We start from the raw sequence: 57,671 nt of genomic DNA on the forward strand, positions 1-57,671 counted from the left end.
GTGACCTCCTGATCACCCACCCGAACCCCACGCAGCTCGCCAGGATCAACCTGACACTGAACACCGGGTACATCATCAATGATGGGCTCAAAGTAGCGCACCTGAGCAATCGACACCTCTTGGCGCAACTGCTGGATATAGCGTCGTAAGCTACGATCCGACGCTGGAATGGAACCATACTTGGTGCGCAGTTTACGGGCCACTTTAACCGCACTGAGTTCAGGAAACTCGCCCAACAGATACACCAGATAGCTGCGGTACTCATCCAGCTTTTTAGTACGGCAAGGATCAGACTGCTGCGCCTGAATAACCTCTTCGGATAAGCGCAGGTATTTACGTACGGTATTGCGAGAGATCGATAGCTGTTTGCTGATGGCTCGGACCGAAAGTCCCTGGCCGCTATCGTGCAGTGCTTTGATTTTATGAATCACAACCCACTCCTTCAAAACCCTTCCCCTTGTTCGTCATCATGAGGGGAAAGTACTGGTTTTGGTGGCCAAAGCCACCCTGAGGGTGGGTCAAAATTAATGGCCAGAGGTGGGTCAGTTTAGTTGGCCATTAACAGCCACCTCACGATCACGCGGCGACCGTTGAGAATGAATCCAACGTCGTCCCACCAAGAGAGCGGTTTTACTTCGGCCTCTGGATACTCATGAGGAATGAACAAGCCGCCATCGAGTCTCCATGGGTGGTGCCGGTGGTATTCACGCATCTTGCGGCGCAAACGTTCAAGGCGCGAGTTCTTCATTAGTAGCTCGCCTCTTTCAGGTGTCGGAAGGTCAGAACATACACCACATCGTCGGCCAGCTCGTGGCGGCACAGGGCCACATAACCGGAGTCCCAGAAGGCAATCACCAACTCGCGCAGCTCGGGCATTTCAGGAAACTGCCGGACAATGTTGGGGGATGTTCCCAGCAGCAAGAATTGCCGCTCGATGGCCTGACTGCTTCCGGGGCCTTGACGGCCAGGAACCGCCGGCACTGTTTCAATCCCTCCGCTGCGCCTTCGGTGACAATTACTTATGGCGCGCAGGCACCGCCCTTTCGTCATCGGTGCCCCAAGTGTTCAAGCACGTGCGCACTTCCTGGCCGTTCAGGAGGCCAAGACTTACTCGCGCTCGACGTGTACTGCTGGATGGCTTCGAGCATGATCCAGTACGACGAGCGGCCGCGCTGGCTGCCGAGGTGCTGGACGCGATTTTTCAGCGTGTCATCGATCTTGAGAGATGTTGCCATAGTGGGCTTCTCATCACATGGTAATACCTAGTGATAAGTTAGCCCCTTCTTACTGATCTGGCAACAGCCACTGATTCAGCGCTTCAAGAATTGCAAACGCTGCTGGCTTGGCTCTACCCACTGGGTTTTGTTTGCCATGAGTTTGGCAACAAGATGCGCATTGCCGGCTGAAAAGTCGTCCAAGAGTGCTGCAATCAGCTGCTGCATCAGTCGACCCAAAGCAAAACAGGCATCTCGGCGATGGAATTGAAGCGCCAATTGGGTGTGAACTATGGCACCGCTTGGATGGTGAAACACAAGCCTCTCCAGGCGATGAAGGAAGCGGATGACCAGCTACTGCTGACAAGGTGTAATGTCCAGACGGTTACGTTTAGCACGTAAACGCTGGCTAATTGAGCATGAAAAAATGCAGTGTCGAGCGCTTCTCATAACCACGAAATGAAACCATCGAGCTTTAAGAAAGATCAGGTCCTACAGATTAATGGGTGAGCCGTTCAATCATCACTTTCGTCTGCACTAACGTTCTGAAGCCGCCCCTTCTCCTCAAGTACATAATCAGAAAGCACCCTTCTGATGAGAGGCTGAGACCCTTTCAAACCATGCAGAACAGCGAGATCCTCCAAGTCGGCAATCAGGTCCTGACTCATCCGCAGCGTAATGGGCTGTAACCCCAGCGCTGCATCCAGCTCGGATGTATCAATATCCGCAACTTGAGCATATTGCTCATCTTGACCCAACCGGCCGGTCTCCCACGCCTCTGTTGTTCCCATAATTCGATCAATCATCATCTACACCTTGCAATCTGTGGCCTGAGCAAACAGTCAGGTCAATACATTGAAGCACCAAGGTGCATCAGGTCGACTCTTTGATGGCAGCATTTACCTCACTATATAGAAAGTAGCAGCTGCCATTGATTGTACGGGGGGTTGGCAATACCACATTCCCGATCTTCTGAGTGGTTTGCAGTGCATACAACACTTGACCCTCACGAACCTTCAACAAAAGTGCCACCTCTTTTGCACTCAGGTAAACATCGCCTTTCTGAGTAAAACGGCCCAAAATGCCTCCACAATAGATACTCGAACAGCGTTCTTTTATTACTGTCCGTGTACATTCAAAAGCAATGAGGCTTTTTTCCAGTGTTACTCTCGGTCTATGCTGACGGTCAGCGGACTAGATAAACCATCAACTCTTGATGACCGTCATCAGTACTATCCTAGCTCTCTCCTGACAAAAAGCCAGCTCTCCACTTACGGCTTTCTATTAAGCCGCAGGTAGTTGGTTTGAATCTGCTTCTTCAGGGCTTGATACCATGCACCAAGGTACTCGTCCTCTTCTCGCACCACATTGCCTAGACCTCTTTTTTTCGTTCTCGTCGGGTGCTTACAATAAATTGCAAAGCTGCTTAATCCCTTGATTTCCTCTCTGCTCCACCTTACACCATGGTCTGAACATGACTGCAAAATCCTACGGACTCCCAATTTACTGTCCTCTTCAAAACCTACCATCAGTGTCGATAGGGCCTTAGGCTTTTCCATGCGTTCAGTATCAATTTCAATAAAAATAAAGGGCAGCTCCTTGTAGTAAACAATTGCAACAAAGCAAAGTACTCGATGGGATGTGGTGGTTCTATACGCAGCCTGGCTACCACTTCTTGGAGAGGGTAACTCATAACAGTGAGTGTGCTCGCACTGGAAATTTGATTCCTGGCCCAGCCGCTCGACTACTCGTTTAAAGGTGTTGAATTTATCGGTGGGTGCCACCTCACGTAGCTCTGTTGGTACCTCATCCTCCCCATCATCAACTCTCACTCCAAGATCTAACTCCAGCCCCATGCCATCCTGCTGAGCATGGCCGACTGAAGTCTCCTCCTTCTTTACAGGTTGATCATGATCTACTCTCGCAGAGGTCTGAGGGACACTTTTTCCGTCAACAAGCTCTGTATTCACTACACGGCCAAAGGTAAATGTACCCCCCTCATTCTCAATTCGATTCAAGCGCTTGCCGAGTTTTGGAACTCCATGCAAGTTCAGCTCAGGATCAGGATCTGAGGGTGGGATAACAGCACTCTTACCGTTACCAGAACCGACTGGCTTACGAATACTATATCGAGGGTGAAATATCATCACTTGTTCAGGCGGCACAAAGCGGGGATTGTGGATACTGGTAATCTCATCCGCATACAGAACATTTCTGCCATGCTCATCTTTTAACTGACCGGCTCCACTTACCTTCCAACCAATCAAGTTGGGTGGGATAAAATTGAAGAGCCAGTAGTCTTCGCGGCTTTCTTGCCAGAGTGAATAAATTGAGCTGAAACTTTTTCGAGCATCATCATCTAGCAGTAACCATGCTATATGAGCCCGGCTACTGCGAGTACGCAGATTTGAAGGAGGGTAATCTGCCAATAGATGAAAACGTATTTGGCTCAAACCATTTTCTTTCGTTACCGTAGCCAACCCTGCCAGTCCATCAGGTCGGAACGCTGTCCGGGTAATGTGACTATCACGTAGAAACAGGACTCTCGCCAGCTCCAGATGTCGGACCTTGACCAAAGTGCCATCCTCGCCCTGCAAGCAGATCCAATGAGCACCCGATTGCTGATCCTGATAGAAGGTAGGGGGGGTAGAAATTACGACTGTACGCTCACATGAATGGCGTGGCGGTATCAGCTTTGCGCTCTCATACTGCCCTCCCACAACAAGAGATGGTATCAGCGCCACAGGCACTGCACTTACTGGTTGCCCATCAAAATGTACACTGATCAGTATCTTATTTCCAAAAATGGACTTTTTTTGAGTGAGCCCATCAACTTCTCTGAGGGAGACTCCTGCAGGAAATTTTTTCAGAGTGCTGCCAATGTTTGACTTCATCTCGGAGAATTTTTCTAGCAGCTGCTCGGCATGTTTCATTGCGGATGCCAGCCATGCGCTCGATTTCATATGTTGGAACCCACTGTCTTCCTTCTTCAATCAACTTGATCATAGTATGTGCCAAGCGCCTTGCTTGATACTCTTCAACGGTTTCTGAATAGCGGATCAAGAATGTAGCGCACAAAGGTAACAAGGCCAATTTTTTATCAAACAAGCTGGAGCAATTCAGTTGATTGCCATACCAGGACTTTGATCGCCTTGGCCCAGCACAATCAGATTGATATGATCGTTCAAGCTTGATCATCTCGCGAACCAAAGACCGATCACGCCTTGCCCAGTCCACCCTCATCCCTCTTGAAACTTTCAGTCTGGGTGGAAGGTTTTCCTTCAGCCAACTGCGATCATGTTTATACAACCAGATATATACCCTAGCGCCCTCCCGCTGAGCCCTGATGCTTTTTAATGAAGAACACTGACTCACTAGCTCACGCCATCCTCGACGATACTCACTGCATTTTGAGCCATCCTTATGTGGAACATCTGCCAGGGTAAAACGTGATACATTGCCCCGTTTCGAAGCTCGCCTGATAATAGCCTCAGTACTTTCATGATCAGGCGCTAAAGCACACCAGCACACAAGGTGTTCAAGGTAGCTATATGGGCGCCTATGTTTTCGGAATATTCCTTTCAACCAATGCTCATCTTTATTCAGGCCCAACCCGTACTTTTCTAACCAATCAGTTCCCCAATAGCTGAGAATCACTTCTGTGATATCTGCGTGCCTTACCGAGTTACCTTGTGTGAATCCCTTCTCTGCCGCCTGCCGATGGTAAAAGTGTGTCCAGTTATCATGCAAAGAGAAGTCAGGAGAAAGACATATCGAGGTAAGCAACTCCTGACATCGTTTGGCTAATACCAACTGTTTACTACTAGCGCTCCTGACCACCAACGGCCTTGGTTGCAAAAGCAACTGAGCACCAACAAATCGGTGCTGATGTATAGAGTGTAATGATAAATCTGTCTCCAACAACAGGCATTGATGCTTTGGACAGCACTCTATACCGGCACATTGAAAGAGACGTTGCCAATAACTATACCCATGCTCACGATGCTGCTCTTGCCAACAGATAGGACAAATTTTGTAGAGATCAGGCCATTTTACTCTTGATGCATTCACACCAGACCTGAGCAGGATGCAATTAGCAGCCCTGCCTACCAGGTTACCCACAAGCTGCTCGTACCTACGACGACCAACGAACGGCCTGAAAAGGGGCAGAAGTGTATGCTTCTCAACTACACTACGTGGGCTGACATTCCATAAGTGCCCAACACGACCCAATAGCTGGTTAATGTGCCCCTGGAACAGGGCTGAAGAGGTAATTAGTCGTGAGCCAAACAGTTGCTGAATGGCAACCTTATCGTCTTTGATACCTTGTCGATAGATGAACCGGGCAATAACACTGCCAAGCAGCTCGTCCTCATGGGCTATTGGGAATTGTTGAATCATCACCACATCCTGCTTTGATAGTACTATCATAGGACATAGCTCACGATTGTCCGCTGAAACCCAGCGAGTTAGAGCAATCGATTCCTCAATTTTTACATATTAGTCCCATTTAAATAGAGAGAATTCAGTCTTCTAATATTGCTGCCAGGCGAGCCAGAACTTCATCAATAATTTCCTCTGGCACTCGCTCAACCTTCTTTGCGCCCCGCCCATGAAGATCAAGAGATCTGACTGCGTTAACAAGAACAACGCCCTGTGTTTCGGTTCTGGCTCCAGTCAGGGACACCGCGAAACCTTGAAACCGAGCAAAATTCCCGCCCTGAGTTATAGGAGCAACAAGAGCTGTTCCGAGCTTGTTGAACTCGACCGGCGAGATCACCAGACAGGGACGAAAATCGAGTTGCTGTTCGCGCCCTACGGTTGGATCTAAGCTGACGCGAACAATATCGCCACGCTGGAATACAGGACGCTTCACAGAGCCTCCTGACCAACTGCTGGAGCTTCATCCCATTCACGCAACTTATCAGGGTAGGGTGCATTTTCGTCGCACTGCGCTACCAGTTCGCTGAGCTTGTACTTGGGTTTAACCTTGCAGGGTTTGATAACGATTTGACCACCCTGAACATCAATCTCGACACTATCACCTTCGTTCAAGTGCAGCTTTTCGCGAATTGCGGCTGGCAGGATTACTCCCGCGCTGTTGCCGATTTTTCGAATCGTGGTTCTCATTTTAACCTCGAATGTTATAACGCTGTATGAACATAGTATCGCTGATGGGCAGTGTTGCAACCCTGTTATAACATTTGTTTGACGGGCTTGACGCCGGGCCATATTGAATGACTGCTCACCGCCCTGGCGGGCGACGCTTCCAACATCACGAGCAGTAACCGGCAAGTAGCCAGATTTACACCGCCTCAACTGTCAGGAACCGATAGGTTTCCTTTCGTCAGAAGGTTCTAACTTCGTTGAGCAGATCGGGGTGACGATCCAGCAGATTGACCAGAGCCAGCGGCGGCTTTGTCTTGCCGTTCTCGTAGCGCGGTAGTTTTCAAGATCGTAAGCCCTATCGTCGGTCGTTTGACCCTTCATTCAAAAGTAGTTTGCCTGCCCTGGATAGTTCAACTGCCCTGAAAATGGTACTGGCAGAGGAGTACTTGCTTGGCCTGCTGTCACAGGTACGGGTAGCAATAGATCAGTTAAGCAACGAGTTTGTCGCTACACGCAAATACCCGGCTCAGCAGGGGCAGGGGAATCCCATCCAAAGCATTCCTAGTCTTTCCCCACAGTGGAATGACCTGACTCATAAACTAATAGAGATACATGTAGTGGTTATGCTCTTCGATGGAAAAAGCACATGCAGAACTAAATAGTCGGTACGCTTGGGGGCGTTGACCAAATACGAATTTAGGGTTATTCGATCATTGAATGAGAGCACCCCATTGGTCTTTCATCATCAGAAACAATAGTGTTAAACGATATTTACCGATAAGGCCTGCTCTAGCATGGCATCAAGGGTTACCTGTGAGTTGTATTGATACTGGTTTCGTCACCGTCCATCAAAATAGATAACCCTCCTTCTTTCAGCTAGTTATGCTAGATGTGCTGTGAGCAGAACCGTTTGATAGCATTTTGACAAAAAAATCATCATTTGCTACTTCATCAGGATTCTCGTCTATAGAATTTTGAATAATTTCAAAACCTCCGTTCGCAAATCGTTCAATAGTCATCCGAATTTTTTTCACCTCTTGAGTAACCATCGATTCATCAAAATTCTCGACGCCAACCATATCGAAGTCAGACTCCGCTAAAGCACAAGATATTAGCTGATTAATAAGGGGTCGAGGTTTCCAGTTTTCAATTTCCCAAAAATCTACTAACTTATCATCGGGTGATAAATCTAAAGGGCTGTTTGCATAAAGCCCTATAAAAAAAGCAAAAGTATAAAACTGGTATGCACTTGAGAATCCATGTCCTTCAATGTATTTGTTTTCTTCGGCACCACCTCCAAACTGAGCGAACCTTTTGACAAGACTGTCAAATTTAGAGAGATAACCAGGACGCATCTTATAGATTTTACTCTCTACTATATTCATACAAAAACCTCGTTAATTCTTACTGATAGATCACTTCGATCCTCACGATTTCCACCTGGGTATTGTGGATCGAGTCTATAAATTTTACCGAGCTTAACACCTTCCAACTTTTTTATATCACTGTCATTGAGAAAGTCGTATGTCATAACAATTGACTGTGTGAAATTATTACTCAAAGCATCATAGAAGCCTTGTGAATACTCAGAAGCCATTTTCGAAGTGGGTGCATCAGTCACCATAGAGTAATTCTTACTCCAAAGCACTTTAGATTTGAGTATTGCCATCATCAAAGAGAGCTTTACTAGAATGATATTCGAATCGTTTGAGCCGGATAGTGCAAACCCCTCACCATCAACAATCTCAGCTCGCACCATCTCGTCAGACACAATATTCAAGCATAGCCTACCGGTTATAGAACGATTACGTGCCGTCATTTCTGTAAATATCTTGTTTGCAGAGTTCTCAAGTTCAGCAACAAGCTCTGAAAAAACGAACTCTTTTGTTGAGCAGGTAAGACGTTGTAAAGCACCCCAAACTTCAGCTGCTAGTTCAACAGAAGCATCGACCTTTCCTTTAGATAGTTTTGCTTGCTCATTAAGGGCATCTACGAGGCCCATATTTACATCTCGAAGCTTAGCCTCAGCAACTTTGAGTAAGTTTTCATACCTAGTACGATTCGCTTCATGCTGTCTGAATTCAGCAACAATATTATCAGAGCTATCATCTTTCAAAAGCTCTTCGAACTCTTGGTCAATCGACTTCACGGTCTCACTAGCTGATTTAACGCTAGAACGTAGAGAATATATATTTTTGAATTCTTCAGGGATATTCTCTTTCAGTTTTTTAACTGAATGCCGGAGTTCTAATGTATTTTCATACAGAGTTTCAAAGAGTTTACTACAATCGTTTATGAAAGCATCCTTAACGTTCGGTTTTTCTCGGTTTAAAAGTGACTTTATACGCTCGAAGGCTTCAGAACCATCAGCCGCTTCGCGCCCACACACGAAACACTCATGAGCATCTAGCATATCTTGTACATGAACAGGGCGTGGCATATCAACAGGCAGCCTGTGTTTAGTTAGCTTAAGAGCTGTCAACGTTTCTCCATGTTGGTTATGGTATTCTTTGTATTTACTAATGAATTTTTCAGTGAAAGGCTCTACATTTCTCAATAGCCAAAGATCACTGAATAACTTTCCATTTAAGGCTTTTACACGTTGATCAAGAATAGCCTCAGCTTTTTTACGCTCTGATTCTGCCGCATCCCTTTTTTGTTTGAGCTGAATTTTTCTTTCTGCATCAGAGAGCTGACCAACTAATCGCTCAACACCCTCTTTAGCACTTTGAACTGCTAATTTGTAGTCTGCAATGTCGCGCTCTAGTCCTAGTATTTCAGTGCGATGAACAGATTCTTGTCGCGCCAGTCGTTCGGACTCCGCTTGATTATTGCTTGTATCTTTCCGCGCTTTACTAAGATCTTTATTAGCTTTCAATGCCCCGGATTTTGCTATTTCGATAAGCTTATCATAGTCGCTAATATCGGAAAGTAAATTGATCGTTTGCATCAAGGCAGACTTGTTAGACAAATTCATCAAACTATCAACTTGCTCACCCTGAAACCACATGTAAGGTTTTAAGTGGCCTGGAATTACTCTTGAGAGAATATTTTCGTGATTATGAGACCGTACAATTTGAGGAGTACTATTCTTTATCTCTTCAATTAAAAGCTCTGAATCTCTATTTCCTAACCACTCTCGCTCAGAGATTTTTTTAGCCTTGTATATTCGTGTAATTCTAAATTCGCGTTCCTGACTATCGATTACATGTAAGGTGACTTCAGCTCTAGCTGTACTGTCATCTTGTGTCAAAGACTTAGCTTTGTCTGAAATTATTTTTTCCTTATATTGTGATGTAGGAATAAATACTCTCGTATCAGATTGAAAAATCTGGTTGTATATCACCCAGTAAAATGCATCAAATAACTTTGATTTTCCTCCACCATTATTGCCTATAATTAAGTTAACGCCGCTAGAAAAATCCATTTTGTTATCGTGGTGCTCACCATAATAACACTGGAAATTTTTTAAACTTATTCCGTTTATAATCAATGTCTTGCTCCTCAACTATAACTTTTCAAAACTGTGTTTACTGCCTTTATGGTTGAAGTTGGGGACTGCTCTTCGACTGAGCTTATAATCATACGCTTTAATGCATCAATTACCGGGTCATTTGTTTTTGTCGAAAAAGATACATTACTTAACTCTTCAGCAGTAAGATTGCATATTTCAAGCGTAAGTGGATTTGTAAGAAACTTGTTGAGCATATCGTCTCTCTTAGTCATGTTACTGCTCCGCTAACTCTTTTTGAAGTGCATAAATGTTTAGATTGTATCGCTCAGCAACTTGTGTGAGCGAATTCATTACATCGTAGTAGTTTTTTGATAATGATGCAAAATAAACGACCCGCAAAAGCTCATCACTTATTAACTTATTCTCTAGCGCCTGATCTATATTGCTCATTCCATTTGTATCTGGTGTTACGATTAGATCGTGAATGACAGCGTGGACTTTATCAGGATGTTGTCGCAATACACGTCCACGCCTTTGGATAAACTGCCGAGGATTTCCTGTACTTGAGCAAAAAACTGCAGTCTCAGCGCGAGGTATATCAACTCCCTCATCTAAACATTTCATAGAAAATAAAGTGTCTATATTTTCGTTCTCAAATTGGCTCATTACTTCATCGCGATTTTCGGTTTCAGATGTGTAATGATGTGCTTTTCTATTAGGAGCCTTCTCTTTAAATGCTTTCATGTATAACATCAAAAGATTAACCCCATCTGCATTCTCTCCCTCAGGTGCATAAACGAAACAATAAGAAAGCTTATTTTTTTTCTCAAGGTTTTCAATAATTTCGCTGAATGCATTCAGTTTGTTAACTGCTTTATGAATGACCCTTCTACGCTCTAGCAAAAGTATTTTTGCAAACTCAGGGTTGAAGAATGTACCTTCATTGTGATTGAATAGCCTTGACAGCTTTGCAGATATCTCTGCATATAGCGCCATCTCTTCTGGAGTTAATTCGACAATGTGAGGAAAGTAACTATAGCGACACAAGACTCCTTCGTCTATTGCGCGCTCCATGGAAAAAGAATAAACGTATGGCTCTGAGTCGCGAAAGTACTCCTCAATCAATTTATTCCCTTCTTCGTCGAACCTCCTTTTAGGGGTAGCAGATAGTGCTAGTCTTTTTTCGAAAGGAAATATTTCCAAATTCTTTTTGATGCTATCCCGTCCGAAGTTGTGAGCTTCATCAGCAATAAGCAGCGTTGTATTAGGGAACTTAGCTACTTGCTTTAACAGCTTTTCAGATGTAAAAGTATCGTATGTAGATATCAGAACAAAAGAAGTCGTTGAATCAAAAGAAAGGCTTGTATTCAGCAGGCCTATCTCATCTGGCCAGTTTGAATTTCCTGAGTACGCAGAGAAAACGTTGGTAAAGTTAAAAGCCGCAACTTCTGACTGCCATTGAACGATCAGCGCTTTTGTTGGAACTAGGATGACAGCTTGATAAAAACCATATTCTTGATAGTTTCTTAAAAGGCAATTAAGAGATGTGATAGTTTTCCCTGTACCAGTAGCCATCGCAAAGATACCACAGGAACCGTTTTTCAACCAAGCTTGATAAGCCTCGGATTGATATCCCCGTGGGCCTTGTGTATATGGAAATCTTGGACTGGTACGATACACAGTGATCGCTTCTTCGAGTCTCTTTTCATGCTTTCGCAAGATAGGATTGAGCAGCAAATGATCCGACTGTATTAAGCTACGCTCTTGCTCAAGTAACTCTTCAACCGTCCGCTCCTTTCCTAAGCTCAACGCTGCATCAAGAACTTGCTCAGGTGACAGATAAGTATAAGCATCATTTTCCTTGTTAGTTATGGAAGCAATATTCTTTAGCCTCTTATTGCATCTGTCCTCATCTGACTGACTGAGCCATGATCTCGCAATGGAAAGGGACTCGCCATTTTCGGTCAACCCATTTCCTGTGAAGTTACAGCTACCCGTAAAAGTTATCGTGTTTTCGAATTTATCTATAAATACCCCTTCTTTGTAGTGCACCATCCTTGCAGGCTTAAGCATTACCGGCACTATAGTTAGCCGCCCGGCCTTTGCTAAAGACTTTAGGCAATCGAGAAAGTGCCGACCAGGATCTGTTAGCTGCTCATAAATCCATTCTGGATCATGAAGCTGCTTACCACTCGGTAGCTCGGAAGTATCATTACTTCTATCCTGTAGCAAACCCAAATCTCTTTCATAGAGAAAGTGATTAGTCGCAATTGACATAGAACCGCCATTAGCTACGAATTGTGCGAATCCGTAAGCCAACACCTGAATTGCCGAGGAGCTAAAGTATCCAAGTTTCAGGTAGACTTCACGCGAGTAAGGTAGCACACTTAGGAAGAAGTCAATAGGGATTGGTCCATCGTCTGAACTATACTCCCCATCGAGCGGCAATTGTAAGTCCGTAAAATCGTCCATCTAGCAGCAAACTCCCTTATCTGTATTAGTCTAGATCTCGATCTGACAGCGGGTGGTGTAGGATGACTACTGTCATGTCTGATTCAGCTTACGAATGTTCCCTTCGAGACCTGTTGCCCACCATGATAGGTTTCACTTGGCATTCTGCCATAGCACTTTTGTCTCTGATGGGTACGTTCATTATCATAGAGCTCAAAAGTGTGAGTTTAGATCCTGCTTTAATTAATGAGATATTGTCAAATTTGGTACTCATCTGCTTGGTCAGTAGGCGCTCTTGTAGGCGCTCTTCTAGACGTATGTTGGCGCCTCTTCCCGATTACACGCAACAATGCAAAAGTCTCTAAATCATCAGCATAGGCTTTTCTCTTGCCCCCCAGAGTCTTTCCTTCAAGGTTACTAAAGCTCAAAGGAGAGATGGCATGCTAAGCCCTAAGTAACGCCACATGATAAAACAACTTAGCCAGAATGGGTAAATATTGTGGATATTACCTACTCTATCGGTTGTTCAGGAGTCACTGTCCGGACATTACCCTTTGTCAGCATTAGTTGATTGCCAGTTATAGGGTAGCAGCTCAGCGATGTCTGTGTTTCTCTGTGTCGGTAGCCGGCTCAATACATCTTTCAGATATGCAGAAGGTGACTAGATTAATATCATCACAGCTTCTACAGCCGGCCACTGTGTAATGAGCCTGTTAGAACATCCTGGTGCCCAAGGCCGGTTAGAGCTTGCTACCAGATACTGTTGATAGATATAGCGCCATCACCCAGTAGCAGGTCAGAGCCTCCTAGCATTTCAGACTGTGTAACCCAGCACTTTCGCAGAGACGCTGCCACTAGGTACTTTCCCGCTCCGTTGTGTGACCTGGGAACAGTGTCCCGGTCACAGCTTCAAGTAAGGTCACCTACCTGCAAATGATGTGACATGAGTCAGAAGAAAAGCAATTCCTATACAGCTGGCTTCAAAGAGTCAGCTAGAGCGTATTGCAAAGGCTGACATGCATTGCTGTTGCCTAGGAGTACTGAGCTAGAATGTTCATGAAAAAGTGGTGCAGATTCGCTTAAGGAAAGAGTATTGGTTTAGCGGGGCTTTCAGTTTTCAGTTGATCACTGTAATTACACTCCTAAATAGTAAGTATTCGCAGCTGAAAGCATTTGCGGCGATCTGGCGTTACTTCCAACATTCTAGGTTCGAAAAATGAGCTGGCCTCACTTTCACTAGTGAATAAAAATACAGTACACTTCAATTCTGGAGGATGTCTCCAGGATTGAAGTGGAACAATGTATGAAACCAAGATTTACCGGGCATGATACCTTTCCGTTGCGTCACGGATGGTTGTTCAAAGCTATAGATATCATTAAAAACAATGAATTACTCTCTGTATCTGATAGTGATCAGGCTTCTCGCACGATAGAAATATTGGGTGTGGGCAAGAATATGGTGAATGCTATCAGATACTGGGCAGAAGTCTCTAAGGTTGTTGAAACTCGTCTGGTTAATCGTTCATCAGTACAAGCGGTAACGTCACTCGGTAACTATATCTTCGATCCACAGACTGGCTTAGACCCCTATCTTGAGGACGTAGGTACATTGTGGCTGCTTCATTTTCTACTCTGCTTTGATGATGAACAGCTAACGGCATACAGGTATTTTTTCAACTACTCGAATAGTATTTACTTCGATAAGAATAAATTTATCAATGATTTATTGGATGATCTTGTCCGCTTGACTGGCTCGGCATCTGTCAACAAAGCTACAGTCAAGAAGGATGTGGACTGTTTTTTGGCTACCTACGCTGAGAAGCATCGTACTGCCTCAAAGAATAAAACTGTCGACGAGGATCATTTCGCCTCGCCACTTACTGAGTTAGGACTCGTAAAAGATTTAGGTAGGGGGTTTTACCAGTGCGACCTCGACGATAGGCCATCCCTGCCACTCAGTATCTTTACATTTGCGCTAGTTGAGTACTTCAAATTTGCTAATGCAGAGTCACAATCTCGACAGGTTAGTTTTGAGGATGTACTTACTAAGCCGTTGTCTCCTGGAAGAATTTTCAAGCTCTCTGAATCTGAGTTGGGACGATTGATAGACGAAGCTGTATCTGAGTCAAACGGCAGCATTGTTTGGGTGGACTCTCTTGGTCTGAAACAAGTCGCTATCGATGCGACCCTCCTAGAGAATCCAAAAGACTTATTAGATGACTACTACAGGGGATACAAGCGATGAAGCAACCTGTACAGATCAGCAATCAATTCAAATCGTCAGCTCGTGTTACGGAAACGAATTTTGAGCCAAATGAATTCCTTAAGAGTTTTGTTGCTCACGGCACGGTTCTTCAGACAATTGATAACCTGGGGGCAGAGATCGCGGGCTCACGGCAGCGAACATTTACAGTTACCGGACCCTACGGCTCTGGAAAGTCAACGCTTGCCTTATATCTAAGTTGTTTGTTATCGGAAGCTGACGCCATTCGGATGAGTGCGCTTAACGCAATGGGTGCTGGCAGTAGTTCACTTGCACAGTTCAAGTCTAATTTCGCTTATAAAAAAGGTTGGTTGGTTGTAAAGCACCTCTGTGCACTCACATCTCCAGTTCACGCAATCACTAGCTCGATACTGAAGGCTACGGGCCAAGAAGTAGAGTCCGTTGAGGCACTTTCCGAGGATGAGTGCTTAGTTCAGATTGAAGAGGCTTTATCAGCGTCTATTAGGCGTCATGATGGCGTATTAATTATTGTTGATGAACTAGGCAAGGCCTTAGACTATCTCTCAAACGCTGGTAAGGATCTACACTTTTTCCAGTCTTTTGCTGACCTAGTCCAAGAATATGAAAACGTTGTAGTGCTTGGATTTTTGCACCAGTCTTTTGCGGCTTATGCAAAGGGACGCGATACACGCACACAAAATGAGTGGGGCAAAGTTCAAGGCCGCTACAAGGACTTTGGATTCAATCCTAGTATTGAGGAATCTCTTTACCTAGTCTCCAAATCGTTTGTAGTAGACTCCTCACTTCATAGAGCTCTAGTAGAGCATGCAACTGATACACTTGAGGTAGTAAAGCAGCATTTCCCTATTGGTAATTCATCTATTTTAGAGGGTGTCTTACCCTTAGATCCCGTAGTTGGGCTTTTGCTCGGGCCAATTTCTAAGCGCAGCTTCTCTCAGAACGAACGAAGCCTATTCAGCTTTATCGCGACACATGAGAGATATGGCTTTAGGGACTACCTCAGTCAGCAAACCCTTTCTGATTATAAGTTCGATACGCTATATCGTATTGATAGTCTTTGGGATTATTTGTACCACAACCTGGGACATGTCATCTCAGCTTCCGGAGACAGTAAAACCTGGCTAGAAGCATGTGACGCTGTTGAGCGTGCCAGCACAATTGGCGAGAGTGTCCATAGCTTCATCACTAAGCTTGTTTCTTTGCTATCGATGGTGGGGCGTAGTAGTAAGCTTTTTGCATCCCGACAGTTCATAGTTGACTATATTGTTTCGCTACCCGAGTACGATTTTAGCGAGGCAGATGTAATTGATGCACTAGCCTTGTTGGAATCTAAATCAATAGTTATCTATCGGCATAATCTAAATAGCTATCAAATCTTCAGAGCTAGTGATTTAGATATTAACCGTTTGATACTTGATTGGGTCGAGCGTGTGAAGGATGGCTTTGACTGGGTTGCCTACTGCAACTGCGATAAGTTAATTCTTGCAAATGCTCACTACCATCGAAAAGGGGTTATGCGTTGGGTGGAAACGCAGGTCGTGAGTGGAGTCGGACAAGTTCAGATACCTAACGGTTTAGCCGGTACGTCTTTTGCTAACTTTGTGCTTCCAACAACTAATGAGCTGTATACCGAGCTTTGTATGCAGTTCGATAACTCACGTCATGTGGTTATCGCTAAGCCTGAACGCATTGAGGAACTTGAGCAATCTACTGTTGAGCTTATTGCACTTGAGAAGATCGCCAAGGAAGAGTCAGATAAACTGAGTCGAGATCCAATTGCCAGGACAGAGATTGAGAGCCGGGAGAAGCTTGCAAGACTCCGGATTACTAAACTTTTAGACCAAATTTTTCAGGCAGCACAATGGCGCTATATGGGCTCACCACTTGATGGCGTATCGCTTACTGCGAAGGTAAGCCGGGTTGCAGATGAGATCTACTCAAAGTGCCCCGCTGTCCACAATGAGCTAGTTAACCGAATGAAACTGTCAGGGACAGCAAATTCAGCGCTGAACAAGTTAATGTTAGCAATGCTGTTTGATGATGGAGAGGAACAGCTTGGTTTGCCGGCAGATACCTTCCCGCCTGAAAAAGGTATTTATTTAAGCTGCTTGAAGGCGAAGGGGTGGCATACACCAGGTCGTAATCCTTGTTTCGCCAGTGGTTGGTTAGAGTGTGAGAGCCCTGAAAGTTTGCCCGCTAGAGAGCGCGACGTATTCGAGCTATGGCGCGCTGGATGCGACTTCATTAAAGTGCGTGGTGATCTAGTAGTTATCAAAGAACTATACGAACATTGGATGGCTCCTCCTTTTGGCTTGCCGCTAGGTCTTTGTAAGCTATATGCGATGGCATTACTTAAGTCTTTGGAGGCTAATCTGGCGTTCTATGACTTTGACTCTACCAAGGATTGGATCTATATCCCTGAACTAGATGAAGAGCTTGTAACAAAGTTTATTCGCTACCCTGCGGAAGCAGGTGTGCGTTTCTACGAACTAGCAGAAACGGATATGTTGTTGGTGCATCAGATTGCGCAAGCGTCCGAGTCTGTGGATCAAGAATCGATTCTTGCAACCGCGCGCTCGCTAGTAAGACAGGTGCATGCACTTCCATCATGGGTTAAGCGCACTTCCGGTAAGAACCTATTCCAGGTTGGTGGTGAAGAGCATCTAGACGGTCTAACTAAGCGGTTTCGTGACAAAGTGCTCTCGGCAAAAGACCCGTTTAAATTGGTTCTGGAAGACATACCTTCTATCTTCAGTGATTCGAAAGATCTCACAAAAGGTCTTCGGCAGACGCTGAAGGGGTTGCTAGAGATAGATGCCGTCCTTTCAAATCAGTTTAAGGTGACGGTTTCGCAGCTTCTTGATGATGAGCCTGGTGAGAATTTGAGTGCTCGTTGTGATGCTGTTGCTCGCACAGCAAGCCGTCCTGAGATCGAAAATTTCGCAAAACGTGTCAAACAATGGAGTATTAGTCCAACACAAGCGGCACTTGATGAGCTCATCTCTTTAGTTGTGGGTGTGCGTAAGGAAAGCTGGACAGATGAACGCATTAGCGCAGGGTATGATAAAGTCCGCGAGCTTTGTATCCAGTTCAAACGATACGAGACATTCACACGAGCATCCAAAAAAGGTGGCTCAAGTACACGACCAGTGTCACTTATCTTCGAGAATACTGAAGGTCTTGCGGTCGAACTAGAACAGTTTATTTCTGAAGGTAAATCGGAAGGGTCTCATCTTGCTGAGGTAAGATCTGTAATAGAGTCTCAGCTACAAAGTTTTTCAGATGCTGAGCGAATTCGTGTGCTAGTCGAACTGCTAGCTAAAGAGATGAAGCCAGTTGGTTGCGAGGCCTAGTGATGGAAAAAATAAAACACGTTTTGGGGCTGTCTGGTGGCAAAGACAGTAGTGCGTTAGCGTTATATGTGAAAGAGACTCGGCCTGACCTCAACGTGGAGTACTTCTTCACAGATACGGGATATGAGCTTCCTGAAACTAACGATTTTATTGATCGGCTTGAAGCTAAGCTTGGTCATATTCACAGATTAAATGCTAAATCGCTAAACGGAATTGAGGGACGTGGAGAGCTAGAATTTAATTCTCTACTAAAGAAAAATGGCAACTACCTCCCATCTCAGCGTGATCGCTGGTGTACCGTAGAGCTGAAGCTCAAGCCTTTTGAAAAGTGGGTTGACGGTTTTATAGCAGATGGCTACAAAATCATGAACTACGTGGGGATTCGTGCTGATGAACCCCATCGTTCAGGATTTATGGCCATAGAAAAGCCCATTGAGACTGTAATGCCGTTTCGGGAAGACGGTATTGTTAAGTCAGACATTGTCAATATATTGCGTCGTAATGGGTTGGATCTGCCCGAATATTATAAATGGCGCTCTCGCTCGGGCTGTACATTTTGTTTTTACCAGCAGAAAATTGAATGGCTTAAGCTAATGGAGAATCATCCTGATCTTTTCGAGGAGGCTAAGCGCTTCGAGAAAGGAGATGATGAGAATTCAACAGTCGGTGAGCGCTTCTACTGGATGGGGCAAGGTGAGCCGCTGGAAACATTGGAAGATCCGATTCGTCAAGCCATAATTCGCGAAAATCATGAGAAAAAAATAGCCCGATTCAATAAAAAGAAGCGTCGAAATGCTCTTCTTGAGGATGAAAATATCATCGCCTGTACTCTTACTGATCTCGATGAGGCATATGATCTTGTTGAGGGAGGAGGAGCTTGTATCACTTGCTATAAATAGTTACCGTCTCGTAAAAAAAGCCATGCTCTCTGCTAGTCGGTCCACATTGTCGGGTACGAGAGTATGGTGAAAGCTAATTCGCAATGTTCGTTCTGCCATATTACGCTGCATACCTATAGCTATTAGCACGTGAGAAGCCTGGATCTCTTTCGATGAACAAGCAGAGCCTGTTGCTAGTATGAACTGCCGTCCTGTTTCACGTAACAGTCTTGATACGTCGGTATTAGGTAGTGTAATAGAGAATAGAGAATCAATAGACTCTCCATTTATTTGGAAAGGAACACCTAAACTTTCAAGTCTATTTAGCAAGTGGCTTTTCAGCTGAAGTGCTTGAAGCTTCCGGTAGGCAGCGGGAAAGTGTTTAACTGCTGCTCCAAAACTTGTAATTAGCGGGGTGGCTAACGTTCCACCGCGTAACCCCTCTTCTTGTCCAGCTCCATGAATGACTGGCTCAATATCCCTAGCTCTGCGGTCACGAATGTAGACTGCTCCAATGCCTTTAGGCCCTCCAATCTTATGCGCAGATAACGACAGGTAGTCTAAATTCATGTCATCAACGTCGATTGGTAGCTTGAGAAAACTCTGCGCGGCATCCGTATGCAGTTTTATACCTCGCTCAAAGCATAGCGCACCGATCTCTTCAATCGGATTTGCTGTGCCAAGCTCGTTATTGAGATGCATGACCGACACTAGACTGGTGTCATTTTCTAATACCCTTTCTAAAGCTTCAGGTGTGACAATGCCTTTGGTGTTTGGATGTATTAGAGATACGTTAACGTTTGCGGTTCTTTGGAGATAGTCTGCGACTGCATGGACGCACTTGTGTTCAATACTGGAGATTACAAGGTGTCGTTTATCTTTACTTGCTGGCTCATAGAAATGACTTTTTAAGGCTAGATTATTTGATTCTGTAGCACCACTAGTGAATACGATCTCGCTGGGTAAAGCGCCAATAGCATCCGCAATGAGCTCTCGGGCATCCTCTATTTTTTTGGCAGCAGCTTCTCCAGCTAGATGTGCGGAGGATGGGTTAGCTGGATGCTCTTTGAAGCATCGCTGTAGCTCATCTAACGCCTCAGGTAGTAGTGGATAAGAAGCTGCTGAGTCGAAGTAAATCATATTATCTGTTATTAAACCTTATAGAGGCGGTATCCGCGGATCTCTAGTCCTAGCTCGCGTAGCTGCCAGTCGAGTTCAGAACGCATCGGACCAAACTCTTTATCAGGCTTCATTATACCTGTCGCTGCGAGCTTTTTATCAAAACTTAACTGTTTTTTATGATCCTCAAAGCTCTCATCGATGTAGCGACTTTTCCAATACAGAAGCGGAGGTTTGTAGGGTTCTACGTAGTCGAAAAAATCGACATCTTGGTCGCGCATTCGTACTTTTATGCGTTCAACTAGCTTTGGTAGGGGGGAGCTATCAAACTCTTCATACACCATAAAGCTAACTTTGCCTGAGGTGATGTGAATCTTGACTAGGTCAATGCCTTCCAGTTCACCAACGAGCTGAGCTGCACATCCAACATAGATACGAAGCTCTGGTGCAAGCTGGTTGAGATAGCGCTCATGGAAAACAAGAGAGTGGTTGGTATTGAGCTGACAAGCTGGCAGTTCTGTTGCCGATTTTTCGCAGAGTTCATTTATCAGTTGTACATTAGATACTGAGAAAAGCGCCTCCTTGGCATTTTCGATTGCGTTTTGATAAGTGCCAAAGAAAGCTTTAATATCCCTTTTCATGCCTTCGGCCATATGAGTGTATGGCTTACGTTTACCAAAAAGACCAAGAGCAAAGTAGACCAGTAGATCTTCTGTTCTGAGGCTACTCGCTAGTTTGAGATCTTCTATATCCGCGGTTGCTTCGAGAACCTGTAAAGCCTTTCTAGGGCTACCAAGAGCCTCTTCAAGTGCCTTTGGATCTTCTAGCTCATCTAATGCAGGTAGACGACCTAGCTCTAGGCAGGTTGACCAAAAAGACTGAAGTAGTGGTTGGTGCTTAGCAAAGATTACAGCCGCTGCCTTGCTACGAGACTCGCGGTTAGATAAGTGGTTCCACTCTCTATGACGACGCTGCCGTTCTGAGAGATAGCTCTGTTGCTCGATGGGGTCTCTAAAGACATAAAAAATTCCAGGTGCCACAGCAATGGCATCTACTTCTAGCGTGCGCTCGATAAAGCTTTGTAACTCTGACTGTGAGTAATATTTCTGAAAAGTATTCTTCGATGTCAGAATACCATCTTTGTATGGTTTGAATTTAGATATGGTAGCTTCTCCAGCTACCATAGCTGAAACAACTAAAATCTTGTTAGCAAGGATATATGCTTTCTGTAGTGCTTCGATACGCTCATCGATATCCTCAATAACATTAATGACGAAGCCAATATTTACTACATCAGCTTCGGTAATATCAGCATCGGGCCTAAAGTTTGGATCCCACCCCATAGCCGATAAGCCATGTGCTTCTAACTCACGAAGGTCATCACCTTTACCGCACCCATAGTCAAAAATTGTGTGATTGCCATCTAGGTATCCATGCTTAGCAAGACTTTTGAGTGGCGTTGAAAGCTCATAGCGAGTGATAGCAGTAAGGTGTCTGTGGACTTGCTGTATATCATCTAATAGAGCGACACTTGAACTGCGCACTAGGCGTCCATCGATAAGGCAGTAGCCCTTATCACTGATTAATCGTAGCCAAGTCTGTTGGAACCCAATTTTGAATGGATTTTCGTATAATCCCGCATTTTCGCCCTCCTCAGTGATCTCTTTGAAAAGGGCATGATGAGGATCGCTTTCGAGGATCATAAGCTCTTTTCTGTGCAAAATCGGCGGATTTTCCGAGTCCTCGTAGTTAGTTTCTTTGGTAGAGAGTTTAGATAAATCAACAAGAGTGCTCTTTTTTAAAGCGGGGTATGAGTCAGTATAAAAATCGGGGTAAGAGAGGAAGGCTACCTTAAACTCCTTGCGGTGGAGCTTTACAAGATCCCAAGCAGTATCTTCAATTTTAAGGGCTTTTGCTACAGTAGCACAGAATCCGTGTAGCATTGGCGCGCTATGTTGAAGAGCTGATTTGTGTAAATATACCGCGTCTGGAAGTTTTTTTCCGATAGGCAGCTGCTTTATCCAGTAGGCGAAGTTTTCAGCGTGATTATCCATAAGAGAAAATTTCTACATTGTCCAAAGCTACGTTTAAATGCAAATAATTACCCATGCATTTATATATACTCAAGCAGATCAATCACCACACCTTTCTTTTTGAGGTTCTGATAGGTCTGCTCTGAGTCATCATCTCGCATTAATCTCAAGTCATGATCCACATATGCTGGGTTTAACACCTGTTTCTTTGGTTTTTGGGTACTAGTGGTCGAGGTAGTTGTTTCTACCTTACTGTTCATACTCTGGATGTGGGCAAGCAAACCCAGAAGATTATCCTTTTCATCGGGCCTTTCATCCAATGCCTGCTCTGCAATAATAGGTGCAATATCATCACCAATACCTATCTGAACCAGTAGAGCAGTCAATCGCTCCTGCATACTGCCTTCTTGCTTGGTGACAGATGCCTGTTCATGCACCAGAGCGATTGGTGCTGCTGAATAGCTGGTATTTCGGATTGATTCCTTTGGCAAATCAAGATCATCATATTGCAGGATCTGTTCCTCGCGACCGCTTCGCAGCGCTGCAATCATCGGATGAATCATTGCCAGCTCTTCCTGGTACACTTTTGTAACAAGAGCACGATCGATGATCTCACGATTAGCAACTACAGCTCTGGCTTGGCAAAGATAGAATAACGAAACAGCTATATGAGCAACTCCTTGAGTATAGTGCCAGAACAATTCCATCATCTCTTCCGTGAGTGGCGTGGGATGCTTGAACCACTGTAACTTCCAGAGCCTCTTAATAAAACGCTCCCACTCGCCATCACTTCCATCGACATCTGTCCGGGCAAATCGCCCCCAATCTAGACTGCCAAACTGAGCAGCCCTTCGAGCAGATCGCATTGTCGGCTGAAATAGCTCCAGCGCTTTAGGAGTTCCGACAAAGAGAACCGGGACCTTGATGACATTGGTCAGTGTAACGAAGAAATTCAACATCTTGGCTGCTCCCCCAGAGCGAGACTTTTCCAGGTGCTGAATCTCATCTATGACAAGTAATCCCAATGAATGCAAAGCCGAAACACGAGCCACATCTCCTAGCATTGACTCAGCAGAGGAACGACTCTTCACGTACAACTGCTGGTAATCTGTACTCAACGCATCATCAACAGCTCTGAAAAAATTTGTACAAAGGTTTTTCACTGAGCCATCATGTGGACACTCCACCTTCAACCACACCAGTTGCACATGCTGGTACTCAGGATGAAAAATAGCCTGGGGATAACCTTTTAATATGGCTTCAACAGCTGTTGATTTACCAGTTCCAGAGCATCCGATAACAGAGCTAACCAATGCTTCATTACCGGCATTTCTGGCAATGGCTGCAAAGTCTGTCCGGCTCGCGTCATCAAGATTTCTTTGGTAATCAATTGCCGCTATATTTCTACTCAAGTACCCTCGACGAAGCATCCCGGAAATCATTTGCTCCAACTGAAGATGTGATTTAGTCGGATAAAGGAACTGGTCCAGAATTCTCATCATCGCATGACGTCTGATATGGGCGGACAGTGATTTTTCAGCTTCATCTACTCTTGGAAAGCGTGACAGCAACTGAGCAGTTTGCTGAGGCGAGTTAATTGGCGGCAAAGCATTGATCAATGGATGCCCTTGATACTCCTGTATTTCAGCCGTCCTGTATTCAGCTAAGGGCAGTTTAATCATCCTCTTCCTCCAGGAAGCTATCCATGTCGGGGTAGTCAAGCTTGTCATTGATCGTTGAATTTTTTTTGAGCGGAATCACTTCAGCTGGCTTGTTAAATTTTTCAGGTTTAGCCCCTCCATGAATACTCCGCTTCCTTTCTGCCTCTTTCTCTTTAACCCTATTCTGGCGTATACCCTTCAGCCTTTGCGTATCTGTCATAGAGGTTTTGCTTTCCTTCTGTCTTTTCTGTGCCGCGGCAACAATCTCTTCGACAGCAGCTATTACATCGGGCTTTTTATACGCCTCAACCTCCTTTGCCAGAGCATTGGTACGCCTCATTGCCTTCAGAACACCAGCGGCTTCAACAAAGCTCATATCTCGAAAGCGTCGACTCCGGTCTGATAGTTCACACACCCAATAGTTCTCAAACGAATTGTCTGGTCTCAAGTAAACGGTATTGGTCTGTCGTGGGTCGAAGGCTATATCAACTTTAGAAGGACGATTTTGTCTGATTCGCTCAAACCAACCTGCTTTTACTGCTTCCCTACAGGTGTAAACCATCCCTTTAAAGGTAATACCCATATTTGACAAGGTGCCGGTCTCGTAAGGCAACAAGTTGATTCTAGACAACATTTCATCACAGGGGCGCAGCTTACCTGTTCGATTCTGGATGCCCCAATTCCATAGTTCTTTGGGTATAGACGGCAAGTCTACCGGCATGTCTGGAGCAAAATCGTAACCCTTTACAACGTGTATCATATTGTGGTTAATTACAATATTAATCAATATCTTAGTAAAATCGGTAAGACTAACGACTGCATCCAGTTCGTATCGGTAACCTATGCGCTTTTTCCCGTTAACAGGTTCAACAATCCCACCAACATAAGGGCGAAATTGGCTCTGTATTGTTTTGAAGTATCGCTCACAGACTGACTTATCATCTCCACGATATGCACGAGAGTTGCTTAGTTGTATCCCAAATCGGTTCACCAACACATCAGCCTGACGATAAAGAAGCTCTCCGCGGTCAGCCATGATTCCAGCAGGGATTCCTGCACTTGGCCAATCCTCATTTCTGATTGTGATCCCATACTCTTGGCAAAAAGTCTTTTTGTCACTGAACGCATTAGCCAATGCCATCATTGCAGCAACCCACGAGGGGTATTCCAACCCAACGTACATACCAACAACCATACGACTGAACACGTCCGTTACAAGGTAAATGACAGGCCGACCAATAATCACGCTCGGGTCCCTGTCTGATACCAGGTAGATATCAGCTATCGTGGCATCGATTTCATAGCGTGCTCCAGGACCAAAATTCAGGTTACTCGATGTGCTGGTTAAAGTACGTATGTCTTTTTGATAGATCCGGGAGGGAGTTCTTATTTTTGCAACATCAGAGGGTAAATAGTTTGTTCTATAGAAATACCGGAACTGAGCCATTGTCGGTACAGATGACTTATCCGCATTTGGAAAGCGCGCTTTGTACAGGCCAACAGCCTTATCCTTCGCCGCAGTCAGGGGGAGCTTCTCATTTACAAGGAAAAAACCCTCAATTACCAACTGGAACAATTCAGCCACCTCATCCGTGACCAGCACTCCAACTCCAGACGATACAGAGCGTTTGCGACCCAACTTGTTCTCGATTTCACGCCGTTTTCTGCCCTTTGCCCCACATTTTTGAAAGTCAGGTGCTAATGCATTAGGCACCATACCACGCTGCCAGTAGCGACGAAGTTGCCTCGTAACATAAAGCCTTGGTTTATCAATGCTAGATAGCAATTGTCCTATGAGCTTGTTTCGCTCTGCCTTTATAAAGAGTGATGTATAGTTATTCAGTAGCGGTTCAATAACCATCCACGCTTCATCACGCCTCAATGCTGCTGGGCTGCCTTCATCCACACTCGGTAAGGGGTAGGGATCAGATATCAGTTCAAATTCAGCCTGTTTCAGTTCCTCTTCAGTAATTGGAAAAGGCCAGCTTTTATCACTATCGATATCGATCAACATTAAGTCATTGATCAGCTCAAGAACCACTCTGTAGCGTCGTCCAGTATGAGAGTCTTTGAATACCTGGTTAAGAAGCATTGTGAGATACTCCGATTAAGCGTGCATCCCTGATTACCAGGTCCTCTAACGTCCAGCTATGAAATGGTTTGTTCATCTGGGCACAAACAAATCGGTTGGCTAAGGCATACCGAAAAGTAGTTAAATGATATCCCGGTTCCACACCGTACTTATCGTCGAGCATTGCACACAATCGAGTAACCTTTATATTTGGATACTCACTTATCCTATTCAAAAGTCCTTGAACATCATCCATCGAGATCTGATGATGGAGTCCGTTTTCTTCACTCAAATAGGGCTGTATCCAAAGCAGATTTTCACGAAGACCGTCGGAAACCTCTCTTTCAGTGAAAATTTTCCACTCGGTGTTGCGTGACTCCCAGTAAAATTTTTCGATTTGCAGCTTTTCTATGACTCGCGGCTTAGTCAGCTCCGAAGATGATTTGACTGCTATGGCCAATTTTGATCCACCTGAAAAGTCGATCAAAAGATCAGTAGTAACCACTGTCAGCTTTCCACGAACTTGAGGATGACGAATCCCGAGCTGTGAACAGATATCCAATGTATTTTCTACAGCTATGGGAAACTGTTCCCTGATATCAATAGTTTGCTCATGCTGGTCAAAAATGAGAAAGGCGAGAAGTTCGATACCGGACAGCAAGTGATGAACTCGACCAACCGTTGCACTGCGAATACGGACGCTTTCACCTTGGCTACTCAACTCATGAACCTTAATAAATGGTTCATAGTCACGACCGTATCCCTTCCCTCGGGATAGAAGTAATTTCTTGTGCTTGGGGTCGATAGGCTTATTGGTATCTGACATAAAAAAGGCCTCCATATGCGCCAAGCATAGCAGGAGGCCAATAATTATCAAACTTTATTATAAAATATCAAATTTTATTATAATTTATCAAACTTTATTATACTCTTACAACAGTTTTTACTGGGGGGTTTACACCTACTCCACCGTGACTGACTTCGCCAGATTGCGAGGCTGGTCGACATCCGTACCTTTAAGCACAGCTACGTAATAGGACAGCAACTGCAACGGCAGGGTGTAGGCGATTGGTTCCAGCAATCTCGGCACTTCCGGCAGGCTGATCACATGCACACCGTCTTCCGGGCGAATGCTCTGCTCACAGCCGGAGAAGACAAACAACTCTCCGCCACGGGCACGGACCTCCTGCAGGTTAGCCTTGAGCTTATCCAGCATCTCATTGCGCGGGGCGATGGTCACCACCGGCATATCCTTGTCGACCAGTGCCAGTGGGCCGTGCTTGAGTTCACCGGCGGGATAGGCTTCAGCATGGATATAGGAGATCTCCTTGAGCTTCAGCGCTCCTTCCATGGCGATCGGGCAGAGCGGCCCGCGGCCCAGGAACAGCGCATGGTGCTTCTCGTTGAAGGCTTCCGCCATCAGCGCCACCGGCTTGTCGAGTGCCAGCAGATCACGCAGCAGATCCGGCAGTTGCTTGAGTTGCCCGATGATCTCGGCTTCTTTCTCTGGCGTCATACCGAAACGACGGCCCAGTGCAATAGTTGTCAGGATCAGTGCCACCAGTTGCGACGTGAACGCCTTGGTCGAAGCGACGCCGATCTCGGGGCCTGCATTGGTCATCAGACACAGATCGGACTCGCGTACCAGTGAGCTGCCGGGCACGTTGCAGATCGCAAGACTTGCGAGCACGCGTGATTTCACTTCACGCAGTGCGGCCAGGGTATCGGCCGTTTCGCCTGACTGCGACAGGGTGATCAGCAGCGTGCCTTCGGGTATCACCACCTGACGGTAGCGGAACTCGCTTGCCACCTCGACCGAACAGGGGATACCAACCAGCTCTTCGATCCAGTAGCGCGCCACTAACCCTGCATGGAAACTGGTACCGCAGGCGACGATCTGCACCTGGCGTACCTGATCAAAAACGGTACCCGCCTCAATACCGAACGCCTGCTCCAGCAGATGATCACCGCTGATGCGGCCTTCCAGCACCTGTTGCATGACAGCTGGTTGTTCGTAGATCTCCTTCAGCATGAAGTGCTTGAACTGCCCCTTCTCTGCCGAGCTGATGCCATGCTCAAAAAGGTGTGATGGACGCTCCACCTGCTCATCTGCTGCGTTATAGATCGTGACGCTGCCAGTGGTGATACAGGCAACATCGCCCTCATCCAGAAAGATAAAGCGGTCAGTCACCGGCAGCAGTGCCAATTGATCCGACGCGATGAAGTGCTCTCCGATACCTACACCGATCACCAATGGGCTGCCTTTACGTGCCGCCAGCAATAGCTCCGGGTAGTCGGCATGGATCACTCCCAGTGAGAAGGCACCCTTGAGTCGTGCAACCGAAGTTTTGAATGCCTGCAGCAGGCTCTGGCCCTGTTTGACAGCCTGATCGATCAGGTGGGCCACCACTTCGGTATCCGTATCCGAACTGAACTGATAGCCGGCAGCCATCAGTTCAGCCTTGATCGGTTCGAAATTCTCGATGATTCCGTTATGCACCAGTGCCAGTCTGTCGCCAGACATATGCGGATGCGCATTGCCTTCAGTCGGTTTGCCGTGTGTCGCCCAGCGGGTATGCGCGATGCCGGTCGAACCGGACAGGGGTTGTGCATCATGTGCATCCTGCAACGCCTGAACCTTACCGGCACGGCGCAAACGACCTATCTGCTGATCTACCATCACCGCCATACCAGCTGAGTCATAGCCACGATATTCCAGACGATGCAGACCTTCCAGCAAAATACCCGCAACCGGTCTGACTGAAACTGCTCCTACTATTCCACACATGATACTTCTCCTCAGGACCGGGTTTTGGTCGGCCGCTTCCAGCTGTCCAGGTTGATCTGTTTACCGCGCGCAACTGCCAACTGCTGCTCACCAACCGTTTTGGTGATGGTTGAGCCAGCGCCGATCGTGGCGCCATCACCGACACTCACCGGTGCCACCAATGATGTATTGGAGCCGATAAAGGCACCGTTGCCGATCTCGGTCTTGAATTTATTCACGCCATCATAGTTGCAGGTAATCGTTCCTGCACCAATGTTAACCTGTTCGCCAACCTCGGCATCACCAATGTAGCTCAGATGATTGACCTTGCTGCCGGCACCGATCTGCGCCTTTTTGGTTTCAACAAAGTTGCCGATACGTGCACCTGTCGCCAGCTCAGTACCGGGACGCAGACGAGCAAAGGGGCCAATACTGGCATTGTCAGCGACGATCACACCATCCAGCATGGAGTTGGCTTCAATTCGGGTATGTGCACCGATACGGCTGTTGCGGATCACGCAGTTGGGACCTATCACCACGCCATCGCCCAGCTCCACCTCACCTTCAAACACGCAGTTCACATCGATGAACAGATCACGTCCGGTCTGCAGGCGGCCACGGATATCGATCCGTTGCGGGTCGGGCAGGGTGACGCCATCAGCCATCAGTTGCTGCGCCTGCTGCAGTTGATACCAACGCTCCAGCAAAGCCAGTTGCTGCCGATTGTTGACGCCCTGCACCTCCTGCTCAGCATCCGGCTGCAGCGTGGCAATTGGCACTCCGGCATTAGCGGCCATGGCGATGATATCGGTCAGATAATATTCTCCCTGGGCATTGCTCGATGACAACTGCGGCAACCACTCGCGCAGCATTGATACCTGCAGCGCCATGATACCGGTATTCACTTCCGTGACCTTGAGCTGCTCTGACGAGGCATCCTTCTGCTCAACAATCGCGACTACCTCATGCGCAGTATTGCGCAGAATGCGGCCATAGCCGGTTGGATCGTCCAGATTAACCGTCAACAGGGCCAGTTGCTGATGGCTGGCAAGCGCGACCATCTGTGCCATTGTCTTGTATTGGATCAGCGGTACATCACCATACAGAATCAGCATGATCGCATCATCGGCACAGTGCGGCAGGGTCTGCAGCACCGCATGCCCGGTACCCAGTTGCTGTTCCTGCAGCGTAAAGCGCAGTGACTGATCAGCCATCGCCTGACGGATCAGATCGGCACCATGGCCTATGACAAGCTGAATCGCCGCCTCCGGCAACTGTGACGCACTGTCGATCACATGCTGCAGCATCGGCTTGCCCGCCAACGGGTGCATCACCTTGGGTAAGGCAGATTTCATCCGCGTGCCCTGACCGGCCGCCAGAATCACGACTTCAATGTTCATATCCAAGCAAAAAATCCCTGAGATAAATAGTTTGTCCAAGTATTGACCCGAATTTACAGGATTGTCAGAATCAAGCAATATGTTTTGTCAGAGAAAAATTGACAAATGGATGATCAAATCTTTGCACAACTCGGCCTGGATATCCGCGCCGTCAGCATCTATCGCAGCCTGCTGTCGCTTGGACCAAGTCCAATACGCACTATTGCCGAGCGCTCCGGTGTCAATCGCGGCACAACCTATGACCTGCTGAAGCAGATGCAGCAGCAGGGCATCGTCGCCTATCTGCCCAAAGGCAAGCGTCGCTACTTTTCTGCCCGAGAGCCAGAGGTGCTGTTGCAACTGGCTGAGGAGCGCAAGACACAGCTGGATCAGACCATCAGTCAGTTGAAAACTCGGATCATTCCCGAGCTGCATCATCTCAAACCCGATTTCAGTGCCGCCAATGTCCAGTTTTATGAAGGCGATGCCGGAATCGAGCAGGTACTGCGGGATATCCTGTCTCAGGTATCACAACAGGATGACAAGCAGTATCGGGTTTTCTCCTCCAAACCGATCCGTCCCCTGTTGTATCGCCCCTTCCCGACCTTCACGGCACAGCGTATCCAGCGCGGTATCCATGTGCGAGTAATAGCCATCGGCGATGGTGGTGAAAGTGCCGAGTTGTCGGAACGTAAATGGATCAAGACCGAAGGACCGGTCGATGCCGCCTATATCGCCATCTATCCACCGCGCTGTGCCATCATATCCCTGGCATCGGACAACTATCCGACCGCTGTAGTGATAGACTCTCAGGAGGTGGCGATGGCCCAGAAGATTATTTTTGATACCCTGTGGGGCTATATCTGAAAAGGAATATGTTTAATGAATAGCAGCCTGCCACCCCTTGATCCCAGGCTTGCCGATTGGCTGGAGACCTTCAATCGCGCCCTGGCACAGCAGAGAGCCTCAGGCACCAGTCTGACACCGATTGCGGTGCGTGAGGGGCTGTCCTATCTGACCGCTTCACTGGTCACGAGCAAGCCATCTCTGCCCTGGATCGGGGATGCGATGGTGTCGGGTGGCGAATACAGTGTGCCAGTAAGAATATACGATCCTGACCCGACACAGGCCAAGCCTGTCTGTCTGTACCTGCATGGCGGTGGACATCTCGCCGGCAGCGTCAGTGTCTATGACCCTGTCTGCCGCAAGCTGGCTGCAGCCAGTGGCCAGTTGGTTGTGTCGCTCGAATACCGTCTGGCTCCAGAGTGCCCCTATCCCTGTGCGCTGAATGATGCCATCAGTGTTGTCAGACATATCCGGCCAGTACTGGAAGAGAAGCAGCGACTCATCACCGATCAGCTCAATATCGCTGGCGACTCCGGCGGTGGTGCATTGGCTGCGTCCGTCTGTGCCGCCCTGCAATCCGAACAGCCTCACCCTATCAGCCGCCAGTTGCTGATCTACCCCAATCTGGATTACACACTGGCGCATCCATCGGTTGAGCAACTGAGTGAAGGCTATCTGCTCGAGAAAGCCCGCATCCTCTGGTATTACGAACAGTATTTTCAGCACAACGAGGATCGTGTCGCCGCTTCCCCACTGCATATGCCCATGAGCGCACAACTGCCACCCACCTTCATCATCACCGCAGGTTACTGTCCGTTAAAGGATGAAGCAGCCGTTTACCTCCAACGTCTCGATGCGCTAGGGGTTGAGACTGAGCATCTGGCATTCGACAACCTGCTGCATGCCTTTCTGAATATGGAGGATCTGGTACCGGATGCCTGCGCTCTGAGCTACCAGGCGATGGCGGCCTTCCTTAACCGGAAGAGCTTCTGATAGAGACAGGTGGAGAGAAAGATCCAGCTGGCAATTGCTCCTGCGTTGCCAGGGTACAGCTCATCCCTCTGTAATACTGGCAACCGCTCCTGCGTTGCCAGCATACTGCACATCCCTGTGCATAAAAAAAACAGCCCGAAGGCTGCTTTTTGTTGGTAAGTAACATCCAGAAGGGGTTACTTGCCGAGTTTTTTCCTGATCTGCTGCAAGGTACGAAGTTGCGCAGCGGCTTCAGCCAGTTGTCCGGCAGCACGTGAATATTCAAATTCTGCACTCTTGTCTGAGAGTGCGTGCGACGCGTGTTTCTGAGCTTCTACAGCTGCAGCTTCATCAAGATCCTTCGCACGCAGAGCGGTGTCTGCCAGTACGATGACCTTGTTTGGCTGGATTTCGATAAATCCACCGGAGACGTAAAATACGTCATCCTCACCACCTGCCTTGCGCAGCTCGACAGGGCCGGGTTTCAGTTCCGTCAACAGCGGAGTGTGACCGGGCAGTATGCCCAGGTCACCCATGCTTCCTGTCACTGAAATGAACTCGACCAGACCGCTGAAGATCTGCTCTTCGGCGCTGACGATTTCACATTGTACAGTTACAGCCATGCTGATTACCTCTTGGAAGGTTTAGCCAGAACTTATTTCATGCCCTTGGCTTTTTCAATCGCTTCCTCGATACCACCAACCATATAGAAGGCCTGCTCCGGCAGATGATCATACTCACCTTCCAGGATGCCTTTAAAGCTGCTGATCGTATCCTTCAGCGGAACGTACTTGCCCGGTGAACCGGTGAAGACTTCCGCAACGAAGAACGGCTGCGACAGGAATCGCTGAATCTTACGCGCACGGGATACAATCTGCTTGTCTTCTTCAGACAGCTCGTCCATACCCAGAATCGCAATGATGTCCTTCAGCTCTTTGTAGCGCTGCAGTACACCCTGAACATTACGCGCAACATCATAGTGTTCCTGACCGATAACCAGAGGATCCAGCTGACGTGAAGTCGAATCCAGAGGGTCAACCGCAGGATAGATACCCAGCTCCGCGATCTGACGAGACAGTACGACTGTCGCATCAAGATGCGAGAAGGTGGTTGCAGGTGATGGGTCAGTCAAGTCATCCGCTGGTACGTATACGGCCTGGATAGACGTGATGGAGCCCACTTTAGTGGAGGTGATACGCTCCTGCAGTACACCCATCTCTTCTGCCAGTGTAGGCTGATAACCTACTGCAGAAGGCATACGACCCAGCAGAGCAGATACTTCGGTACCCGCCAGGGTGTAGCGGTAGATGTTGTCGACGAACAGCAGAACGTCACGACCTTCATCACGGAATTTCTCAGCCATGGTCAGACCGGTCAGAGCAACGCGCAGACGGTTACCCGGCGGCTCGTTCATCTGTCCATAAACCAGGGATACTTTATCCAGTACGTTGGAGTCCTTCATTTCGTGGTAGAAGTCGTTACCCTCACGAGTACGCTCACCTACACCAGCGAAAACCGAGAAACCAGAGTGCTCGATAGCGATGTTACGGATCAGTTCCATCATGTTGACGGTTTTACCAACACCCGCACCACCGAATAGACCAACCTTACCACCCTTGGCAAACGGGCAAACCAGGTCGATGACCTTGATGCCGGTTTCGAGCAGTTCATTGGAAGCTGACTGATCAGCAAAGCTTGGCGCCGCACGGTGAATAGGCATACGCTCTTCTTCACCAATAGGGCCCGCTTCATCAATTGGGTTACCCAGTACATCCATGATTCGACCCAGAGTCGCCGTACCGACAGGTACAGAGATAGGTGAACCGGTGTTGGATACTTCCAGACCACGGCTGACGCCTTCAGTCTGACCCATAGCAATAGCCCTTACAACACCATCGCCCAGCTGCTGCTGAACTTCCAGTGTCAGGCCTGTTTTTGCGACGTGCAAAGCGTCGTAAATTTTCGGAATGGCGTCACGTGGGAACTCCACGTCAACGACCGCGCCGATAATCTGAACAATACGTCCGCTACTCATGTTCGGATCCTCTTAACATTTAAACCTGTTCACTGCATTAAACAGCAGCAGCACCACTGACAATTTCAGAAATTTCCTGAGTGATTGCCGCCTGACGAGCCTTGTTATAAACCATCTGAAGCTCATCGATGAGGTCAGCAGCGTTATCAGACGCGTTTTTCATCGCCAGCATTCTTGCTGCCTGTTCACAGGCAAGATTCTCAATCACAGCCTGGTAGACTATCGACTCTATGTAGCGGATCAGCAGGGCTTCAAGCACCTGTCTCGCATCCGGCTCATAGATGTAGTCCCAGTTATGAGTGGGAGTGTCATCGCTTTCGACTGCGCGCAATGGCAACAGCTGCTCTACATTAGGTTGCTGTGTCATGGTATTGACGAATTCATTCGAAACGACAAATACCTTGTCCACTCGGCCCTCTTCGAAGGCACTCAGCATCGTCTTGACAGAGCCTATCAGGTCGGCGAGTTCAGGCTGATCGCCCAGACCACCGCGTGCAGCAACAACATTGCCGCCAAAGCTCTTGAAGAAGCTGATCGCCTTGGAACCCAGCGCACAGATGTCAATCTCGACATTCTGGTCGTGGTATTCCTTCATTCTTCCAACAGCCGCCTTGAACAGGTTAACGTTCAGACCGCCACACAGGCCACGGTCAGTTGCGACGATGATGAAACCGACGCGTTTGACTTCCCGTTCCTGCATGTAGAGGTGGTTGTATTCAGGGTTGGCCTTGGCCAGATGCTGAATAACTCCACGGATGCCGTTGGCATATGGACGTGAGGACCTCATGCGATCCTGAGCCTTACGCATTTTCGACGCAGCAACCATTTCCATGGCACTGGTGATCTTGCGCGTGCTGCCGATACTCGCAATCTTTGTCTTAATCTCTTTTCCGACTGCCATAGTTTCGCCTCTATTCCTAACTCAGTGCATGGTCTGCCGGACAATGTCCGCAGACCCTGTACTCTGACGAGTAATTACCAAGTCTGGGTAGATTTGAACTTCTCGATGCCAGCCTTGAGCTGTGCTGCGATTTCGTCGTTATAGTCGCCGGAATCGTTGATCTTCTTCATCAGATCAGCACACTCGCTGTTGAAGTAAGAGATCAGAGCAGCCTCGAAGGCACCAATTTTGTTCAGCTCTACATCTTTCAGGTAGCCTTCGTTGGCAGCGTAAAGACTCAGACCCATTTCTGCGACAGACATTGGTGAGTACTGGTGCTGTTTCATCAGCTCAGTTACACGCTGTCCATGCTCCAGCTGGGAACGGGTCGCTTCATCAAGATCAGAAGCAAACTGTGCGAAAGCAGCAAGTTCACGATACTGTGCCAGTGCCAGACGTACACCACCACCCAGTTTCTTGACGATCTTGGTCTGAGCTGCACCACCGACACGAGAAACCGACAGACCTGCGTTGATCGCAGGACGGATACCGGAGTTGAACAGATCTGATTCAAGGAAGATCTGACCATCGGTAATCGAGATCACGTTGGTTGGTACGAACGCAGATACGTCGCCACCCTGGGTTTCAATTATAGGCAGAGCTGTCAGAGAACCGGTTTTACCTTTCACTTCACCATTGGTGAATTTTTCAACATATTCAGCGTTAACACGCGCCGCACGCTCAAGCAGACGGGAGTGCAGATAGAATACGTCGCCTGGGTAGGCTTCACGTCCTGGTGGACGACGCAGCAGCAGGGAGATCTGGCGATAAGCCCAGGCCTGCTTGGTCAAATCATCATAGATGATCAGTGCATCTTCACCGCGGTCGCGGAAGTATTCACCCATGGTGCAGCCGGCATAAGGTGCCAGGAACAGCATGGGAGCAGGATCGGACGCGCCGGCTGCCACAACGATGGTGTGATCCATCGCGCCATGTTCTTCCAGCTTGCGTACAACGTTGGCGATGGTGGACTGCTTCTGTCCGATCGCAACATAGATACACTTGATGCCAGTACCTTTCTGGTTGATGATCGCATCGATAGCGATAGCTGATTTACCAACCTGACGGTCACCGATGATCAGCTCACGCTGGCCACGGCCGATTGGAACCATCGCATCGATCGCTTTCAGACCTGTCTGGACAGGCTGATCAACCGATTTACGTTCAATTACACCAGGTGCCACTTTTTCAAGCGGCTCAGTGATGGATGTAGTGATTGGGCCTTTACCGTCAATCGGATTACCCAGAGCGTCAACAACACGCCCGAGGAGTTCAGGACCCACAGGAACTTCAAGAATACGACCGGTACAACGAGCAGTCATGCCCTCTACCAGGTCCTTGTAGTCACCCAGAACCACGGCGCCGACAGAGTCGCGCTCGAGGTTCAGTGCCATTCCGTAGATACCACCGGGAAGCTCGATCATTTCGCCGTACATAACATCGGCAAGACCGTGAATCAGGATGATACCATCGGATACGCTTACGATTGTGCCCTCATTACGGGCTTCAGAAGACACATCAAGTTTTTCGATGCGCTTCTTGAGAATCTCGCTGATCTCAGATGGATTCAGTTGCTGCATTGTTATTCCCCATTACTCAGGAATTCATCGCTTCGGCCAGTTTCGCCAGTCGAGCACGAACGGAACCGTCGATCACAAGGTCGTTTGAGCGGATGACAACGCCACCAATAATGGACTGATCCACTGTTGATGTCATTTTCACTTCCCGCCCGAGTCTGGAGCGTAATGCCTGAACCAGTTGCTCCTGCTGCGCGTCTTCCAGTGCAAAGGCTGTCGTGATGGTGATATCGACAGACTTCTCATGATTCGCTTTCAGCTGCGCAAACTGCAGTGCAATTTCAGGCAACAGAGGCAGTCGCTGTTTTTCCGCCAGCAGATAAATGAAATTACTGCGGGCATCGTCCATCTGTTTCTCACAGACAGATATCAGCAACTCTGCTTTTTGCTTCCAGGTCAAAGACAGGCTACCAAGTACTCGTACCATTTCACTGTCTTTTACGACCAGAGAAGCAGCAGCCAGCATATCCGACCATTGCTCGAGGGCGTCTTTGCTCAGCGCAAATTCGAACGCTGCTTTAGTGTAAGGTCGAGCTACTGTGTTGAGTTCAGCCATCATAAACCTCGCTTAAAGCTCAGCTGCCAGTTTATCAACCAGCTTGGCATGTGCTTTCTGGTCAACAGAGGCTTCCAGAATTTTCTCAGCGCCGGCAAATGCCAGCACAGCCACCTGAGCACGGAGTTCTTCCTTAGCCCGGTTGACTTCCTGATCAATTTCAGAAAGGGCAGATACCTTGATGCGTTCAGCTTCCTGACGCGCCTGGTCTTTTGCCTCTTCAACTATCTGGTTTGCCCGCTTGTTGGCCTGTTCAATGATGGCAGCAGCCTGCTCTTTGCTTTCACGCATATCATCGGCGGCTTTTTCCTGAGCCAGCCTCAGATCACGCTCAGCACGATCGGCTGCATCCAAACCTTCGGCAATCTTCTTCTTGCGTTCTGCCATGGCACCAGTGATAGGTGGCCATACGTACTTCATGCAGAAAACAACAAAAATGGCGAATGCGATGGCCTGACCAATGATGGTGAGATTTAAATTCACGCCATTACCTCTCGCGGTTGATTAATATGGTTGTAACCCTTTCGGGTCAGTCCCAGTGTTTACCAGAACCAGCCATCAACCTGCGAACAGCATGTACAGAGCCATACCTACGCCGATCATCGGAATCGCGTCAACCAGACCGACCACGATGAAGAACTGGCTACGCAGCAGAGGAACCAGCTCAGGCTGACGAGCAGCACCTTCGAGGAACTTACCACCCAGCAAACTTACGCCCAGAGCACCAGCCAGTGCAGACAGACCCAGCAGCAGTGCCACAGCAACAAACAGCAGTTCAGCCATTTTTTTTCTCCAACATTTCTAAAGGTTAAAGTTAATTTTAAAGAAAACTATTTACCCGACCACACGGGTATCGTCAGTGATCATGCTCATCATGCGCCATTGCCATGTAGACAATAGTCAGCACCATGAAGATGAACGCCTGCAGCACGATGACCAGAATGTGGAAGATCGCCCAGGGCACAGACAGTACCCACTGAATCCAGAACGGCAGCAGCGCGATGAGGATAAAGATGATCTCACCGGCATACATGTTTCCGAACAGACGCAGACCAAGCGATACCGGCTTCGCCAGCAGGTTTACAATCTCAAGGAAAAGGTTGAAAGGAATAAAGAATTTGCCCAGCGGCTGCAGGGACAGTTCAGCAGCAAAACCTTTGATGCCTTTGACCTTGATACTGTAGTAGATGATCAGTGCAAACACGCTGAAGCTCATGCCCAGGGTGGCATTGATATCTGTAGTGGGTACGATTTTCCAGTAGGGAATACCCAGTTCCGTCGCGATGCGCGGAATGAAGTCCACCGGAATCAGTTTCAACAGGTTCATCAGGAATATCCAGACAAACACTGTCAGTGCCAGAGGCGCTATTGTCGGATTATTGTGATGAAAAATGCTCTTCACGTTGTCCTGAACAAACTCCACCACCACTTCGATGAAGTTTTGCAGATTGTTCGGAACACCGACAACGACGTTATCTGCAACCTTCTTGAACAGCCACAGAAAAAATACGCCAGTGAGGATAGAAAAGAACATGGTATCGACATTGATCGCCCAGAATCCCATCTCAGCAGCCTTTTCACCGCCGGCAAATGACCATCCATTAACAGGATGATTGCCAAACGTCAGGTTACTGAGGTGATGGGATATGTATTCTGAGGATGTAGGATTTTCGCTTGCCATTCTCAGCGTCTCTCAGTCAAAGTTTTTGAAATCGGTTATTCAGCCCGAACTGCAGATACCAACCACTGATCTGCAACAGAATGTATGTGCCAAATAGGGAAAATGGGCTCAAAGGATGAACCAGCATAAAGGTTACACTGAACAATGCAACCGCCAGCAGCATTTTCCCTAGTTCACTTACATAGATGCGTGCCAATATCTGTTTCGGCTCATGCAGCTGCTTTCCGAGCAACGCTCTGGCCGTGAAATAGATGTTGGGTAACAGATACAGCATACCTCCGAGAAGGATGGAGTAGGCTGTTACCAGACTGTTCAACAGTCCCAGAATCGACAGCAGTGATACCATGGCTGTCTGGATGAAGAGGATACGAAAAAACTGCAGGGCCAGTCGCTTGTTCTGCTTATCTGCTGATGTGGATCGCACACCATGCACAGTTCCATGAACAACCTGCCTTGATTCTTCGTGATTCTCCAAATTCCGGCCTGCTTCCCAATCTCACAACGCTAAACAGCGTGGGATTATAGGTGCTTAACCCTCGTTACTCAACATAATCCGACTATATTTAGCACTAATGTATGACCGGATATGGCAGGCCTGAGACTAAAGGATGAACCATACTGGTGCACTGCAGCACATTAAAAACAATCAGTTAGGGGTCTGTTCCAACAGATTGAGCAGCTTTTCAAGCTGTTCGGGAGAGCTGAAAGCGATACTTATTTTTCCTTTACCCTGAGGATTTCCGGTCACATTGACCGGCATGGAAAATTTCTGTGTCAGTTTTGACGAAAGAGCGGCCAGGGCTTCATGTTTTTCAGGTCTGGGCCTGGGCAATGGGTCGCCTTCCTGGAGTTTTTTCACCAGCTGTTCAGTCTGGCGCACCGACAGACCAGCCGCGACCACTTCAGATGCCGCCTGAATCTGCAGCTCATCACTCAGTGCCAGCAGGGCACGGGCGTGACCCATCTCGATATCACCATACTCCAGCATGCGCTTGACCTCATCGGTCAGATTCATCAGCCGCAGCAGGTTGGTGATGGTGGAGCGGGATTTACCCACGGCTTCGGCAACCTGCTGCTGAGTCAGGTGAAACTCGTTTTGCAGGCGGTGCAGGGCATAGGCTTCTTCAATAGGATTGAGATTTTCACGCTGGATATTCTCGATCAGCGCCATCGCAATGGCCGCTTCATCGGGCACATCACGAATGATTGCCGGTATCTGCTGCAGACCAGCCATACGCGATGCGCGCCAGCGTCTCTCACCGGCTATGATTTCAAACTCGCCGGATTCAATCAGGCGCACAACGATCGGCTGCATCACCCCCTGAGAGCGGATCGATTCGGCCAACTCCTCCAGCGCCTGGGGTTCGATATCACGACGTGGCTGAAAACGGCCACTGATGATCTGATCAAGACCCAGATAACTTAGCTGTCCGTCAGTGTGAGTTTTCTCGGAATGGGGTTCAGCGATTTCAGGTGCTGCACTATCAGGTGCAACAACAGGAACGCTGCTCTCGGTATCCTCGTTCATGCCAGACAACAAGGCATCCAGGCCTCGGCCGAGACCACGTTTCTTGACTACCATCAGACTGATTCCTGTTCCGTTTTCTGATCATTCTTCTTATCACGCTGCTCCTGCTCGGTGCGTCTGATCAATTCGCCGGCCAGTGCAAGATAGGCCAGAGATCCGCGGGAGCTTTTATCATACTGAAGGGCCGGCAAACCATGACTGGGCGCTTCGGCAAGGCGCACATTGCGTGGAATCACGGTGCGATAAACCTTGTCCCCGAAGTATTCGACCAGATGGGTGGATACATCCTTGGTCAGACTCATGCGCGGGTCAAACATGGTGCGCAGAATCCCCTCGATTCTCAGCATGGGATTGAGGCGCTTATTGATCTTTTCGATAGTACCAACCAGAGAGCTGATCCCCTCCAGTGCATAGTATTCACACTGCATGGGTATGATCACACCTGCCGATGCCGACAGGGCATTCACGGTCAGCAGGTTCAGCGAGGGTGGATTGTCGATCAGAATGAAATCGTAGCGATCCTGGATCGGCAGCAGCGCCATCTTCAGGCGGAATTCGCGACGGGGCAGTTGCAGCAACTCGACTTCGGCAGCCGTCAGGTCACCATTGGCACCGATCAGATCATAGCCGCACTCCGTCTTGATGATGCTTTCCTCGGCAGTTTTGTCGCCGATCAGCACCTCATAGGAGGAGCTCTCTATCTGGTGTTTATCTATGCCGCTGCCCATGGTGGCATTGCCCTGAGGATCAAGATCGATCATCAACACCCGCTTGCGTGTCGCAGCGAGTGAAGCCGACAGATTGACACAGGTTGTGGTCTTGCCAACACCACCCTTCTGGTTGGTGATCGTGAGGATTTTGGCCACGCTCAGGCTCTCCCTAAGATCAACAGATGACGTTCACCTTCAGTCCCGGGGACATCCAGCCGGTAACTGTCCTTCAATACATAACCTGCAGGCAGGTCATTCAACTCCTGCTCAGGATACAGCCCTTTCATGGCCAGGAAAACACCTGATTCAGCACACAGATGGCCAGTCCACTCCAGCATATCACGCAAGGAGGCAAAGGCGCGTGACACAATGCTGTCAAAGGGTTCGACCCGATACTGCTCAACGCGACTGTTGACCACCTCGAGATTATCCAGCTTCAGCTCAGCTTTTACCTGCAACTGAAAACGGGATTTCTTGCCGTTGCTGTCCAGCGTTGTCACCTGCAGATCCGGGCGGCAGATCGCCAGTGGAATCCCCGGCAATCCGGCACCACTGCCTACATCCAGCAAGCGACCGGCTGGTACATGCGGCATGACGCTGAGGCTGTCGACCAGATGACGATCAATCATCTGTTCAGGCTCACGGATCGCAGTGAGATTGAACGCCTTGTTCCATTTCACCAGCAATGTGAGATAGTTCAGCAACTGTTCCTGCTGCTGACTGCTCAGATCCAGTCCCAGATTCTTGCACCGGGAGGATAACAGCGAGCGATATTCCTGCATTAACTTGCTTCCTGCGCCTGTTTTCGAACCAGTTGACGTTTTTTGATATGCACCAGCAGCAGTGAAATGGCTGCGGGGGTCATGCCCTGAATACGTGATGCCTGGGCAATATTATCCGGGCGCTGCTGTATCAGCTTCGATTTCAGCTCGTTCGACAGCCCACCGACCGTATCATAGTCGAGATCTGCCGGCAGAGGTGTATTTTCCTGACGACGCATCTGCTCTATTTCATCACGCTGACGATCAATATACCCGGAATACTTGAACTGTACCTCAACCTGTTCGGCAACCGCCGGGTCGCTGACCGGTTCACCCTTGAGTGAAGAAACATCCGAATAGCTCAGCTCAGGGCGTTTGATCAGATCAGCAAGTGAGTACTCACGACCCATTGGAGAGCTCAGTTTTCCTTGCAACTGCATCGCTTCAGGGCTGTCCGGCTGGATCCATATGCTTTTCAGCCGCTGTATTTCCAGTTCGATAGATTCGCGCTTGGTCTCGAATTTCTGCCAGCGCTCATCACCGACCAGCCCCAGCTCGCGCCCCTTGGCAGTGAGACGAAGATCGGCATTATCTTCGCGCAGTATCAGACGATATTCAGCACGACTGGTAAACATGCGATAGGGCTCGGAAGTACCCAGCGTGATCAGGTCATCGACCAGTACTCCGATATAGGCTTCATCACGGCGCGGATACCACTGCTCCTGACCCAGAGCACGCCGGGCGGCATTCAATCCTGCCAACAGCCCCTGAGCACCGGCTTCTTCATAACCGGTGGTGCCGTTGATCTGCCCTGCAAAATACAGTCCTGAAATAAAACGGGTTTCAAGTGTATGACGCAGATCCTGAGGATTGAAGAAGTCATATTCAATCGCATAACCGGGGCGGGTGATATGCGCCTGCTCAAATCCCTTGATTGAACGCACCAGCGCCAGCTGTACATCAAAGGGCAGACTGGTAGAAATGCCGTTCGGATACAGCTCATGAGTGGTCAGCCCTTCCGGCTCGACAAATATCTGATGATGATTCTTGTCGGCAAAGCGGATGATCTTGTCTTCGATCGACGGGCAGTAACGTGGGCCGACGCCTTCAATAATACCGCTGTACATCGGTGATCGATCCAGTCCACCACGAATAATCTCGTGCGTCTGTTCATTGGTATGGGTGATGAAGCAGTTGATCTGCTGCGGATGATCAGCCACCGAACCTATGAATGACATCACCGGTACCGGCGTATCACCTGGCTGAGGCTGCATCACCGAAAAATCGACACTGCGGGCATCAATTCTGGGCGGAGTGCCTGTTTTCAGGCGTTCAACCCGAAAAGGCATTTCGCGCAGGCGCTGCGCCAGACGATTGGATGGCGGATCACCGGCTCGACCACCCTGGTGGTTTTCCAGGCCGATATGGATAACACCACCTAAGAAGGTACCGGCAGTGAGAACGACCGAGTTGGCAAAGAAACGAAGACCTGTCTGGGTGACAACTCCCCGGACTGTGTCGTTTTCCAGAATCAGATCATCGACTGCCTGCTGAAATATCTGCAGGCCTGCCTGGTTTTCCAGTATTTCGCGAATGGCAGCCTTGTAAAGGATTCGGTCTGCCTGAGCACGAGTGGCACGAACGGCTGGACCCTTGCGAGCATTCAGAACACGAAACTGAATCCCTGCCTTGTCGGTTGCTCTGGCCATAGCACCATCGAGTGCATCGATCTCCTTGACCAGATGGCTTTTCCCGATACCACCGATGGCTGGATTACAGGACATCTGACCGAGCGTTTCAATGTTATGCGTCAGCAGCAAAGTACGTGCACCGGTTCTGGCTGCAGCTAGCGCGGCTTCCGTTCCGGCATGGCCACCGCCAACTACAATTACATCAAAGTGGTCAGGAAAATCCACTGTAGGCCTCATCGTTTAACTGGTTAGGGCTCTGGCAATTGCGTTCGACTGCTGAGCCTGATTTTCAAGGGTGCCAAGTATACCTTTCTATCCTCGGATAAGAAATGCTCAAAAAATGATCAGTTTTGGTTTTAAGTAATATTTAATAAGATTTTATGTTTTAAAGAAGAGAGTTTAGTTATGTCTATTGTGTTAATAGAGGCCGTTTTGTGTGGTTAAACATTTTTTAATCTTTAAAAACAGTCTATTGGAAGGTTTTTAACCCTGTGTGGGGGAGGGGGTCGCAGATGGTAGGCGGATGTAGACAGGTTGTGGATGAAAAGGCTGGTTATCAACAGGTATATTTATCCACAGACTCCACCCCAGTTTATCCCTTTAGAGTTATACATTTAAACCACAGGTTTGTGTGAATAACTATAAGCTGTGAGCAAGCTGTCAGCCTGAGGTGTACAGGCTGACAACAAGCTGGGATCAAAAAAAATTAAACTTTAATAATCAATAACCTGAAATTATTTTCACTTCAGGCTCAATTTTCTGCGAAAGGCAGGGGCTTGTCACTCTCTCTGTCTACCTCAAAGGCATTCAGCGTCATCGCCACCAGTGAGTAATAGCCAAGGATGCCTATCAGTTCGACCATTGCCGGTTCACCGAAATGATCCACAGATGATTGATAAAGCGCATCAGGTATGCGTTTGCTCTGATACATGACACGCGCCACTTCATAAACAAGGCGTTCATCCTCGCGACTGAATACAGGGGTATCGCCGCATCTGATCGCTTCAATCTGGACTGGATCGAGCCCGTTTTCCAGTGCGATGGGTTCATGTATCTGCCATTCGGCCTGGGATTGCCAGGCCTGAGCGGTCACCAGTATCGCCAACTCGCTCAGGCGCAGTGGCAGGCGGGTTTTGTAGCGGCAGAAGGCGCCGAGTTGCTGGGCATGATCAGCCAGTGCCGGGCTGTGAATCCAGGCCAGAAAAGGGCCATCCAGATTACCTCGCGGGCCCTGAAGAATGGCATCCAGTACCTGCCTCTGCTCAGAAGAGATCTGCTCTTCGTTCAAGGGGGTCAATCGTGATTTCATGGTATCTCCGGTTGAAGGTTACGACAGTGATGAGGTCACACTGTTGATCGATAGTGTCAGCTTATCCACCAGCTCATCTATCTGCTGATCCTGAATAATGAAGGGAGGTGCCAGCAGGATATGGTCACCATCCCGTCCGTTCAGTGTGCCGCCCATTGGGTAGCACATCAGGCCATTATTCATGGCTGCTGCTTTTATCGCGGCATGTACCTTCAGCGAAGGATCAAAGGGAATCTTGCTGCCTTTATCCCGGACCAGCTCGATACCACGGAACAGACCCTTGCCACGGATATCACCGACATGAGGATGATCACCCAGGGCATTGACCAGCGCCTGCTGGAGCCTGTCGCCAAGAGTGACCACCTGTGGCAGCAGCTTGTTCTCATCAATATAGTGTTGTACAGCCAGTGCTGCGGCGCAGGCGGTGGCATGTCCTATATAGGTGTGTCCATGCTGAAAGAAGCCGGAGCCAGCGCGCAGTGTCTCGACAATCTCGTTGCTGACCAGTGTGGCGCCGATCGGTTGATAGCCGGCACCCAGACCTTTGGCGATGCAGAGCATATCCGGCACTATCTGCTCCTGAACGGATGCAAACAGGGAACCGGTCCGACCCATGCCGCACATCACCTCATCACAGATCAACAGAATGCCATGGCGATCACAGATCTCACGCACACGCGTGAAGTAGCTTGCCACGGCAGGGACGGCACCCATGGTTGCCCCGACAACCGGCTCGGCTATGAAAGCCATCACCTGGTCAGCACCCAGACGGTTTATCTCGGCCTCCAGCTCCTGAGCCAGACGCTCGGCATACTGGGTTTCGGTTTCACCATCGTGCATATCGCGATAGGCGTAACAGGGGCTGACATGACTGATATCGATCAATAACGGCTGGAACTGCTGGCGTCTCCAGGCGTTGCCGCCAGTTGCCAGAGCACCCAGCGTGTTGCCATGATAGCTCTGGCGGCGTGCAATGATATGTCTGCGCTGTGGCTCGCCACGTTCAACAAAATACTGGCGTGCCAGCTTCAGCGCTGCTTCCACCGCTTCCGAGCCACCCGATACGAAGTAGACATAATCCAGTGATTCCGGGGAGCGCTCGGCCAGAAAATCAGCCAGTGCTTCCATCGGCTCGGTGGTAAAGAAGGAGGAGTGCGCATAGGCCAGGGTACCCACCTGCTGCTGGATCGCCTGTATCACTGCCTGATTGCTGTGACCCAGGCAGGAGACCGCCGCGCCGCCACAGGCATCAAGATAGGATTTTCCCTCAGCATCGAACAGATAGGCTCCTTCGCCTCTGACGGCTGTCGGGTAAGATTGGGTTAGGCTACGGTGCAGTACATGACTCATGGGTCGATCCTTTAATTTAATCTTTGATCTGAATATGGGTGTCGGTCAGGGATGGATTGATTATATGAGTATAGAAAGCCCTGGTAGCCTTGCAGCTCGGGAATCATGTTTCTATCCTCAGCTCTCTATTTTCAGTGACTGGATAAAGGCATCACGGCGCTTGATTGCCTGCAAAGCACTCTCTTTCAGCTGCGAAGCACAGGCATTGATCAGGCACTCAGCCAATGAAAAAAAGGCGGTCATACTATTCGACAGATAACTGGTCTCATGCGGAACAAACAGTGCGAGATCCGAGTGGGCTACCAATGGAGAGCTGGATCGATCTGTTATGGCGATCACCTGAATACCCGCTGCTTTTGCTGCTTCTGCCACGCGGATAACGCTGCTGGTATAAGGTTCGCAGCTGGCGATGACCAGTAAATCACCCTTATCCAGCGCCGCAAGACCTTCGGCCGCGCCCTGCAGTGACTGCTCAAGCAATGAAACATCCGAGCGAAGAGTCGCCAGTCCATAGCTGATAAAAGCGCAGTAGGCATGAAACTGTCTGGCACCATGAATACGAACTCGATTGGCGCTGGCCAGTATTTTTGTGCACTGCTCAAAGGAGGATCTCTCCAGTGATTCAATCAGTCGCTCGATATTGGCTTGCTGCTCGTGACACAGACGGCTGGCCTGTTGTGTCAGGGCAGAGGTATCTGCCGTCAGCGCTGCCTGTGCATGTTCTATATAGAAGGAGCCGGCAGCTGCGAAACTCTCACTGAGGAGAACCTGCTGCAGATCTCCGAAACTCTGATAACCGAGAGTGCGAGCCAGACGTGAAATGGTGGAGGGATTGACCTGCAATCTCTGCGCCAGTGAAGAGATCGACAGCAGCGCTTTATCGCCGCGCAGCTCAATCAACCGTGCCAGGACCTGTCTGGCCTTGGGGCCGAGTTTGATGCGTGAATTCCCCTTGCTGATGGATAGCGACAGAGCTCTCAGGGCGTCCATGGAGTCGGGGACAGAGGGCGGTTCCCTGAAGACCTGTTCAGATGGTGTAGTGGATTGATGCATGTTGATGGTGACCAGTAAGAAAATATATTTGCATAAATATAATTCATGCATTTTATTTTTGCATCAATAAGTGATCTCTTTTAAGGTCGTATCTGAACAGCTGCGTCGTTTTCCAGCCATCAAGGTGTGTGATTAATGTGCTAGCTTTAGTGTGATCAGGCCCAATTGATTACATTGAAGGCTGATTACATTAAGGGTTGATGGATATGAAAAAAGTTTTGGGTGTGATCGGCGCAGGTGAACTGGCAGGAGCATTTATCAGAGCGCTGGGAGTGTCCGGAGCTGTGGGTCGGTTCTATCTTTCCCCCAGAGGCATGCCGATTTCTGAACTATCTGCATCGGCGTCTGATAACCAAGTGGATGAAGCTGAAAGACTGATACGTCTGGATACCAATCAGTTGGTGGCTGATCAATGCCAGACACTGTTGATTGGTGTTCGCCCTGGTCAGTTGGCAGATCTGGCCGCCGAACTGACGCTGACACCTTCGCATCATCTCTTAATACTGGCCGCCGGTGTTACTCATGAGCAACTTGAAAAGATTTTTCATCCTGCCAGAGTCACCCGTGTCATGGCGGGTCTTGCAGTGGCTGAAGGACACAGCGCGATCAGTATTTATCCCAGTGACGACGTGGCGATGGACCTGCTGTCTCCAGCCTGTGTCACAGTGGTCAATTTTGATGATGAGCTCAGTTTTGATGCTTCCATTCTGGCTGTCTGCGCCAATGCCTGGTGGCTTGCGCAACTGGATCAGATGATCAACTGGATGCACAGCGAGACAGGTATGGCAAAGGAACAGGCCAGAGCCCTGCTGATGGCCAATCATGCCGATGTATCTGTGTTGATCTCATCTCATCCCGACCAGACACCGGCTCAGATTGCTGATCGAATCGGTTCACCCGGGACGTATACGGCTCAGGGGATGCAGGAGTTGGAGCAGATGGGGTGCCATGAACAGTGGTGCTGTGTGCTATCCAATATATTGAAAAATATCAAGAATTCATGACTATAAACAGCATATCTCCAGATTTTTTCACAGCAAAAAACTTGCCAGAATTGAACTATTTGCTCTAGTATCGTTCCACTTTGCTTGCATCAGACATGTCATGTTACGGGAATTTTTATTCGTTGAGTGGCATTTTCTGTCACTCAACGAACACCAGAGGACACGCTAGATTATGCAGTTTGCCGTTTTGTCAGGCTTCCTGCTGGCAGCCCTGACACCCTGGTTGTCCGGGATCTTTCAGCACAGGATCGGGTGGCTGCTGGCTCTGTTTCCAGCCAGCCTTACCGTGATGTTTCTTGGTTATCTGCCGGAGGTGATGGCAGGCTCCACTGCGGTATTCGAATACGCCTGGATACCGGGGATGGATATCTCCCTGACCTTCTTCATTGATGGTCTGTCGCTGCTGTTCGCACTGCTGATCAGCGGTATAGGTACTTTCATCCTCATTTATGCCGGTGGCTATCTGCAGGGGCATCCCGATCTCGGGCGCTTCTATGTGATCATGCTGTCGTTCATGGTGTCGATGCTTGGTCTGGTACTGAGTGATAACCTGATCACGCTGTTTGTCTTCTGGGAGCTGACCAGTATCACCTCCTATATGCTGATCGGCTTCAATCATACCAGTGCGGATGCGCGCAAGGCGGCGCTGCAGGGCTTGATCGTGACGGTCGGTGGTGGTCTGGCGCTGCTGGCCGGCATGGTGATGCTGGCCGGCATCGGCGGCAGCTATTCGATTCAGGAGCTGCTGCAAGAGGGTGATCTGATCCGTGAGCACGGGCTCTATCTGCCGATGCTGCTCTGCATCCTGGCTGGTACTTTCACCAAATCCGCGCAGTTCCCGTTCCACTTCTGGTTGCCTAATGCGATGGCCGCACCGACGCCGGTCAGCGCCTATCTGCATTCGGCCACCATGGTCAAGGCAGGTGTTTATCTGATGGCGCGCCTTCATCCCGGCCTGGGAGGAACAGAGGCCTGGATACTGATTCTGTCGCTGTTTGGTGCCGTGACCATGTTTGTCGGTGCTTTTATGGCGATTCGCAGCACCAATATCAAAAAACTGCTCGCCTATTCGACTGTCATGGCGCTGGGTACCCTGACGATGCTGCTGGGTATCGGCACTGAAAAAGCGATGATGGCATTTGCTGCATTTTTGCTCGCGCACTCTCTTTATAAAGGCGCGCTGTTCATGTTGGCCGGTGCGCTGGATCATGAAACCGGTACCAAGGATGTGACGGTGCTGGGCGGTTTGCGCAGGAAGATGCCGGTGACCGCGCTGGTGTCCCTGATAGCCGGTCTGTCGCTGGCGGGTGTGCCGCCGCTGTTCGGGTTTGTTGCCAAAGAGCTGATGTTTGAAGCGGTGATTGCGGCACCTGCCTTGCGCTGGCTGGTGATTCTGCTGGCACTGACGGCCTCCATGATGGTGATTGCGGTGGCGGCGATTGTTGCACTCAAGCCGTTTATCGGTCCACTCAAGGCAACTCCGAAAGCGCCGCATGAGGCTCCTCTGTCTATGCTGGCCGGTCCCGTGGTGCTGGCGACGCTGTCTCTGATGTTTGGTCTGCTGCCCTGGTTTGCAGGCTCTGCACTGGTTCAGGCCGGAGCATCTGCGGTCGGCGGCTATCCGATAGAGGTCAGCCTGTCACTCTGGCATGGCTTCAACCTGCCGCTGTTGATGTCTTTCATCAGTCTGCTGGTGGGTGCTGCGATCTATCATTACTGGGACAGCTTCCGCTCGCGCCTGCAGCCGCTGGACCCGATGATTGCAAAAGGTCCGGAAGCGGGTTATTTCAAAATGATGGATGGCCTGGTGTGGTTTGCCGACTGGCAGACACGGATTCTGCAGGATGGCTCAATGCGCCACTATCTGCGTGTGATTCTGCTGACATTTGTCGCCCTGACCGGTTATACCCTGATAGCCCGCTACGAGCTGCAGTGGCACTGGAGTCTGGATGTTCAACTGCATGAGCTGATCATTGCCTTCCTGCTGGTGGCATCGGCGCTGGTGGCCTGCTTTACCCGTTCGCGTCTGGGAGCTGTCGCATCCATGGGGGTTGTAGGTTTTTCGGTGGCACTGATGTTTATCCTGTTCAGCGCTCCTGATCTGGGAATTACACAGATTCTGGTTGAGACACTGACAGTCATTCTGCTGGTGCTGGTGCTGTTCAGACTACCGGGATTCGTCAGCCTCTCTTCACCGGGCGAGCGCTTCAGGGATGTGCTGGTGGCGGGTATTACCGGCATTCTGATGACGCTGCTGGTGATGATCACCATCGATGTACAGTTCTTCCCAAGCATCTCCGGCTACATGATCGAGAACAGCCAGCCGCTGGCCTATGGCCGTAATATCGTGAACGTGATTCTGGTCGACTACCGCGCCCTGGATACACTGGGTGAGATCTTTGTACTGGCACTCGCGGCCATGGGCGTTTATGCGATGATCAAGTTCCATCCGGAAACAGATCCCGGTGCCAACAAGCTGGCTGGTACGCTGATTCTGCCACCGAAAGTGTTGCCGCCCCAGCGTAAGGATGTGAATGGTAATCAGGATCTGGAGCTGCAGGACAGGATGGATACAGGTGATTCTGCATCCTCTGAGGATGAAACCCGGCGAGGTGATGCATGAGCATGAAACCGATGAATATGAAGCCGGGCACGCTGATTCTGCACGCTGCTGCGCGCTTTCTGATCCCGCTGCAACTCCTGTTTTCGCTGTTTCTGCTGTTGCGTGGGCATGATGAACCAGGCGGTGGCTTTATTGCCGGTCTGGTGGCGGCTGCAGCGTTCAGTCTCTATCTCTTCTCCTTTGGATCTGTGATGACCCGTGATCTGATGAGGGTTGATCCACGGGATCTGATCGGAACCGGATTGATTCTGGGCCTGGTCTCGACCCTGCCGGCACTGATACATGGTGAACCATTTCTGACAGCGCAGTGGTGGCCACTGATGTTGCCGGGAGGCGTTGAGTTGAAGTTATCCACACCGTTGATTTTTGATATAGGTGTCTACCTGACGGTGCTGGGATCTGTCATGACGGCGGTCATCGCCCTGGTCGAGGCGGAGGAGTAATTATGGAACCGATACTGGCCATAGTGGTGGGCATTCTCTATGCCTCCGCTATCTACATGATGCTCAGACGCAGCATCGTCAAACTGGTGATTGGGTTGATGCTGCTGTCCAACGCCGCGAATCTGCTGATTTTTGCTGCAGCCGGTGTGCAACGAGGAGCACCACCCCTGATCCCCATAGGTGCGATGCAACCGGAGGGGCTGGTAGCCGACCCCCTGCCTCAGGCACTGATTCTGACCGCAATTGTCATCGCCTTCGGTGTACTTGCGTTTGCCGTGGTACTGATTCACCGTGCGTATGAAGTCGTGAACGCGGATGACCTGGATAAGATGAAGGATACCGACACGTGAGACCAGAGGTTGCGCTTCCGATACTGATTCCCCTGTTCTGTGGTGCGTTGTCGCTGGTTTTCTGGCGTTCGCATCTGTCACAGAGAGTGATTGCGGTGCTGGGTACCTTCGCACTGCTGCTGACCAGCATCTGGCTGCTTTACAGTGTCTGGCAGTCGGGTATTCTGGTCATGCAGATGGGCAACTGGGCGGCCCCGTTCGGGATCTCGCTGGTAGCGGATCTGCTCAGTGCGATCATGGTACTGCTGACCGGTCTGATGGGTTTTTGTATTGCCGTCTATTCACTTGCCACCACCGGTCGCAGTCATGAGCGTTTCGGCTATTACCCGCTGATGCATCTGCTGCTGGCAGGGGTCGCCGGCTCCTTCCTGACCGGGGATATCTTCAACCTCTATGTCTGGTTCGAGGTGATGCTGATCGCCTCCTTCGCCCTGCTGGTGCTGGGTGGTGAACGTTCTCAGATGGAGGGTGCGATCAAGTATGTGACCCTCAACCTGCTGTCATCGGCGATCTTCCTCACCGCTATCGGCCTGCTCTACGGACTGGTCGGTACCCTGAACATGGCTGATATCGCGCTCAAGCTGGGTCAGGTGGAGGAGACCGGACTGGTGGATGTGCTGGCGGTGATGTTCATGATCGCCTTTGGCATCAAGGCGGCGGCCTTCCCGCTCTTTTTCTGGTTGCCGGCCTCCTATCATACGCCTCCGGTGGCGGTGTCTGCGCTGTTTGCCGGTCTGCTGACCAAGGTCGGTGTCTATGCGCTGTACAGAGTCTTCACGCTGATCTTCAATCAGAGCCCTGAATTCACCCATAGCCTGTTGCTCTGGGCGGCCGCCTTCACCATGATCACCGGGGTACTCGGCGCAGCGGCCCAGTTTGAGTTCAGACGTATTCTGTCGTTTCATATCGTCAGCCAGATCGGCTACATGATCATGGGGCTGGCGCTCTATACGCCTCTGGCAATCATTGGTGGTGTGTTCTACATCACCCACCATATCATCGTCAAAACCAACCTGTTTCTGATCAGTGGTGTCGCGCATCGTCTATTGGGAACCTATGATCTGAAGAAGCTCGGTGGCCTTTATAAAGAGCGCCCTTTTCTGGCCTTTCTGTTCCTGGTCCCGGCCTTGTCGCTGGCCGGTCTGCCGCCTCTGTCCGGTTTCTTTGCCAAGTTCATCATTATCCGTGCCGCAATAGAAGTTGAGGCATGGGTCATCACGGCGGTTGCGCTGCTGGTTGGGCTGCTGACGCTCTATTCGATGATCAAGATCTGGGCCGAAGCCTTCTGGAAGGCAACGCCTGAAGGTGCTGATCTGAGTGTGCTCAGAGGTGAAAAGCCGGATCGGCAGTTGGTGTTCATGTATCTGCCGATCATTCTGCTGGCCCTGTGTACGCTGTTCATCGGTCTGAATGGCCAGCCGATCTATGAGCTGGCACAGACATCTGCCGCGCAGTTGCTTGATCCAAAGATGTATATTGAAGCGGTGCTGGGGGTGCAACCATGATGGCCTTCATGTGGAACCTGACGCTGGCTCTGATCTGGGTCGTGCTGACAGGCAGCTTCACCGGCTACAACTTTCTGGTCGGCCTGATCTTCGGCTACATGGTACTTGCAGTGATGCAGCGCCATGTGCCGTTGCTGCATGGCTATACCAGCCGTTTTCCACGCTTGCTGCGGTTTATCGTTTTTTTCTTTGTCGAACTGATGAAAGCCAATTTCAAGGTGGCCTTCGATGTCGTGACCCCGATCTGGTATATGCGTCCGGGTGTTATCGCCATGCCGCTGGAAGCCAGGACGGAAATGGAGATCACCATGGTCGCCAATCTGATCTCACTGACACCGGGTACGCTGAGTCTGGACGTATCAGATGACCGCCGTGTCCTGTTTATCCATGCCATGTTCATGGAAAACGAGGAGGCGTTGTTGAAAGAGCTGAAGGAGATGGAGCGTCGTGCCCTTGAAATTCTTCGCTGACAGAGTGCCTGTGGGCCGAATCTGTCAACGACCTGTTGCAGGAGAGTATCTGTGGATATCGTAATCAAGATCACCTTCGCCATTATGGGCCTGGCGATCCTGGTGGTGTTTGTTCGTCTGGTCAAGGGGCCAACGCTGCCCGATCGTGTCGTGGCGCTTGAGCTGGTCGCTTCCATCATGGTGGGTTTTATCGGGGTACATGCGATATCTACGGATAAAGCCAGCTTTATTGATGTTGCGATAGTGCTGGCTCTGACGGCGTTTCTGGCCGCAATAGGCTTTGCACGCTTTCTGGAACGAGGAGGGCCGCGTCATGATTGAGATCCTGACCATGATCACCATGCTCGGCAGTGCCCTGTTCATGCTGCTGGCAGCACTGGGGATTCTGCGCCTGCCGGATCTGCCGACACGCATGCATGCCAGCACCAAGGCCGGTGCACTGGGCGCGATACTGGTGATGTTTGCAGTGAGCCTGCACTTTGCTGATGGTGTGGTGGTGGCCAAGTCGATTGCAGTCATACTCTTTATTCTGATCACCGCCCCGGTGGCGGCGCATGCGATCGGCCGCGCCGGTTATTTCGTTGGTGTGCCGCTTTGGGAGGGGACAGTCAAGGATGAGCTGAAAGAGCGTTACGATCCTGAAACCCATCGACTGTACAGCGGTCTGGAAACCCCGGAACAGCTTGAAGCCTACAAGAAAAACCTGGATATGAAGCCGCGTATCCGACTCAAGAGCAAGAAGAAAAGCTGAGTGATGCTTCAGATCTGATCAGAAGCCAGATCTGAAGCGCCGTTGTTCAGCCTGAGCAGCCAGCAGCCCGGTTGCTCTGAAGCGGACAGAGTGGCCCGGCGGACACTGGGCGAGCCTGGCGCAGGCCAGAGGTGTCAGGGTCCCCAGCCTCGGATAGCCGCCGATGGTCTGGCGATCATTGAGCAATACTATCGGCTGACCATCGGGTGGCACCTGTACGGCACCCAGACTGATCCCTTCCGAAATCATGGTTTTCATATGACACTGTAAGACCGGCCCCTTGAGGCGAATGCCCATGCGATCGGCCCGCGTGTCAACCTGCCAGCCATGATTAAAGGTCTGATACAGACTGTCACCGCGAAACTCTGCTATCTGAGCGCCTGGAATCAGATCCAGCAGGGCCTGCTGGCTGTAATCGGGATGCTCAGATTCCGGCAGTTGTCTTGCCGGTAGTGAGTCTGGCGTATGTGCTGCAAAGTAGAGTTTGTCATCCTGCCCTATTTTGCTGCCATCGCCCTTGTGACCACCCAGCCCATCTCGCGTGACACATGATCTACTGCCCAGAATCATTGCTGCATCAAAACCACCCTTCACTGCCAGATAGGCGCGTACACCACTGATCGGCAATCTGAAGCGCAGGATCTGATGGCGCCTCAGGATGATGGTTTGCCATAGGGGGGCTGGCTGCTGGTCAATCGTTGCACCGAGATCACCTCCACATATTGCGATCTGGCAGTCATGCTCAGCCTGCAGTTCGAGCCCTCCGAGGGTGATTTCAAGCACACTGTTGCCCCAGGGATTGTCCAGCAGACGGTTGGCCCAGGCCCAGGCATGCAGATCTGCCGGCCCGCCCTGAGTAATGCCCAGACGACGAACACCAAAGCGCCCGCTATCCTGCAGCAGTGCCAGTGGGCCCGCTCGCAGTATGTTCAGATGGCCGGATGTGTGAGTGGTTGTCATGACTACTGAACTCCCCCTTGTACCCTATCCCGTACAACAGGAGTGGGATCACCACCGAGGCGAATAAACTCCTCTTTACTGACAGGTATGAAACGCACGGCATCACCAACCTGCAGCAGGCTCATGCCATCACGATCCCGATCGAACAGGCGAACAGGTGTACGACCGATAAGGTTCCAGCCACCAGGTGAAGCTTGTGGATAAGCTGAGGTCTGGCGTCCGGCAATCGCCACGCTGCCGGCAGGTACCCGTGTTCTCGGGGTTTCCAGCCGGGGCAGCTCCAGCGCCTCTGGCAGCGATCCCATAAAGGCGAAGCCCGGTGCAAAGCCGAGCGCAAAAACGCGATAAAGATGCTCACTGTGAATCTGAATAACTTGTGGATAACCAAGGTTGCTCACCTGCGAGAGGCGCTCCAGCTCTGGTCCGACGCTGATGTCATACCAGACCGGAAGTTCATGTATCGGCAGATTCTCGGCTGCCTCATCCGGCTGCAGACGGCTCAGAATAGAGGATAGCAGGGCGCGAATCTGCAGCGCATCACGTTGCTGGCAGTCATAGTGCACCAGAACAGTGGTGTAGGAGGGCACCAGGTCGATCAGATCATCACCGAGTGCAGCCTCACACTCACGCATCAGGGCCGTGATCCAGTTCATGTTCGACTCTTCTATGCTGTCGAACAGGCGAATGATCCAGGCATCGATACCGGCATTTTCCAGGCGTGGCAGGGTTGAGCCTGCAGATAGGGTTTCACCGTGATCTTTCATACCGGCTTTTCGCATGCCCTGAGTGCCTGTCGGATCGCCTTGACGGCTGCGATCGACTCCGGATTGTCACCATGTACGCACAGCGTATCCGCCTGCAGCAACAGCTCACTACCGTCACTGGCGGTCAGTGGCTGGCGCTGTGCTATGCGTGTTGCCTGCTCAAGAATCAGTTGCGGATCATGATGCACGGCACCAGGTTCGCGTCGCGATACCAGGAACCCCTGAGGGTCATAGGCGCGATCGGCAAAGGCTTCGAACCAGAGCGTAATGCCATGCCTGGCTGCGAGGGCGCGTGCCGGCTCCTGATCACGGGTAGCCATCACCATCAGAGGCAGTTGTGGATCGTAGGCGGCCACTGCACGCATCACGGCTTCGAGCTTTTCCGTATCCCGGCTCATATCGTTGTAGAGCGCACCATGCGGCTTGATATAGCTCAGCTGTGTGTTTTCTGCACGACAGAAAGCGGCCAGTGCGCCTGTCTGATACAGCACCAGATTCTCTATCTCCTGCGCGGAGCAGGCCATGGAGCGGCGGCCAAAACCAATCAGGTCGGGATATCCGGGGTGTGCGCCTATACGCACGCCATGCTCTTTGGCCAGGCGCACGGTGTAGCGCATGATGTCAGGATCTGATGCGTGGAAACCACAGGCGATATTGGCCAGATCAACATGCGGCATGACATCGGCATCCAGTCCCATTTTCCAGGGTCCGACGCTTTCGCCCATATCCGCATTGAGGAGTAGTGAGGGCATGGAGATACCTCCTGATTGTTTTTTTATGCCTTGAATCTATCAAAACAAATACGATTTGCAAATAAATTATCAATAAAAAGTAAAAAAAATGTTGACGTATGTCTCTTAGGTTGCCTAATCTTTAACCATGCGTTGGCATTTTATCGCCTTCGGGCTAAAACTGACGCAGTGCTCAATAACAAAAAGCTCAATAACAAAAAGATCAATAACAACAAATGAGGAATCTCATGATGTCTGGCAAACCTTTTCTGAAGGCTGTTCTGGCTGCTGTCGTAGCAACTGGACTGACCACCACTGCGGTTGCATCCACCGAGTGGGACATGCCGACGCCATACGGCGATCGAACCTTCCATACTGTTAATATACGCGCATTTGCTGACGATGTAGCCGAGCGTACCGATGGCGAGCTGAAGATCAATGTACACTCCAACGGTTCACTGATCGGTCATGCTGAGATCAAGAACTCCGTTCGTCGTGGTATCGTGCCGATGGGCGAGCTGATCATGTCTCGTCTGGCGAATGAAAACCCCATCTTTGATGTCGACTCCGTTCCCTATCTGGCTTCCAACTATGACGATGCCTGGTCTCTGTGGGAGGCATCGCGCGAGATCATCTCCGAAGAGCTGAGCAAGCAGCGTCTGCGTCTGTTGTTTGCCGTGCCCTGGCCACCACAGGGTCTGTATACCCAGAAAGAGATCACTGAGCTGAATGATCTGCGCAACCTGAAAATGCGTGCCTATAACACCTCCAGCGAGCGCTTCTCGCAACTGGTCAACGCGGTCCCTACTCAGATCGAAGTGCCTGATATTCCAACCGCTTTCAGCACCGGCCGTGTTGATGCAATGATGACCTCTCCTGCCACCGGTGCCGATACCAAGGCATGGGATTATCTGACCCACTTCAACCACACTCAGCTGTGGTTGCCGAAGAACATGGTGATCGTGAATGACCAGGCTTTCTCGCGTCTTGATCCTGCCGTGCAGCAGGCAGTGCTGGATGCAGCAGAAGAGGCGGAGCGTCGTGGCTGGGAGATGAGCAAGCAGGAGACCGAACAGGCACTGGCTGTATTGAAGGAAAATGGCATCATCGTATCCGATCCCTCTCCTGCACTGTCGGACGCGCTGAAAGATATCGGCAAGACCATGGCAGATGAGTGGGTCGAGCAGGCGGGTGAGCAGGGGCGTCAGATCCTGCAGAACTACATCATGCAGAACTGATTCTTCTCAACTGTGAATAGCCCCCGGTATCAGCTGGAAGCCGGGGGCGATTGCTGCCAGCTACGGTGAATCACCATGCGTTATCGACT

General features: G+C 49.6%; 53 protein-coding genes and 4 pseudogenes (1 of these 57 running past the window's edge). 16 read left to right on the forward strand and 41 right to left on the reverse strand.

Annotated elements, in window-relative coordinates:
• The 4 genes and pseudogenes from F7R27_RS13260 to F7R27_RS18925 all read right to left on the reverse strand — a co-directional run.
• Positions 1-431: pseudogene (locus F7R27_RS13260) on the reverse strand (helix-turn-helix domain-containing protein); the annotation flags it as partial.
• 116 nt (positions 432-547) lie between these two features.
• Positions 548-748 carry a hypothetical protein gene (locus tag F7R27_RS13265; protein WP_151704756.1) on the reverse strand — a complete coding sequence of 67 codons (201 nt, stop codon included), beginning with the start codon at positions 746-748 and terminating at the stop codon, positions 548-550.
• Entirely contained in the window at positions 748-876 is a 129-nt protein-coding gene (locus tag F7R27_RS18920) for a hypothetical protein (RefSeq protein ID WP_276612565.1), read from the reverse strand. Before F7R27_RS18920 ends, F7R27_RS13265 begins: the two co-directional genes overlap by 1 nt.
• Positions 877-1,310: 434 nt before the next feature.
• A complete protein-coding gene (locus F7R27_RS18925; protein WP_276612566.1) occupies positions 1,311-1,442 on the reverse strand; it encodes a hypothetical protein in 132 nt (43 codons plus the stop codon).
• A gap of 6 nt (positions 1,443-1,448) precedes the next feature.
• Here F7R27_RS18925 and F7R27_RS18810 point away from each other — a divergent pair.
• Positions 1,449-1,568, forward strand: a pseudogene (locus F7R27_RS18810) (IS1595 family transposase); the annotation flags it as partial.
• Positions 1,569-1,729: 161 nt separating this feature from the next.
• On the opposite strand, the gene F7R27_RS13285 reads toward F7R27_RS18810, so the two are convergent.
• The 11 genes and pseudogenes from F7R27_RS13285 to F7R27_RS13335 all read right to left on the reverse strand — a co-directional run.
• Positions 1,730-2,020: a hypothetical protein gene (locus F7R27_RS13285; RefSeq protein ID WP_206060512.1), complete on the reverse strand. Its 291-nt coding sequence runs from the start codon at positions 2,018-2,020 to the stop codon at positions 1,730-1,732.
• Positions 2,021-2,485: 465 nt separating this feature from the next.
• Positions 2,486-4,147 carry a Tn7-like element transposition protein TnsE gene (locus tag F7R27_RS13290; RefSeq protein WP_151704757.1) on the reverse strand — a complete coding sequence of 554 codons (1,662 nt, stop codon included), beginning with the start codon at positions 4,145-4,147 and terminating at the stop codon, positions 2,486-2,488.
• Positions 4,044-5,615, reverse strand: coding sequence for a TnsD family Tn7-like transposition protein (locus F7R27_RS13295; RefSeq protein ID WP_168927507.1), 1,572 nt, complete (start codon positions 5,613-5,615; stop codon positions 4,044-4,046). The genes F7R27_RS13290 and F7R27_RS13295 overlap by 104 nt, the downstream gene beginning before the upstream one ends.
• A gap of 124 nt (positions 5,616-5,739) precedes the next feature.
• Positions 5,740-6,090: a type II toxin-antitoxin system ChpB family toxin gene (locus tag F7R27_RS13300; protein WP_151704759.1), complete on the reverse strand. Its 351-nt coding sequence runs from the start codon at positions 6,088-6,090 to the stop codon at positions 5,740-5,742.
• A complete protein-coding gene (locus tag F7R27_RS13305) occupies positions 6,087-6,344 on the reverse strand; it encodes an AbrB/MazE/SpoVT family DNA-binding domain-containing protein (RefSeq protein ID WP_151704760.1) in 258 nt (85 codons plus the stop codon). Before F7R27_RS13305 ends, F7R27_RS13300 begins: the two co-directional genes overlap by 4 nt.
• 217 nt (positions 6,345-6,561) lie before the next feature.
• Positions 6,562-6,645 (reverse strand): annotated as a pseudogene (locus F7R27_RS19010) (hypothetical protein); the annotation flags it as partial.
• 550 nt (positions 6,646-7,195) lie between these two features.
• Entirely contained in the window at positions 7,196-7,708 is a 513-nt protein-coding gene (locus F7R27_RS13315; protein WP_151704761.1) for a hypothetical protein, read from the reverse strand.
• On the reverse strand, positions 7,705-9,816 hold the full coding sequence (locus F7R27_RS13320; protein WP_168927508.1) for an AAA family ATPase: 2,112 nt from the start codon (positions 9,814-9,816) through the stop codon (positions 7,705-7,707). Before F7R27_RS13320 ends, F7R27_RS13315 begins: the two co-directional genes overlap by 4 nt.
• Positions 9,817-9,827: 11 nt before the next feature.
• Positions 9,828-10,049 (reverse strand): hypothetical protein, encoded by a 222-nt coding sequence (locus F7R27_RS13325; RefSeq protein ID WP_151704763.1) that lies wholly within the window; start codon positions 10,047-10,049, stop codon positions 9,828-9,830.
• A gap of 1 nt (position 10,050) precedes the next feature.
• On the reverse strand, positions 10,051-12,249 hold the full coding sequence (locus F7R27_RS13330; protein WP_151704764.1) for a DEAD/DEAH box helicase family protein: 2,199 nt from the start codon (positions 12,247-12,249) through the stop codon (positions 10,051-10,053).
• Positions 12,250-12,775: 526 nt separating this feature from the next.
• Positions 12,776-12,886, reverse strand: a pseudogene (locus tag F7R27_RS13335) (transposase domain-containing protein); the annotation flags it as partial.
• A 645-nt stretch (positions 12,887-13,531) separates the two neighbouring features.
• Here F7R27_RS13335 and F7R27_RS13340 point away from each other — a divergent pair.
• Genes F7R27_RS13340 through F7R27_RS13350 form a run of 3 tightly spaced genes read left to right on the forward strand, consistent with a single transcriptional unit; the run spans position 13,532 to position 18,725 of the window.
• Positions 13,532-14,473 (forward strand): DUF4007 family protein, encoded by a 942-nt coding sequence (locus F7R27_RS13340; protein ID WP_151704765.1) that lies wholly within the window; start codon positions 13,532-13,534, stop codon positions 14,471-14,473.
• Complete coding sequence (locus F7R27_RS13345) at positions 14,470-17,826, forward strand: hypothetical protein (RefSeq protein ID WP_151704766.1); 3,357 nt, start codon at positions 14,470-14,472, stop codon at positions 17,824-17,826. Before F7R27_RS13340 ends, F7R27_RS13345 begins: the two co-directional genes overlap by 4 nt.
• Before the next feature lie 2 nt (positions 17,827-17,828).
• A complete protein-coding gene (locus F7R27_RS13350; protein ID WP_206060513.1) occupies positions 17,829-18,725 on the forward strand; it encodes a phosphoadenosine phosphosulfate reductase family protein in 897 nt (298 codons plus the stop codon).
• On the opposite strand, the gene F7R27_RS13355 is transcribed toward F7R27_RS13350, so the two are convergent.
• From F7R27_RS13355 to glmU, 7 genes are all read right to left on the reverse strand, one after another.
• The gene (locus tag F7R27_RS13355; protein ID WP_151704768.1) at positions 18,726-19,844 is read right to left on the reverse strand and encodes a cysteine desulfurase family protein; all 1,119 of its coding nucleotides are present in this window, start codon (positions 19,842-19,844) and stop codon (positions 18,726-18,728) included.
• A gap of 11 nt (positions 19,845-19,855) precedes the next feature.
• The gene (locus tag F7R27_RS13360) at positions 19,856-21,877 is read right to left on the reverse strand and encodes a DNA phosphorothioation-associated putative methyltransferase (protein WP_151704769.1); all 2,022 of its coding nucleotides are present in this window, start codon (positions 21,875-21,877) and stop codon (positions 19,856-19,858) included.
• Between the two features lie 59 nt (positions 21,878-21,936).
• The gene (locus F7R27_RS13365; protein ID WP_151704770.1) at positions 21,937-23,538 is read right to left on the reverse strand and encodes an ATP-binding protein; all 1,602 of its coding nucleotides are present in this window, start codon (positions 23,536-23,538) and stop codon (positions 21,937-21,939) included.
• Entirely contained in the window at positions 23,531-25,609 is a 2,079-nt protein-coding gene (locus F7R27_RS13370; protein WP_151704771.1) for a Mu transposase C-terminal domain-containing protein, read from the reverse strand. Before F7R27_RS13370 ends, F7R27_RS13365 begins: the two co-directional genes overlap by 8 nt.
• Positions 25,599-26,414: a TnsA endonuclease N-terminal domain-containing protein gene (locus tag F7R27_RS13375; RefSeq protein ID WP_151704772.1), complete on the reverse strand. Its 816-nt coding sequence runs from the start codon at positions 26,412-26,414 to the stop codon at positions 25,599-25,601. Before F7R27_RS13375 ends, F7R27_RS13370 begins: the two co-directional genes overlap by 11 nt.
• Before the next feature lie 135 nt (positions 26,415-26,549).
• Positions 26,550-28,376 (reverse strand): glutamine--fructose-6-phosphate transaminase (isomerizing), encoded by a 1,827-nt coding sequence (gene glmS, locus F7R27_RS13380; RefSeq protein WP_151704773.1) that lies wholly within the window; start codon positions 28,374-28,376, stop codon positions 26,550-26,552.
• A gap of 11 nt (positions 28,377-28,387) precedes the next feature.
• Positions 28,388-29,755 (reverse strand): bifunctional UDP-N-acetylglucosamine diphosphorylase/glucosamine-1-phosphate N-acetyltransferase GlmU, encoded by a 1,368-nt coding sequence (glmU, locus tag F7R27_RS13385; RefSeq protein ID WP_151704930.1) that lies wholly within the window; start codon positions 29,753-29,755, stop codon positions 28,388-28,390.
• 105 nt (positions 29,756-29,860) lie between these two features.
• Between glmU and F7R27_RS13390 the strand changes: the two genes are divergently transcribed.
• Together F7R27_RS13390 and F7R27_RS13395 are read left to right on the forward strand one after the other, a co-directional pair.
• Positions 29,861-30,601, forward strand: a complete 741-nt coding sequence (locus tag F7R27_RS13390; RefSeq protein WP_151704774.1) for a TrmB family transcriptional regulator — start codon at positions 29,861-29,863, stop codon at positions 30,599-30,601.
• Positions 30,602-30,616: 15 nt separating this feature from the next.
• Positions 30,617-31,573 carry an alpha/beta hydrolase gene (locus F7R27_RS13395; RefSeq protein WP_151704775.1) on the forward strand — a complete coding sequence of 319 codons (957 nt, stop codon included), beginning with the start codon at positions 30,617-30,619 and terminating at the stop codon, positions 31,571-31,573.
• Between the two features lie 176 nt (positions 31,574-31,749).
• On the opposite strand, the gene F7R27_RS13400 is transcribed toward F7R27_RS13395, so the two are convergent.
• The 16 genes from F7R27_RS13400 to F7R27_RS13475 form a co-directional block, all read right to left on the reverse strand.
• Positions 31,750-32,175, reverse strand: coding sequence for a F0F1 ATP synthase subunit epsilon (locus tag F7R27_RS13400; protein WP_151704776.1), 426 nt, complete (start codon positions 32,173-32,175; stop codon positions 31,750-31,752).
• Positions 32,176-32,207: 32 nt separating this feature from the next.
• Positions 32,208-33,587 (reverse strand): F0F1 ATP synthase subunit beta, encoded by a 1,380-nt coding sequence (atpD, locus tag F7R27_RS13405; protein ID WP_151704777.1) that lies wholly within the window; start codon positions 33,585-33,587, stop codon positions 32,208-32,210.
• A gap of 37 nt (positions 33,588-33,624) precedes the next feature.
• A complete protein-coding gene (gene atpG, locus F7R27_RS13410; RefSeq protein WP_151704778.1) occupies positions 33,625-34,488 on the reverse strand; it encodes a F0F1 ATP synthase subunit gamma in 864 nt (287 codons plus the stop codon).
• Positions 34,489-34,562: 74 nt separating this feature from the next.
• Positions 34,563-36,107 carry a F0F1 ATP synthase subunit alpha gene (gene atpA / locus F7R27_RS13415; protein WP_151704779.1) on the reverse strand — a complete coding sequence of 515 codons (1,545 nt, stop codon included), beginning with the start codon at positions 36,105-36,107 and terminating at the stop codon, positions 34,563-34,565.
• Between the two features lie 16 nt (positions 36,108-36,123).
• Positions 36,124-36,660 (reverse strand): F0F1 ATP synthase subunit delta, encoded by a 537-nt coding sequence (locus tag F7R27_RS13420; RefSeq protein ID WP_151704780.1) that lies wholly within the window; start codon positions 36,658-36,660, stop codon positions 36,124-36,126.
• Positions 36,661-36,672: 12 nt separating this feature from the next.
• The gene (locus F7R27_RS13425; protein ID WP_151704781.1) at positions 36,673-37,143 is read right to left on the reverse strand and encodes a F0F1 ATP synthase subunit B; all 471 of its coding nucleotides are present in this window, start codon (positions 37,141-37,143) and stop codon (positions 36,673-36,675) included.
• Between the two features lie 75 nt (positions 37,144-37,218).
• On the reverse strand, positions 37,219-37,443 hold the full coding sequence (gene atpE / locus F7R27_RS13430) for a F0F1 ATP synthase subunit C (RefSeq protein WP_151704782.1): 225 nt from the start codon (positions 37,441-37,443) through the stop codon (positions 37,219-37,221).
• Between the two features lie 73 nt (positions 37,444-37,516).
• Entirely contained in the window at positions 37,517-38,341 is an 825-nt protein-coding gene (gene atpB, locus F7R27_RS13435) for a F0F1 ATP synthase subunit A (RefSeq protein ID WP_151704783.1), read from the reverse strand.
• Positions 38,342-38,357: 16 nt separating this feature from the next.
• Positions 38,358-38,765 (reverse strand): ATP synthase subunit I, encoded by a 408-nt coding sequence (locus F7R27_RS13440; protein WP_151704784.1) that lies wholly within the window; start codon positions 38,763-38,765, stop codon positions 38,358-38,360.
• 222 nt (positions 38,766-38,987) lie between these two features.
• Positions 38,988-39,923: a ParB/RepB/Spo0J family partition protein gene (locus F7R27_RS13445; RefSeq protein ID WP_151704785.1), complete on the reverse strand. Its 936-nt coding sequence runs from the start codon at positions 39,921-39,923 to the stop codon at positions 38,988-38,990.
• Positions 39,923-40,735, reverse strand: a complete 813-nt coding sequence (locus tag F7R27_RS13450) for a ParA family protein (protein ID WP_151704786.1) — start codon at positions 40,733-40,735, stop codon at positions 39,923-39,925. The genes F7R27_RS13445 and F7R27_RS13450 overlap by 1 nt, the downstream gene beginning before the upstream one ends.
• Before the next feature lie 2 nt (positions 40,736-40,737).
• Positions 40,738-41,361: a 16S rRNA (guanine(527)-N(7))-methyltransferase RsmG gene (gene rsmG, locus F7R27_RS13455; protein WP_151704787.1), complete on the reverse strand. Its 624-nt coding sequence runs from the start codon at positions 41,359-41,361 to the stop codon at positions 40,738-40,740.
• Positions 41,361-43,256 (reverse strand): tRNA uridine-5-carboxymethylaminomethyl(34) synthesis enzyme MnmG, encoded by a 1,896-nt coding sequence (mnmG, locus tag F7R27_RS13460; RefSeq protein ID WP_151704788.1) that lies wholly within the window; start codon positions 43,254-43,256, stop codon positions 41,361-41,363. The genes rsmG and mnmG overlap by 1 nt, the downstream gene beginning before the upstream one ends.
• 526 nt (positions 43,257-43,782) lie before the next feature.
• Positions 43,783-44,340, reverse strand: a complete 558-nt coding sequence (locus F7R27_RS13465; protein ID WP_151704789.1) for a carboxymuconolactone decarboxylase family protein — start codon at positions 44,338-44,340, stop codon at positions 43,783-43,785.
• A gap of 18 nt (positions 44,341-44,358) precedes the next feature.
• Complete coding sequence (locus F7R27_RS13470) at positions 44,359-45,690, reverse strand: aspartate aminotransferase family protein (protein ID WP_151704790.1); 1,332 nt, start codon at positions 45,688-45,690, stop codon at positions 44,359-44,361.
• 117 nt (positions 45,691-45,807) lie between these two features.
• Positions 45,808-46,743 (reverse strand): MurR/RpiR family transcriptional regulator, encoded by a 936-nt coding sequence (locus F7R27_RS13475; RefSeq protein WP_151704791.1) that lies wholly within the window; start codon positions 46,741-46,743, stop codon positions 45,808-45,810.
• A gap of 206 nt (positions 46,744-46,949) precedes the next feature.
• Between F7R27_RS13475 and F7R27_RS13480 the strand changes: the two genes are divergently transcribed.
• From F7R27_RS13480 to mnhG, 8 genes are all read left to right on the forward strand, one after another.
• The gene (locus tag F7R27_RS13480) at positions 46,950-47,747 is read left to right on the forward strand and encodes a pyrroline-5-carboxylate reductase family protein (protein ID WP_168927509.1); all 798 of its coding nucleotides are present in this window, start codon (positions 46,950-46,952) and stop codon (positions 47,745-47,747) included.
• Between the two features lie 172 nt (positions 47,748-47,919).
• Positions 47,920-50,370 (forward strand): putative monovalent cation/H+ antiporter subunit A, encoded by a 2,451-nt coding sequence (locus tag F7R27_RS13485; RefSeq protein WP_151704793.1) that lies wholly within the window; start codon positions 47,920-47,922, stop codon positions 50,368-50,370.
• A gap of 11 nt (positions 50,371-50,381) precedes the next feature.
• On the forward strand, positions 50,382-50,813 hold the full coding sequence (locus F7R27_RS13490; RefSeq protein WP_338088405.1) for a Na+/H+ antiporter subunit B: 432 nt from the start codon (positions 50,382-50,384) through the stop codon (positions 50,811-50,813).
• A 2-nt stretch (positions 50,814-50,815) separates the two neighbouring features.
• Positions 50,816-51,163 (forward strand): Na+/H+ antiporter subunit C, encoded by a 348-nt coding sequence (locus F7R27_RS13495; protein WP_151704794.1) that lies wholly within the window; start codon positions 50,816-50,818, stop codon positions 51,161-51,163.
• Complete coding sequence (locus F7R27_RS13500; RefSeq protein WP_151704795.1) at positions 51,160-52,668, forward strand: Na+/H+ antiporter subunit D; 1,509 nt, start codon at positions 51,160-51,162, stop codon at positions 52,666-52,668. The genes F7R27_RS13495 and F7R27_RS13500 overlap by 4 nt, the downstream gene beginning before the upstream one ends.
• Entirely contained in the window at positions 52,665-53,138 is a 474-nt protein-coding gene (locus tag F7R27_RS13505; protein WP_151704796.1) for a Na+/H+ antiporter subunit E, read from the forward strand. The genes F7R27_RS13500 and F7R27_RS13505 overlap by 4 nt, the downstream gene beginning before the upstream one ends.
• 51 nt (positions 53,139-53,189) lie before the next feature.
• Positions 53,190-53,459 (forward strand): MrpF/PhaF family protein, encoded by a 270-nt coding sequence (locus tag F7R27_RS13510; RefSeq protein ID WP_206060514.1) that lies wholly within the window; start codon positions 53,190-53,192, stop codon positions 53,457-53,459.
• Entirely contained in the window at positions 53,452-53,889 is a 438-nt protein-coding gene (gene mnhG / locus F7R27_RS13515; protein WP_151704797.1) for a monovalent cation/H(+) antiporter subunit G, read from the forward strand. Before F7R27_RS13510 ends, mnhG begins: the two co-directional genes overlap by 8 nt.
• An 18-nt stretch (positions 53,890-53,907) precedes the next feature.
• Here mnhG and F7R27_RS13520 read toward each other — a convergent pair whose 3' ends face one another.
• The 3 genes from F7R27_RS13520 to F7R27_RS13530 are packed head-to-tail and all read right to left on the reverse strand — an operon-like array spanning position 53,908 to position 56,365.
• Positions 53,908-54,849, reverse strand: coding sequence for a 5-oxoprolinase subunit C family protein (locus F7R27_RS13520; RefSeq protein WP_151704798.1), 942 nt, complete (start codon positions 54,847-54,849; stop codon positions 53,908-53,910).
• Between the two features lie 2 nt (positions 54,850-54,851).
• Positions 54,852-55,628 (reverse strand): 5-oxoprolinase subunit PxpB, encoded by a 777-nt coding sequence (pxpB, locus tag F7R27_RS13525; RefSeq protein WP_240776378.1) that lies wholly within the window; start codon positions 55,626-55,628, stop codon positions 54,852-54,854.
• Positions 55,610-56,365 carry a 5-oxoprolinase subunit PxpA gene (locus F7R27_RS13530; RefSeq protein ID WP_151704799.1) on the reverse strand — a complete coding sequence of 252 codons (756 nt, stop codon included), beginning with the start codon at positions 56,363-56,365 and terminating at the stop codon, positions 55,610-55,612. The genes pxpB and F7R27_RS13530 overlap by 19 nt, the downstream gene beginning before the upstream one ends.
• Before the next feature lie 230 nt (positions 56,366-56,595).
• On the opposite strand from F7R27_RS13530, the gene F7R27_RS13535 reads away from it, so the two are divergent.
• Both F7R27_RS13535 and F7R27_RS13540 read left to right on the forward strand, forming a co-directional pair.
• Complete coding sequence (locus tag F7R27_RS13535) at positions 56,596-57,582, forward strand: TRAP transporter substrate-binding protein (RefSeq protein ID WP_206060515.1); 987 nt, start codon at positions 56,596-56,598, stop codon at positions 57,580-57,582.
• A 75-nt stretch (positions 57,583-57,657) separates the two neighbouring features.
• Positions 57,658-57,671 carry the start of a TRAP transporter small permease gene (locus F7R27_RS13540; RefSeq protein WP_151704801.1) on the forward strand. The gene runs 538 nt beyond the window's last position, so 14 of the gene's 552 nt are visible here — the first part of the coding sequence; the start codon lies at positions 57,658-57,660; the stop codon falls past the right edge of the window.

It is taken from the genome of Nitrincola alkalilacustris, assembly GCF_008973755.1.
Classification (GTDB): domain Bacteria; phylum Pseudomonadota; class Gammaproteobacteria; order Pseudomonadales; family Balneatricaceae; genus Nitrincola; species Nitrincola alkalilacustris.

What these genes read in the sequence shown, in the direction of transcription:
- F7R27_RS13490 (WP_338088405.1), top strand. Translation starts at nt 50,382, where the DNA reads ATGAATATGAAGCCGGGCACGCTGATTCTGCACGCTGCTGCGCGCTTT.
- F7R27_RS13365 (WP_151704770.1), bottom strand. Translation starts at nt 23,538, where the DNA reads ATGATTAAACTGCCCTTAGCTGAATACAGGACGGCTGAAATACAGGAG.
- mnhG (WP_151704797.1), top strand. Translation starts at nt 53,452, where the DNA reads ATGATTGAGATCCTGACCATGATCACCATGCTCGGCAGTGCCCTGTTC.
- F7R27_RS13400 (WP_151704776.1), bottom strand. Translation starts at nt 32,175, where the DNA reads ATGGCTGTAACTGTACAATGTGAAATCGTCAGCGCCGAAGAGCAGATC.
- F7R27_RS13340 (WP_151704765.1), top strand. Translation starts at nt 13,532, where the DNA reads ATGAAACCAAGATTTACCGGGCATGATACCTTTCCGTTGCGTCACGGA.
- F7R27_RS13390 (WP_151704774.1), top strand. Translation starts at nt 29,861, where the DNA reads ATGGATGATCAAATCTTTGCACAACTCGGCCTGGATATCCGCGCCGTC.
- F7R27_RS13530 (WP_151704799.1), bottom strand. Translation starts at nt 56,365, where the DNA reads ATGCCCTCACTACTCCTCAATGCGGATATGGGCGAAAGCGTCGGACCC.
- F7R27_RS13315 (WP_151704761.1), bottom strand. Translation starts at nt 7,708, where the DNA reads ATGAATATAGTAGAGAGTAAAATCTATAAGATGCGTCCTGGTTATCTC.
- F7R27_RS13395 (WP_151704775.1), top strand. Translation starts at nt 30,617, where the DNA reads ATGAATAGCAGCCTGCCACCCCTTGATCCCAGGCTTGCCGATTGGCTG.
- F7R27_RS13285 (WP_206060512.1), bottom strand. Translation starts at nt 2,020, where the DNA reads ATGATTGATCGAATTATGGGAACAACAGAGGCGTGGGAGACCGGCCGG.
- F7R27_RS13495 (WP_151704794.1), top strand. Translation starts at nt 50,816, where the DNA reads ATGGAACCGATACTGGCCATAGTGGTGGGCATTCTCTATGCCTCCGCT.
- F7R27_RS13305 (WP_151704760.1), bottom strand. Translation starts at nt 6,344, where the DNA reads ATGAGAACCACGATTCGAAAAATCGGCAACAGCGCGGGAGTAATCCTG.
- F7R27_RS13265 (WP_151704756.1), bottom strand. Translation starts at nt 748, where the DNA reads ATGAAGAACTCGCGCCTTGAACGTTTGCGCCGCAAGATGCGTGAATAC.
- F7R27_RS13375 (WP_151704772.1), bottom strand. Translation starts at nt 26,414, where the DNA reads ATGTCAGATACCAATAAGCCTATCGACCCCAAGCACAAGAAATTACTT.
- F7R27_RS13480 (WP_168927509.1), top strand. Translation starts at nt 46,950, where the DNA reads ATGAAAAAAGTTTTGGGTGTGATCGGCGCAGGTGAACTGGCAGGAGCA.
- F7R27_RS13290 (WP_151704757.1), bottom strand. Translation starts at nt 4,147, where the DNA reads ATGAAACATGCCGAGCAGCTGCTAGAAAAATTCTCCGAGATGAAGTCA.
- atpE (WP_151704782.1), bottom strand. Translation starts at nt 37,443, where the DNA reads ATGGCTGAACTGCTGTTTGTTGCTGTGGCACTGCTGCTGGGTCTGTCT.
- F7R27_RS18925 (WP_276612566.1), bottom strand. Translation starts at nt 1,442, where the DNA reads ATGCAGCAGCTGATTGCAGCACTCTTGGACGACTTTTCAGCCGGCAAT.
- F7R27_RS13355 (WP_151704768.1), bottom strand. Translation starts at nt 19,844, where the DNA reads ATGATTTACTTCGACTCAGCAGCTTCTTATCCACTACTACCTGAGGCG.
- F7R27_RS13360 (WP_151704769.1), bottom strand. Translation starts at nt 21,877, where the DNA reads ATGGATAATCACGCTGAAAACTTCGCCTACTGGATAAAGCAGCTGCCT.
- F7R27_RS13470 (WP_151704790.1), bottom strand. Translation starts at nt 45,690, where the DNA reads ATGAGTCATGTACTGCACCGTAGCCTAACCCAATCTTACCCGACAGCC.
- F7R27_RS13330 (WP_151704764.1), bottom strand. Translation starts at nt 12,249, where the DNA reads ATGGACGATTTTACGGACTTACAATTGCCGCTCGATGGGGAGTATAGT.
- F7R27_RS13370 (WP_151704771.1), bottom strand. Translation starts at nt 25,609, where the DNA reads ATGCTTCTTAACCAGGTATTCAAAGACTCTCATACTGGACGACGCTAC.
- F7R27_RS13445 (WP_151704785.1), bottom strand. Translation starts at nt 39,923, where the DNA reads ATGGTAGTCAAGAAACGTGGTCTCGGCCGAGGCCTGGATGCCTTGTTG.
- atpD (WP_151704777.1), bottom strand. Translation starts at nt 33,587, where the DNA reads ATGAGTAGCGGACGTATTGTTCAGATTATCGGCGCGGTCGTTGACGTG.
- F7R27_RS13535 (WP_206060515.1), top strand. Translation starts at nt 56,596, where the DNA reads ATGTCTGGCAAACCTTTTCTGAAGGCTGTTCTGGCTGCTGTCGTAGCA.
- F7R27_RS13505 (WP_151704796.1), top strand. Translation starts at nt 52,665, where the DNA reads ATGATGGCCTTCATGTGGAACCTGACGCTGGCTCTGATCTGGGTCGTG.
- F7R27_RS13465 (WP_151704789.1), bottom strand. Translation starts at nt 44,340, where the DNA reads ATGAAATCACGATTGACCCCCTTGAACGAAGAGCAGATCTCTTCTGAG.
- F7R27_RS13350 (WP_206060513.1), top strand. Translation starts at nt 17,829, where the DNA reads ATGGAAAAAATAAAACACGTTTTGGGGCTGTCTGGTGGCAAAGACAGT.
- F7R27_RS13520 (WP_151704798.1), bottom strand. Translation starts at nt 54,849, where the DNA reads ATGACAACCACTCACACATCCGGCCATCTGAACATACTGCGAGCGGGC.
- glmU (WP_151704930.1), bottom strand. Translation starts at nt 29,755, where the DNA reads ATGAACATTGAAGTCGTGATTCTGGCGGCCGGTCAGGGCACGCGGATG.
- atpB (WP_151704783.1), bottom strand. Translation starts at nt 38,341, where the DNA reads ATGGCAAGCGAAAATCCTACATCCTCAGAATACATATCCCATCACCTC.
- atpA (WP_151704779.1), bottom strand. Translation starts at nt 36,107, where the DNA reads ATGCAGCAACTGAATCCATCTGAGATCAGCGAGATTCTCAAGAAGCGC.
- pxpB (WP_240776378.1), bottom strand. Translation starts at nt 55,628, where the DNA reads ATGCGAAAAGCCGGTATGAAAGATCACGGTGAAACCCTATCTGCAGGC.
- rsmG (WP_151704787.1), bottom strand. Translation starts at nt 41,361, where the DNA reads ATGCAGGAATATCGCTCGCTGTTATCCTCCCGGTGCAAGAATCTGGGA.
- F7R27_RS13420 (WP_151704780.1), bottom strand. Translation starts at nt 36,660, where the DNA reads ATGGCTGAACTCAACACAGTAGCTCGACCTTACACTAAAGCAGCGTTC.
- F7R27_RS13325 (WP_151704763.1), bottom strand. Translation starts at nt 10,049, where the DNA reads ATGACTAAGAGAGACGATATGCTCAACAAGTTTCTTACAAATCCACTT.
- glmS (WP_151704773.1), bottom strand. Translation starts at nt 28,376, where the DNA reads ATGTGTGGAATAGTAGGAGCAGTTTCAGTCAGACCGGTTGCGGGTATT.
- F7R27_RS13295 (WP_168927507.1), bottom strand. Translation starts at nt 5,615, where the DNA reads ATGATTCAACAATTCCCAATAGCCCATGAGGACGAGCTGCTTGGCAGT.
- atpG (WP_151704778.1), bottom strand. Translation starts at nt 34,488, where the DNA reads ATGGCAGTCGGAAAAGAGATTAAGACAAAGATTGCGAGTATCGGCAGC.
- F7R27_RS13475 (WP_151704791.1), bottom strand. Translation starts at nt 46,743, where the DNA reads ATGCATCAATCCACTACACCATCTGAACAGGTCTTCAGGGAACCGCCC.
- F7R27_RS18920 (WP_276612565.1), bottom strand. Translation starts at nt 876, where the DNA reads ATGCCCGAGCTGCGCGAGTTGGTGATTGCCTTCTGGGACTCCGGTTAT.
- F7R27_RS13485 (WP_151704793.1), top strand. Translation starts at nt 47,920, where the DNA reads ATGCAGTTTGCCGTTTTGTCAGGCTTCCTGCTGGCAGCCCTGACACCC.
- F7R27_RS13345 (WP_151704766.1), top strand. Translation starts at nt 14,470, where the DNA reads ATGAAGCAACCTGTACAGATCAGCAATCAATTCAAATCGTCAGCTCGT.